The organism is Streptomyces sp. NPDC051172 (genome assembly GCF_040682555.1).
Lineage (GTDB): Bacteria > Actinomycetota > Actinomycetes > Streptomycetales > Streptomycetaceae > Streptomyces.
In genome coordinates this window covers 57,672-115,342 of the sequence record NZ_JBFBBE010000023.1, presented here as the reverse complement: position 1 = coordinate 115,342, position 57,671 = coordinate 57,672, and the positions used below count along the sequence as shown (strand labels likewise).

The following is a 57,671-nucleotide window of genomic DNA, read 5'->3' as shown; positions in this document are numbered from 1 at the left end:
GGCTGCCGTCGACCTCGGCATCAAGGGCATGACCCCGCACCGCATGGCCGAGCGTGGCATCGAGGTGCACGTGCTCCCGGCCACGGCGACCGCCGAGGACGTCTACGCCGTCAACCCGGACGGCGTGTTCTTCTCCAACGGCCCGGGTGACCCGGCCACCGCAGACCACCCGGTCTCGGTCATGCAGGCGGTCCTGGAGCGGGGAACCCCGCTGTTCGGCATCTGCTTCGGCAACCAGATCCTGGGCCGCGCCCTCGGGTTCGGCACCTACAAGCTGAAGTACGGCCACCGCGGCATCAACCAGCCGGTGCAGGACCGCACGACCGGCAAGGTCGAGGTCACCGCGCACAACCACGGCTTCGCCGTCGACGCCCCGACCGACAAGGTGTCCGACACCCCCTACGGCCGCGCCGAGGTCTCCCACGTCTGCCTCAACGACAACGTGGTGGAGGGCCTGCAGCTCCTCGACCAGCCGGCCTTCAGCGTCCAGTACCACCCCGAGGCGGCAGCGGGCCCGCACGACGCCGCCTACCTGTTCGACCGCTTCGTATCTCTGATGGAGGGCCAGCGTGCCTAAGCGCACCGATATCCAGTCCGTCCTGGTCATCGGCTCCGGCCCGATCGTCATCGGCCAGGCCGCCGAGTTCGACTACTCCGGCACCCAGGCATGCCGCATCCTGCGCGCCGAAGGCCTGCGGGTCGTCCTCGTCAACTCCAACCCGGCGACGATCATGACCGACCCGGAGATCGCCGACGCCACCTACGTCGAGCCGATCACCCCGGAGTTCGTCGAGAAGATCATCGCCAAGGAGCGCCCCGATGCGCTCCTGCCCACCCTGGGCGGCCAGACGGCCCTCAACACGGCGATCTCGCTGCACGAGGCCGGCACCCTCGACAAGTACGGCGTCGAGCTGATCGGCGCCAACGTCGAGGCCATCAACAAGGGCGAGGACCGCGACCTGTTCAAGGACGTAGTCGAGGCCGTCCGCCAGAAGATCGGCCACGGCGAGTCCGCCCGCTCGGTCATCTGCCACTCCATGGACGACGTCCTCAAGGGCGTCGAGACGCTCGGCGGCTACCCGGTCGTCGTCCGCCCCTCCTTCACCATGGGCGGCGCCGGATCCGGCTTCGCGCACGACGAGGAGGAGCTGCGCCGCATCGCAGGCCAGGGCCTCACTCTCTCGCCGACCACCGAGGTGCTCCTGGAGGAGTCCATCCTCGGCTGGAAGGAGTACGAGCTGGAGCTGATGCGCGACAAGCACGACAACGTCGTGGTCGTCTGCTCCATCGAGAACTTCGACCCCATGGGCGTGCACACCGGCGACTCGATCACCGTCGCGCCCGCGATGACGCTGACCGACCGCGAGTACCAGACCTTGCGCGACATCGGCATCGCGGTCATCCGCGAGGTCGGCGTCGACACCGGCGGCTGCAACATCCAGTTCGCGGTCAACCCCGAGGACGGTCGCGTGATCGTCATCGAGATGAACCCGCGCGTGTCGCGGTCCTCGGCCCTCGCCTCCAAGGCGACCGGCTTCCCGATCGCCAAGATCGCCGCCAAGCTGGCCGTCGGCTACACCCTCGACGAGATCCCGAACGACATCACCCAGGAGACCCCGGCCTCCTTCGAGCCCACGCTCGACTACGTGGTCGTCAAGGCCCCGCGGTTCGCCTTCGAGAAGTTCCCGCAGGCCGACTCGACGCTGACCACCACCATGAAGTCTGTCGGTGAGGCCATGGCCATCGGCCGCAACTTCACCGAGGCCTTCCAGAAGGCGCTGCGCTCGCTGGAGAAGAAGGGCAGCCAGTTCACCTTCGTCGGCGACCCCGGCGACAAGGCGCAGCTCCTCGAAGAGGCCGTCCGTCCGACCGACGGCCGGATCAACACCGTCATGCAGGCCATCCGCGCCGGCGCCACCCAGGAGGAGGTCTTCGAGTACACGAAGATCGACCCCTGGTTCGTCGACCAGCTCTTCCTCATCAAGGAGATCGCCGACGAGCTCGCCGAGGCGCCCGAGCTGACCCGCGAGCTGCTCGCCGAGGCCAAGCGGCACGGCTTCTCCGACCAGCAGATCGCCGAGATCCGCGGCCTGCGCGAGGACGTCGTGCGCGAGGTCCGGCACGCGCTGGCCATCCGCCCGGTCTACAAGACGGTCGACACCTGTGCCGCCGAGTTCGCCGCGAAGACGCCGTACTTCTACTCCTCCTACGACGAGGAGACCGAGGTCTCGCCCCGCGAGAAGCCCGCGGTCATCATCCTGGGCTCCGGCCCCAACCGCATCGGCCAGGGCATCGAGTTCGACTACTCCTGCGTCCACGCCTCCTTCGCCCTGAGCGACGCCGGCTACGAGACGGTGATGGTCAACTGCAACCCGGAGACCGTCTCCACGGACTACGACACCTCCGACCGCCTGTACTTCGAGCCGCTGACGCTGGAAGACGTGCTGGAGATCGTCCACGCCGAGCAGCAGGCGGGTCCCGTGGCGGGCGTCGTCGTCCAGCTGGGCGGCCAGACCCCGCTGGGCCTCTCACAGGCGCTCAAGGACAACGGCGTGCCGATCGTGGGCACCTCGCCGGAGGCCATCCACGCCGCCGAGGACCGCGGCGCCTTCGGGCGCGTGCTCGCCGAGGCCGGACTGCCGGCCCCCAAGCACGGCACCGCCACCACCTTCGCCGAGGCCAAGGCCATCGCCGACGAGATCGGCTACCCGGTCCTGGTGCGGCCCTCGTATGTCCTCGGCGGACGCGGCATGGAGATCGTCTACGACGAGACCCGGCTGTCGACCTACATCGCCGAGTCGACCGAGATCAGCCCCTCCCGGCCGGTCCTCGTCGACCGCTTCCTCGACGACGCCATCGAGATCGACGTCGACGCGCTCTACGACGGCCAGGAGCTCTACCTCGGCGGTGTCATGGAGCACATCGAGGAGGCCGGCATCCACTCCGGAGACTCGGCCTGCGCCCTGCCCCCGATCACGCTCGGCGGCTTCGACATCAAGCGGCTGCGCGCCTCCACGGAGGCCATCGCCAAGGGTGTCGGCGTCCGCGGCCTGATCAACATCCAGTTCGCGATGGCCGGCGACATCCTCTACGTCCTCGAGGCCAACCCGCGCGCGTCCCGCACCGTCCCCTTCACCTCGAAGGCGACCGCGGTGCCGCTCGCGAAGGCCGCCGCCCGCATCTCGCTGGGCGCGACCATCGCCGAACTGCGCGCCGAGGGGCTGCTCCCGGCCAACGGCGACGGCGGCGAACTCCCGCTCGACGCGCCGATCTCCGTCAAGGAGGCCGTCATGCCGTGGTCCCGCTTCCGGGACATCCACGGCCGTGGCGTCGACACCGTCCTCGGCCCTGAGATGCGCTCCACCGGCGAGGTCATGGGCATCGACTCCGTCTTCGGCACGGCGTACGCCAAGTCGCAGGCGGGCGCCTACGGACCGCTGCCCACCAAGGGCCGCGCCTTCATCTCGGTCGCCAACCGCGACAAGCGCTCGATGATCTTCCCGGCGCGCGAACTCGTCGCCCACGGCTTCGAGCTGCTCGCCACCTCCGGCACCGCCGAGGTCCTCAAGCGCAACGGCATCAACGCCACCGTCGTGCGCAAGCAGTCCGAGGGCACCGGCCCGAACGGCGAGAAGACCATCGTCCAGCACATCCACGACGGCGAGGTCGATCTCATCGTCAACACCCCGTACGGCACCGGCGGCCGCCTCGACGGCTACGAGATCCGTACGGCGGCCGTGGCGCGGTCGGTCCCGTGCCTGACGACGGTCCAGGCGCTCGCCGCAGCCGTCCAGGGCATCGACGCCCTCAACCACGGCGACGTGGGCGTCCGTTCGCTCCAGGAACACGCGGAACACCTGACCGCGGCCCGCGACTAGCAGCCCTGAGGGGGACACCGGAAACGGTGTCCCCCTCTTCATGAGGCTCGTCGACGCTTCAAGAGGACACCGACATGTACAAGCTTTTCTTCCGTCTGGTTTTCAAACGGATGGACCCGGAGCAGGCCCACCACCTGGCCTTCCGCTGGATCCGCCTCGCCGTCCGCATCCCCGTGCTGCGCACCTTCGCCGCCGCCGCCCTCGCGCCCCGCTACCAGGAGCTGCGCACGGAGGCCTTCGGGCTGCGCATGCACGGGCCCTTCGGGCTCGCCGCCGGCTTCGACAAGAACGCGGTCGCGATCGACGGCATGTCGATGCTCGGCTTCGACCACGTCGAGATCGGCACGGTCACCGGGGAGGCCCAGCCGGGCAACCCCAGGAAGCGGCTGTTCCGGCTGGTGAAGGACCGTGCGCTGATCAACCGCATGGGCTTCAACAACGAGGGCTCGCTGGCCGTCGCGGCCCGTCTGGCGTCCCGTGAGCCGGTCTTCAGGACCATCGTGGGCGTCAACATCGGCAAGACGAAGCTCGTCCCGGAGGCGGAGGCCGTCGGCGACTACGTGAAGTCGACCGAGCGGCTGGCCCCGTACGCCGACTACCTCGTCGTGAACGTCTCCTCCCCGAACACGCCCGGTCTGCGCAACCTGCAGGCCACCGAGGCGCTGCGGCCGCTGCTGAGCGCCGTCCGCGAGGCCGCCGACCGCACGGTGACCGCCCGCCGCGTCCCGCTGCTGGTGAAGATCGCACCGGACCTCGCCGACGAGGACGTCGACGCCGTGGCCGACCTGGCCGTCGAGCTCGGCCTGGACGGGATCATCGCCACGAACACCACCATCGCGCGCGAGGGCCTCGGTTTGAAATCCGAACCTTCCCTTGTGAAGGAGACCGGCGGGCTGTCGGGCGCTCCCCTGAAGTCGCGCTCCCTGGAGGTGCTGCGTCGCCTCTACGCGCGCGTGGGCGACCGCATCACGCTCGTGGGCGTCGGCGGCATCGAGAACGCCGAGGACGCCTGGCAGCGCATCCTGGCCGGCGCCACGCTGGTACAGGGCTACAGCGCCTTCATCTACGAGGGGCCCTTCTGGGCCCGTGCCATCCACAAGGGCCTCGCGGCCCGCCTGGGCACCAGCCCGTACGCCACCCTCGCCGACGCGGTCGGCGCCGACGTGAGGAAGACGGCATGAGCTCTCTCGAACCCTTCGGTGCACGGCTTCGTCGCGCCATGGACGAGCGCGGGGCGCTCTGTGTCGGCATCGACCCGCACGCGTCCCTGCTGGCCGAGTGGGGCCTGAACGACGACGTCGCCGGTCTGGAGCGGTTCAGCCGCACGGTCGTCGAGGCGATGGCCGACCGGGTCGCCGTCCTCAAGCCGCAGAGCGCGTTCTTCGAGCGCTTCGGCTCGCGTGGCATCGCGGTCCTGGAGAAGTCGGTGGCTCAGGCGCGGGCGGCCGGAGCGCTGGTCGTGATGGACGCCAAGCGCGGCGACATCGGCTCGACCATGGCCGCGTACGCCGAGACCTTCCTGCACAAGGACTCCCCGCTCTTCTCGGACGCGCTCACCGTCTCGCCGTATCTCGGCTACGGCTCGCTCTCCCCGGCCGTCGCGCTCGCCCGCGAGAGCGGCACCGGCCTGTTCGTGCTCGCGCTGACCTCCAACCCGGAGGGCGGAGAGGTGCAGCACGCGGTGCGCACGGACGGACGGAGCATCGGGGCGACGATGCTGGGGCACCTGGCCGCCGAGAACGCGGGGGAGGAGCCCCTGGGATCCTTCGGTGCCGTCGTCGGCGCCACGCTGGGCGACCTGTCCTCGTACGACCTGGACATCAACGGGCCGCTCCTGGCGCCCGGCATCGGCGCCCAGGGCGCCACCGCGGCCGATCTTCCCGCCGTCTTCGGCAGCGCGGTCCGCAATGTCGTGCCGAACGTCAGCCGAGGGGTGCTGCGGCACGGTCCCGACGCCGGGGCACTGCGCGCGGCCGCGGAGCGCTTCGCGGAGGAGATCAGGGCCGCCGTCGGAGCCGTATGAGGCTTTCACGACGGTCGTCGCGGGTGTTCGAGGCGATCGCTCGAGTCCTCCGATGAGTGCTTGCCTGGGTGCTTCCAGGCCCGCTTGAGTCTGAATACATCCTCAAATCCGGGGCATTATGTCCTAAATGTCCGTCCTGACAGAGGCTGACCAGGACTTTTCCGCTGTTCTCGCTGACTCTGGCGCGCTCGCCCGCTAGTCTCCGACGAGTGGGGGCACCCCCACACCCTTTAGGTAGTGGGGGACCACGGGCAAGCGTGTTGCTCGCGGCTCCCCAGGTGTGGGGCGACTAGGTTCCTCACCGGTCCGTATCCGACAGTTCGACATCCGAGGTGACGTAGGCGTGGCTCTTCCGCCCCTTACCCCTGAACAGCGCGCAGCCGCGCTCGAAAAGGCCGCCGCGGCTCGCCGGGAGCGGGCCGAGGTCAAGAATCGACTCAAGCACTCCGGCGCCTCCCTGCACGAGGTCATCAAGCAGGGCCAGGAGAACGACGTCATCGGCAAGATGAAGGTCTCCGCCCTGCTCGAGTCCCTGCCGGGCGTGGGCAAGGTCCGCGCCAAGCAGATCATGGAGCGTCTGGGCATCTCCGAGAGCCGCCGTGTACGCGGCCTCGGTTCCAACCAGATCGCTTCCCTGGAGCGTGAGTTCGGCAGCACCGGCTCCTGAGTCCGGCCGCTGCGGACCGGGGGTCCCGGGCACTCCGGGATTGCTGGAATAATCGCTGCATGGCTGCAACATTCCGGGGGACGACCCCCGAGCCCCCGGACGTACGTCCGCGGCTGACCGTGCTCTCCGGCCCCTCCGGGGTCGGCAAGAGCACGGTCGTCGCTCATATGCGCAAGGAACACCCCGAGGTCTGGCTCTCGGTGTCGGCGACGACCCGCAAGCCCCGCCCCGGCGAGAAGCACGGAGTCCACTACTTCTTCGTCACCGACGAGGAGATGGACAAGCTGATCGCCAACGGCGAGCTGCTGGAGTGGGCCGAGTTCGCCGGCAACCGCTACGGCACGCCGCGTGCGGCCGTGCTGGAGCACCTGGAGGACGGCGTGCCGGTCCTCCTGGAGATCGACCTCCAGGGCGCCCGGCAGGTCCGCGAGACCATGCCGGACGGCCGGCTGGTGTTCCTGGCTCCGCCCTCCTGGGAGGAGCTCGTGCGCAGACTGACCGGCCGGGGGACCGAGCCGCCAGAGGTGATCGAGCGTCGTCTCGACGCAGCCAGGATCGAGCTGGCGGCCGAGCCGGAGTTCGACATGACCTTGGTCAACACCTCCGTCGAGGATGTGGCTCGCGAGCTGCTAGCCTTGATGGATGTCCTGTGATCACGAGTGATGTGATCACGACCGATCTTTTCCCATCCATCGGAAGGTAGAGCGTGTCCTCTTCCATCTCCGCGCCCGAGGGCATCATCAACCCGCCGATCGACGAGCTCCTCGAGGCCACCGACTCGAAGTACAGCCTCGTGATCTACGCGGCCAAGCGTGCCCGCCAGATCAACGCGTACTACTCGCAGCTCGGCGAGGGCCTCCTCGAGTACGTCGGTCCGCTCGTCGACACCCACGTCCACGAGAAGCCGCTCTCGATCGCCCTGCGCGAGATCAACGCCGGTCTGCTGACGTCCGAGGCCATCGAGGGCCCGGCGCAGTAGTACTTGCGTATTGCAGTTGGCTTTTCCACAGGCCCGACAGCGCGACTGTCGGGCCTGTGGTGTGTGATGGACTCGTTGGTGGACTCGTACGTTGCCGAGCCGGGGAGAGACGGTGGACAAGCCCAAGGTCGTGCTGGGGGTCAGCGGTGGCATCGCCGCCTACAAGGCCTGTGAGCTGCTGCGCAGACTGAGCGAGTCCGGCCATGACGTACGCGTGGTCCCCACCGCCTCCGCGCTGCACTTCGTCGGCGCCGCCACCTGGTCCGCCCTCTCCGGCAACCCCGTCTCCACCGAGGTCTGGGACGACGTCCACGAGGTCCCGCACGTCCGCATCGGGCAACACGCCGACCTGGTCGTCGTCGCGCCGGCGACCGCGGACATCCTCGCCAAGGCCGCCCACGGCCTGGCCGACGACCTGCTCACGAACACGCTCCTGACCGCCCGCTGTCCCGTCGTCTTCGCACCCGCCATGCACACGGAGATGTGGGAACACCCGGCCACCCAGGAGAACGTGGCCACGCTGCGCCGCCGCGGCGCCGTCGTCATCGAACCGGCCGCCGGCCGTCTGACCGGCGTCGACACAGGCAAGGGCCGCCTGCCCGACCCGACGGAGATCTACGCGATCTGCCGCCGCGTGCTGTCCAGAGGCGTCACCCGACCCGACCTCGAGGGCCGGCACGTCGTCGTCAGCGCCGGCGGCACCCGCGAACCCCTCGACCCGGTGCGCTTCCTCGGCAACCGCTCCTCCGGCAAACAGGGCTACGCCCTCGCCCGCACCGCCGCCGCGCGCGGCGCCCGTGTCACGCTCGTCGCCGCGAACACCGGCCTGCCGGACCCGGCGGGCGTGGACGTCGTCCAGGTGGGCACGGCCGTGCAGCTGCGCGAGGCGGTGCTCAAGGCGACCCGGGACGCGGACGCCGTCGTCATGGCCGCAGCGGTCGCGGACTTCCGGCCGCAGAACTACGCGGCCGGGAAGATCAAGAAGAAGGACGGCCAGGACCCGGACCCCATCGTGCTGGTGCGGAATCCGGACATCCTCGCGGAGATCTCGGCGGAGCGCGCCCACTCCGGACAGGTGATCGTCGGCTTCGCCGCCGAGACCGACGACGTCCTCGCCAACGGCCGCACCAAGCTGGAGCGCAAGGGCTGTGACCTGCTCGTGGTGAACGAGGTGGGGGAGCGCAAGACCTTCGGGTCCGAGGAGAACGAGGCAGTGGTACTGGGGGCCGACGGCAGTGAGACCCCCGTACCTCGCGGGCCTAAGGAACAGCTGGCCGAAACTGTCTGGGACCTGGTGGCGGAGCGGCTCGGCTGAATGTTTCATTCGCTTCTCGGTCCCCCCAATCCTCTGCGACAAGGGCGTGGCAGCCCTGGCCAAGACCGCTCGGAATTGGGCAGAATGCCCGTGCCGCAGGTCACAGCACTCCCGAGGGGCGAGACAGGGGGTCGGTGACCGAGCACGACCGATAAACTGTTCTCGGACGACCACGGGCGCAGCCTCCGGGCCGTCCGCCAATGATCAGCCAGCAGCCGCTGCAACCCCAGGGAGCGTTGTGTCCCGTCGCCTGTTCACCTCGGAGTCCGTGACCGAGGGTCACCCCGACAAGATCGCTGACCAGATCAGCGACACCATTCTCGACGCGCTTCTGCGCGAGGACCCGACCTCCCGGGTCGCCGTCGAGACGCTGATCACCACCGGCCTGGTGCACGTCGCCGGTGAAGTCACCACCAAGACCTACGCGGACATCGCGACCCTCGTCCGCAACAAGATCCTCGAGATCGGCTACGACTCCTCGAAGAAGGGCTTCGACGGCGCCTCCTGCGGCGTCTCGGTGTCCATCGGCGCGCAGTCCCCGGACATCGCCCAGGGTGTCGACACGGCGTACGAGTCCCGCGTCGAGGGCGACGAGGACGAGCTGGACCGCCAGGGCGCCGGCGACCAGGGCCTGATGTTCGGTTACGCGACCGACGAGACGCCCACCCTGATGCCGCTGCCGATCTTCCTGGCGCACCGGCTGGCGAACCGGCTGTCCGAGGTCCGCAAGAACGGCACCATCCCCTACCTGCGCCCCGACGGCAAGACGCAGGTCACCATCGAGTACGACGGCGACAAGGCCGTCCGCCTCGACACCGTCGTCGTCTCCTCGCAGCACGCGAGCGACATCGACCTGGAGTCGCTGCTCGCCCCCGACATCCGCGAGTTCGTCGTCGAGGCGGAGCTGAAGGCGCTCCTGGACGACGGCATCAAGCTGGACACGGACAGCTACCGCCTCCTGGTCAACCCGACCGGCCGCTTCGAGATCGGCGGCCCGATGGGCGACGCCGGCCTCACCGGCCGCAAGATCATCATCGACACGTACGGCGGCATGGCCCGCCACGGCGGTGGCGCCTTCTCGGGCAAGGACCCGTCCAAGGTCGACCGCTCCGCCGCGTACGCGATGCGCTGGGTGGCGAAGAACGTGGTCGCCGCGGGCCTCGCCTCCCGCTGCGAGGTCCAGGTCGCGTACGCCATCGGCAAGGCCGAGCCCGTCGGCCTGTTCGTCGAGACCTTCGGCACCGCCAAGATCGACCACGAGAAGATCGAGAAGGCGATCGACGAGGTCTTCGACCTCCGCCCGGCCGCGATCATCCGCGACCTCGACCTGCTCCGCCCGATCTACGCCCAGACGGCCGCGTACGGCCACTTCGGCCGGGAGCTGCCCGAGTTCACCTGGGAGAAGACGGACCGCGTGGACGCGCTGCGCAAGGCGGCGGGGCTGTAGGCTCCGCGGTTCCTCACCGGGCCCGGCTCCCTCGGGGAGCCGGGCCTCGGTGCGTTCCGGTCGTAAATCGCTCGCCCGCCGTGCCGGTTGCTCCCTACGCTGATCATCTCCCGGTGCGATGGCCGCGGTTCCTTCGGTGGAGTGCGCTTCGTGCGCGCGGTGATTCTGGAAACGTATGCCGCTGCCGTGCCGATCTCGGGAGAGCCGACGTGGTCCGGTGCGATGGTTGCGGATACTTCTGGGTTGACCCCTCGCAGGTTCGAATCCTGCTGCCGGTCCTGGACCGGTATGGCCGAGTGGCCCAAGGCAAAGGCGCCTGACGGCGTTCGTGATCCGCGGCCGGACTGATCTCGGGCGGCGTCGGTTGTCAGTGGCGTTTGGTAAGAATGCAAGCGTGAGCAGCGAGAACGGGCGGACGGACGGCGGGGCGGAGGGTGCGCCGCCCGAGCAGCTTGCGCTCATCAGGGAGAGCGTGCGCAAGGCCGAGGTGCCCAGGGCCAAGCCGCGGACCTGGCGGGGTGCCGCGCTGGCCAAGGAGCTGCCTGTCGCCCGGGTGCTGGTCGACAAGGGCGTGCTGCATCTCGACCGGTACTTCGACTACGCGGTGCCCGAGGAGCTCGATGCGGATGCTCAGCCCGGGGTGCGGGTGCGGGTGCGGTTCGGGGCCGGGCGGCATCGCGTGCGGGAAGGGCGGCGCGAGGGCGGCGGGCTGATCGACGGGTTCCTCGTCGAGAGGCTTGCCGAGTCCGACTACTCCGGGCCGCTTGCCGCGCTGGCCCAGGTCGTGTCTCCCGAGCGGGTGTTGAGCGAGGAGTTGCTGGGACTGGCCCGGGCCGTCGCCGACCGGTATGCGGGGAGCCTGGCCGATGTGCTCCAGCTCGCCGTGCCGCCGCGCAGCGCGCGGGCCGAGCAGCGGCCCTCGCCCGAGCCCCTGCCGCCGCCGGCGATGCCGGACGCGGGGTCCTGGGTGCGGTACGAGCGGGGGGCCGCCTTTCTGGAGTCGCTCGCGTCGGGGGGTGCGCCGCGTGCCGTGTGGAATGCGCTGCCGGGGTCCGAGTGGAGCGACGAACTGGCGCGGGCCGTGGCGGCGACTCTGGTCTCCGGGCGCGGTGCGCTCGTGGTGCTCCCCGACGGGCGGGCGGTCGCCCGGGTCGACGCGGCGCTGACCGCGCTGCTGGGGGAGGGGCGGCATGCGGTGCTCACCGCCGACGCCGGTCCCGAGAAGCGGTACCGGGAATGGCTCGCCGTGCGGCGGGGAGCCGTTCGGGCGGTCATCGGGACCCGGGCCGCCATGTTCGCCCCGGTTCAGAACCTCGGCCTCGTCGCCATCTGGGACGACGGGGACGACAGCCACAGCGAGCAGCACGCGCCCCAGCCGCATGCGAGGGAAGTGCTGCTGCTGCGGGCCGCCCTGGACAAGTGCGCATTCCTGCTGGGCAGTTGGAGCTGCACCGTCGAGGCGGCGCAGCTGGTCGAGAGTGGCTGGGCCCGGCCGCTCGTCGCCGGGCGGGAGCAGGTGCGGGGGGCTGCGCCGCTGGTGCGGACCGTGGGGGACGCGGACCTCGCGCGGGACGAGGCGGCCCGGGCAGCCCGGTTGCCGACCCTCGCCTGGCAGGCGGTGCGGGACGGACTGCGGCAGGGGCCGGTGCTGGTGCAGGTGCCCCGGAGGGGTTACGTCCCTCGGATGGCGTGCGCCAACTGCCGGGCGCCGGCGCGGTGTCGGCACTGCTCCGGCCCGTTGGAGGGGCAGGAGGCCGGGGCCGCGCTGCGCTGCGGGTGGTGCGGGCGGGACGAGAGCGGCTGGCACTGTCCCGAGTGCGGCGGGTTCCGGCTGCGGGCGCAGGTCGTGGGGGCGCGGCGGACCGCCGAGGAGCTGGGGCGGGCGTTTCCCGCCGTTCCGGTGCGGACCTCCGGGCGTGAGCATGTACTGGACACCGTGCCGGGCACGCCCGCGCTGGTCGTGAGCACACCGGGGGCCGAGCCCGTCGCCGAGGGCGGCTATGCGGCGGCCCTTCTGCTGGACGGCTGGGCGATGCTCGGCCGGCCCGACCTGCGCGCCGGCGAGGACGCGCTACGGCGCTGGCTCGCGGCCGCCGCGCTCGTCCGGCCGCAGGGGGCCGGCGGCACCGTGGTGGTCGTCGCCGAGCCGACGCTGCGGCCCGTACAGGCGCTGGTGCGGTGGGATCCCGTCGGACATGCGGTACGGGAACTCGCCGAGCGGGCCGAGCTGGGCTTTCCGCCGGTGTCACGGATGGCGGCGGTGTCCGGGGACGGGGAGGCGGTCGCCGAATTCCTGCGCACGGCCGAACTGCCCCGGGAGGCCGAGGTACTGGGACCCGTGCCGCTCCCGGTCACGGCGGCCGGGCGGCCGCGGCGGGTGGGGGCGCCTCCGCCCGGGGAGCACTGGGAGCGGGCACTCGTTCGCGTACCACCGGGGCGCGGCGCCGCACTGGCCTCGGCACTGAAGGCCGCGCAGGCTGCGCGGATGGCACGAGGGGCCGGCGAGGCCCTGGTCCGGGTGCGCATCGATCCGCCTGACATCGGGTGAGGAGGTTGGGCGCCGGGGTCGCCGGGACTGTTGGACGTCGAGTGCAGCGGCCGGGTGCCGTGTGCGGCCGGACGGCAGGTGAATGCACGTGACTTCGGTGAGGACGCCGGGCAGCGATTGAGCCCACGGCCTCGCCCAAGATCCGTAGGCCACACGCGACCCGAGCCACGCGGGGGCCGCTTCCCGGAGGCAGGTCCCGACGTGCAGCTGCCCTCCCGGGGCCGGCCGGGAGGGCAGGGGGAGAGGTGGTTCAGCCGTTGCGGGGGCCGGGGAAGGCTGTGGGCCTCGCCTCGTCGCGGAGGGACGGGCTGCCGGCCGTCGGCTGGGTCGGCATGGAGCGCGCGGCGGGGACCGTCGGCACCGTCGGGATGCCGGTGCTCACACTGACCGTCCGGGAGCCCGCCGGTTCGGTGCTCCGCTCGGTCTCGGCGGCCGCCTGGGCCGCGGCGCGACGGGCACCGTAACGGCGGTGCACCGCCTGCTTGGTGACCCCGAGTGCGGAACCCACCGCGTCCCACGAGAAGCCGAGGGAGCGGTCGAAATCGACCGCGGCCGTGACCAGGGTCTCGACACTGTCCCGCAGCTCCTGCGCGAGACGGACTGTCGGGGCGGGAGCGCGCCCGTACACGACGAAGCCCGTGGAGGGGCCGGAGCGGCGCGGGCGGTAGACATTCCCCAACTGCGCGGTGAGCGTGCGCAGTGCGTCCACCTGCCGGCGGACCCGCTCGATGTCCCGCACCAGCAAGTGCAGGCTGGCCCGAGCCTGGGCGTCGTGGGTTGCGTGGTCGGCCATGAACAAGCCTCTCGAACCGGCGTTGAAAAGGATCCGGGCCGCGCGATTGCGGCCCGTTGTGGTCAACTCTTTCTTGACCAACGTGTTTTTGCTTCGGGGGTCACGGTCTGGGGGCGTAGGGGCATATGCGTACGCCCCCCGTGGCGCAGGTTTGCGCCGAGGGGTACGTCCGGCGGCCGCTCTGCGGGTGCAGTGGCAGAGCGTTGCGGGCGCAGGCGTGGAGCTTTCCGTGCGTGGTCATAGACTTGTGCGTTGCCACAACAGCCCCCGTCCGAGAGGCCCCGCTCACCCATGAAGCTCGTCTTCGCCGGTACCCCCGAGGTCGCCGTTCCCGCTCTGGACGCTCTCATCGCCTCCGGGCGGCACGAGGTGGCCGCCGTCGTCACACGGCCCGACGCGCCGGCCGGGCGGGGGCGCAGGCTGGTCGCCTCGCCCGTGGCGCAGCGGGCGCAGGAGGCCGGGATCGAGGTGCTGAGGCCGCTCAAGCCGCGGGACCCGGAGTTCCTCGAGCGGCTGCGGGAGATCGGGCCCGACTGCTGTCCCGTCGTCGCCTACGGGGCGCTGCTGCCGCGCGTCGCGCTCGACGTCCCCGCCCACGGCTGGGTCAACCTGCACTTCTCGCTGCTGCCCGCCTGGCGGGGCGCGGCGCCGGTGCAGCACTCCATCATGGCGGGCGACGAGATCACGGGTGCGTCCACCTTCCTCATCGAGGAGGGGCTCGACTCCGGGCCCGTCTACGGCACCGTGACGGAGGAGATCCGGCGCACCGACACCAGCGGCGACCTGCTGACCCGGCTCGCCTTCGCCGGTGCCGGGCTGCTCGCCGCGACCATGGACGGCATCGAGGACGGCACGCTGAAGGCCGTACCGCAGCCGAACGAGGGCATCACCCTCGCCCCGAAGATCACCGTCGAGGACGCCCAGGTCGACTGGGCCGCCCCGGCGCTGCGCGTCGACCGGGTGGTGCGCGGCTGCACGCCTGCGCCCGGCGCCTGGACCACCTTCCGCGGCGAGCGGCTCAAACTCATCCAGGTCGCGCCTGCCCCGGACCGGACCGACCTCGCACCGGCGCAGCCGGCCGTGGGCAAGAACAGCGTCCACGTCGGCACCGGTTCGCACGCCGTGGAGCTGCTGTGGGTGCAGGCCCAGGGCAAGAAGCCGATGCGGGCGGCGGACTGGGCGCGCGGGGTGCGGATCGCGGACGGGGAGACGCTCGGCGGGTAGCGGGCCGGCGAGCGGGACGTACCCTTGGTGCGTATCCACATCAGACATCCGGAGCACCTTTTTCGTGAGCGACACCTCCCGTGGGCCCCGCAAGCCCGGCAAGCCCTACCGTCGGCCCAAGAAGGACCCCGTCCGCATCCTCGCCTTCGAGGCGCTGAGGGCCGTGGACGAGCGGGACGCGTACGCCAACCTCGTGCTGCCGCCGCTCCTGCGCAAGGCGCGGGAGAAGGAGGGGCCCGACAAGTTCGACGGCCGGGACGCGGCGCTGGCGACCGAGCTGGTGTACGGGACGCTGCGGCGGCAGGGCACGTACGACGCCGTCATCTCCGCCTGTGTGGACCGGCCGTTGCGCGAGGTCGACCCGCCGGTGCTGGATGTGCTGAGTCTCGGTGTGCACCAGTTGCTCGGGACGCGGATCCCGACCCATGCCGCCGTGTCCGCCTCCGTGGAGCTGGCCCGGGTCGTGCTCGGTGACGGGCGGGCCAAGTTCGTCAACGCCGTGCTGCGCAAGGTCGCGCAGGACGACCTGGACACCTGGATCGAGCGCGTCGCACCGCCCTACGACGAGGACCCCGAGGACCACCTGGCCGTCGTGCACTCGCATCCGCGCTGGGTCGTCTCCGCGCTGTGGGACTCCCTCGGCGGCGGCCGGGCCGGCATCGAGCGGCTGCTGGAGGCGGACAACGAGCGGCCCGAGGTGACCCTGGTCGCGCGCCCCGGGCGGGCCACGGCCGAGGAGCTGCTCCGGGAGGAGGCCGCCGTGGCGGGGCGTTGGTCACCGTATGCCGTGCGGCTCGCCGAAGGCGGTGAACCCGGCGCGATCGAGGCCGTACGGGACGGCCGCGCGGGCGTACAGGACGAAGGCAGCCAGCTCGTGGCGCTGGCGCTGGCCAACGCTCCGCTGGACGGGCCGGACGAGAAGTGGCTCGACGGATGTGCCGGGCCCGGCGGCAAAGCGGCGCTGCTCGGTGCGCTGGCCGCCGAGCGAGGGGCGACCCTGCTCGCCTCCGAGAAGCAGCCGCACCGGGCCGGGCTGGTGGCCAAGGCCCTGCGCGGCAACCCGGGGCCGTACCAGGTCATCGCCGCGGACGGCACCCGTCCGCCGTGGCGGCCCGGCTCCTTCGACCGCGTCCTGATGGACGTGCCCTGCACCGGGCTCGGCGCGCTGCGCCGGCGGCCCGAGGCGCGCTGGCGGCGCCGTCCCGAGGACCTGGAAGGTTTCGGGCCGCTGCAGCGCGCCCTGCTGCGCACCGCGCTGGATGCCGTACGGGTCGGCGGCGTCGTCGGCTACGCCACCTGCTCGCCGCACCTCGCCGAGACCAGGGCCGTCGTCGACGACCTGCTCAAGCAGCACCCCGAGGCCGAGCTGATCGACGCGCGGCCCCTGCTGCCGGGCGTACCGGACCTCGGTGACGGCCCCGACGTACAGCTGTGGCCGCATCTGCACGGAACCGACGCCATGTATCTGGCGCTCATCCGGAGAACCGGCTGACTTCGGCGCCGTCCTCATCGTCGTATGAACGTCTCAGGTGCGGACCGGCGCGAACAAACGTGCCCGGACATGGCAGGCTTGGGTCATGGCCGTGCAGATCAACCCCAGCATCCTGTCCGCCGACTTCGCCCGCCTCGCGGACGAGGCGAAGGCGGTCGAAGGAGCCGACTGGCTCCACGTCGACGTCATGGACAACCATTTCGTCCCGAACCTCACGCTCGGAGTGCCGGTCGTAGAGTCCCTGGCCCGTGCGACGGACACCCCGCTGGACTGCCATCTGATGATCGAGGCCCCCGATCGCTGGGCCCCGCAGTACGTCGAAGCGGGGGCCTCCTCCGTCACCTTCCACGTCGAGGCGGCCGCCGCGCCGGTCCGGCTCGCCCGGGAGATCCGGGCCAAGGGCGCCCGCGCCTCCATGGCCCTGAAGCCCGCCACGCCCATCGAGCCGTACGAGGATCTGCTCCCCGAGCTCGACATGCTGCTGGTCATGACGGTTGAGCCGGGATTCGGCGGGCAGGCGTTCCTCGACATCATGCTTCCCAAGATCCGCCGCACCCGCGAGCTGATCAGCAAGCACGGTCTCGAACTGTGGCTCCAGGTGGACGGCGGAGTCTCCGCCGCCACCATCGAGCGCTGCGCCGAGGCCGGCGCGGACGTCTTCGTCGCGGGTTCGGCGGTGTACGGCGCCGAGGACCCGGCGCACGCGGTACGTGCACTGCGCACCCAGGCGGAGACGGTGACCGCCAAGGCGAGCTGGGCGTGCGACCACTGAACCAAGACAACGTGAACGGCGCCCATCAGGGCGGATCAAGTGCGCCGAATCTGCAAGGATGAACGGCGAATCCAGAGTGTGAACAGCAGTGAGGAGATCGCCGTGTCGGGTATGTCGGCGGGCCGGTCAGCAGTGCGGATGGGACCCGCTGAGCTGGTGCAGGCGGCGGCCATGGCCCGCCGCTTCTACCTCGAGGGCAAGTCCAAGATCCAGATCGCGGAGGAGTTCGGCGTCAGCCGCTTCAAGGTGGCCCGGGTCCTGGAGACCGCTCTCGAACGGGATCTCGTACGCATCGAGATCCGCGTCCCGGCCGAGCTGGACGCCGAGCGCTCGGACGCGCTCCGTGCCCGCTACGGCCTCAGGCACGCCGTCGTGGTGGAGTCCCCGGCCGAGGCCGAGGAGACGCCCGATCCGGAGAACCTCGGTGAGGTGGCCGCCGACCTGCTCGGCGAACTCGTCAACGAGGGCGATGTGCTGGGCCTTGCCTGGGGCCGCTCCACCATCCACATGGCCGCGGCCCTGGACCGGCTGCCGCCGTGCACGGTGGTGCAGCTGACGGGCGTGTACGACGCCGGGACCGCCGAGCGCGGCTCCGTGGAGGCCGTGCGCCGCGCCGCCCAGGTCTCCGGCGGCGACGCCCACCCCATCTACGCGCCGATGCTGCTGCCGGACGCGGCGACCGCGGCCGCGCTGCGCCACCAGACCGGGATCGCCCGGGCCTTCGAGTACTTCGACAAGGTCACGGTCGCGTGCGTCTCCATCGGCTCCTGGGAGCCCGGTATCTCGACGGTGCACGACATGCTGAGCGACGAGGAGCGCGCGCACTACGCCTCGCTCGGCGTCGCAGCCGAAATGTCCGCGCACCTCTTCGACGGCCAGGGCCGCCGGGTCGGCCGGGACCTCGGCGAGCGGTGCATCACCGTCAAGGCCGACCAGCTCCGCCGTATCCCCGAGGTCGTCGCGATCGCGGGCGGGGCGCGCAAGGCGTCCGCCATCGACGCGGTGCTGCGCTCCGGGCTCGTCACCAGCCTGGTGACGGACACCTCGGCGGCGGACGTCCTGATGACGGCAGGTCCGACGCCGAAACCGGCGCTCAACAGGGCCGACCCGGACGGGATCTGACAGGTGGTCAGGAAAATCGCCAAGACCCGATCAGGGCGGTGCTGAGATGGCGGAACTCGTGGTCGCGCTGGACCTCGACGGGGTCACGGACAAGGCGGGCCTGATGGACCGCTGCGTGGACGCCCTCCAGCTGCCCGGTTGGTTCGGCCGCAACTGGGACGCGCTCGTCGACAGCCTCAGCGACATCTCTGTCTGGCCCGAGGAAGCAGTGGACGGGCTGCTCGTGGTCGTACGGAACTGGCAGCCGTACGCGAAGGTGCGCCCCGAGGAGTGGGAGATCGCGCGAGAGGTGTTCTCCGCGGCCATGGACCGGATGCCGGCGCTCACCGTGGCCCTCGCCCTTGGAGGAACCTCCTAAGGGCCCTCTGACCAGGCTGGATGATCTGCCCGTGCACCGCATTCCGGTCGACATGGGACAATGAAGTACGTGCTCTTCCCCCTGGCTGACCTGCCCGGGGGCCACCTCTGATCGACTGGGATGTGCAGCACGTGCGTTTCCTCAACGACATCCAGCCCGCGTACGACCTGACGTACGACGACGTCTTCATGGTCCCGAGCCGCAGTGCGGTCGGCTCGCGGCAGGGTGTGGACCTCAGCTCCCCGGACGGCACGGGCACCACGATCCCGCTGGTCGTCGCCAACATGACCGCCATCGCCGGCCGCCGCATGGCCGAGACGATGGCCCGGCGCGGCGGCCTCGTCGTCATCCCCCAGGACATTCCGATCGAGGTCGTCACCGAGGTCGTCTCCTGGGTGAAGAGCCGCCACCACGTCCTGGACACCCCGATCGTGCTGGCCCCGCACCAGACCGTCGCCGACGCGCTGGCCCTGCTGCCCAAGCGTGCGCACAACGCCGGAGTCGTCGTCGACGAGGACGGCCGGCCGGTCGGCGTCGTCACCGACCAGGACCTGACCGGCGTGGACCGCTTCACACAGCTCGAGGTCGTCATGTCTCGGGATCTGCTGCTCCTGGACGCGGACATCGACCCGCGTGAGGCGTTCAACCGGCTCGACCACGCCAACCGCCGCTACGCGCCCGCCGTCGACAAGGACGGCAGGCTCGCCGGCATCCTCACCCGCAAGGGCGCCCTGCGCGCCACGCTGTACACGCCCGCCACCGACGCGCAGGGCAGGCTGCGCATCGCCGCCGCCGTCGGCATCAACGGCGATGTCGCGGGCAAGGCCAAGCAACTGCTGGACGCGGGCGTGGACACGCTCGTCATCGACACGGCGCACGGCCACCAGGAGTCGATGATCAGCGCCATCAAGGTGGTGCGCGCCCTCGACCCGCAGGTTCCGATCGTCGCCGGCAACATCGTCGCCGCCGAGGGCGTGCGCGACCTGATCGAGGCGGGCGCCGACATCATCAAGGTCGGTGTCGGCCCCGGCGCGATGTGCACCACCCGCATGATGACCGGCGTCGGCCGGCCGCAGTTCTCCGCGGTCCTGGAGTGCGCGGCCGAGGCGAGGAAGTACGGCAGGCACGTGTGGGCCGACGGCGGTGTCCGGCACCCGCGCGACGTGGCCATGGCCCTGGCGGCCGGTGCGTCGAACGTGATGATCGGCTCGTGGTTCGCGGGCACCTACGAGTCCCCGGGCGACCTGCAGCAGGACGCGAACGGCCGCCTCTACAAGGAGTCGTTCGGCATGGCCTCCGCGCGCGCGGTCCGCAACCGAACGTCGGAGGAGTCGGCGTACGACCGCGCCCGCAAGGCGCTGTTCGAGGAGGGCATCTCCACCTCGCGCATGTTCCTCGACCCGGGGCGTCCCGGCGTGGAGGACCTGATCGACTCGATCATCGCGGGCGTCCGCTCCTCCTGCACCTACGCCGGTGCGAACTCCCTGCAGGAGTTCGCCGAGAAGGCGGTGGTCGGCATCCAGAGCGCGGCCGGCTACGCGGAGGGCAAGCCGCTGCACGCCAGCTGGATCTGAGCCAAGTCCCTTGCCGACGGCCCCCGTTGAAAATCGGGGGCCGTCGGCGTGTCCGGCCTCTACCGTCGGGTGCATGGAGATCACCGTCTGCCGGGCCGCCGATGTGGCGCTGCTCGACCAGTACATCCCTTCGCCCGGCGCCACCTCGTTCCACGCCCGGCGCTTCGCCCGCCAGGAGGCGGGGGACTGCACGTATCTGCTCGCCTGGCTGGAGGGCCGGCCCGTGGGGCACACGGAGATGCGCTGGATCGGCTGCGAGGCGCCCGAAGTCGCCGTGGACTGCCCCGAGATCGGCGGTCTGGGCGTCTGGCCCGAGCACCTCCGCTCGCGCGGGATCGGCACCCAACTGATCCGAGCGGCCGAGGAGTTGGCCCGGGACCGGTCCCTGCCGCTCATCGGCATCGGTGTCGGCAGGGACAACCCGCGCGCGGCGGCGTTGTACGCGCGGCTCGGGTATCGCCCGGTGACGGACTACCTGGACCGCTATACGTACATCGACGTGGACGGTGCCGAGCGCGAGTGCATCGACGCCTGCACCTTCCTGGTGAAGGAGCTGCACTGAGCATCCTCGCGCAACGCTCGGCAGTCCCTGTGCAACGAACGCCCGCCGGGATGCGATGAACGCAACGAACTTGCACGTATGCGCAAGGTTGCTGCATTTCGCCTGCGAAGGCCTGCCCCGTAGGGTCATGCCCTGTACGTGGCGTGGCAGGGACCCCGCTCGGTGGGTTCCTGCTCGCGCAGGGATGCCGCCGGTCCCCGCCGCCCTGACCGCAGTGACGAAGGAGTCAGCGCGTGCTCGATCAAGGCGCACCACCGCAGGACCGCACCATGAACGCCCCACCTTCCCTGGGCGTCGGCGCGCGCCTCATGCGCCGCAAGCCCGTGGAACGCCTGGTCGCGGAGGGCGGCCAGGGTGAGGGAGGGGCCCTGCGCCGCTCCCTCGGGCTGTGGCAGCTCACCATGATCAGCATCGGCGCCACCCTCGGCACCGGCATCTTCGTGGTTCTCGGCGAGGCCGTGCCCAAGGCCGGTCCTGCCGTCACCCTGTCCTTCGTGATCGCCGGTCTGACCGCGCTCTTCTCGGCCCTCTCGTACGCCGAGCTGGCGGGCACCATCCCGGTCGCCGGGTCCTCGTACTCGTATGCATACGCAACCATGGGCGAGCTGATCGCCTGGATCTGCGGCTGGTGTCTGGTCCTGGAGTACGGCGTCTCGGTCGCCGCCGTGGCCGTCGGCTGGGGCGAGTACCTCAACGAACTGCTGGACGGGACCATAGGCGTCACCATCCCGGACGCCCTGTCCGCCCCGCCCGGCGACGGCGGCATCTTCAACCTGCCCGCACTGATCGTGGTGCTCCTGGCCATGGCCTTCCTGCTGGGCGGCGCGCGGGAGTCCGCCCGCGCCAACACGATCATGGTCTGTGTGAAGATCGCCGCGCTGGTGCTGTTCTGCGCCATCGGCATCCAGGGCTTCAGGTCCGGGAACTACGCGCACTTCATGCCGCTCGGCATGGCGGGCGTGAGCGCTGCCGGTGCCACGCTCTTCTTCTCCTACATCGGCTTCGACGCCGCCTCCACCGCAGGTGAAGAGGCCAAGAACGCCCAGCGTGACCTGCCGCGGGCCATCATGCTGTCGCTCGTGATCGTCACCGCGCTGTACGTGCTCGTCGCCGCCGTCGCCGTCGGCGCCAAGCCCTGGCGGCGGTTCAACGACTCGGAGGCCGGGCTCGCCCAGATCATGCGCGACGTCACCGGCCAGTCCTTCTGGGGCACCCTGCTCGCCGCCTGCGCCGTCATCGCCATCGCGAGCGTCGTGCTGACCGTGCTCTACGGCCAGACCCGCATCCTCTTCGCGATGTCCCGGGACGGGCTCGTCCCCAAGGTGTTCGGCAAGGTCCACCCGAAGACCGGCGCGCCCCGCGCGGGCACGGTCATCGTCTCCCTGTTCTGCGGAGTCCTCGCCGCCGCGATCCCGCTCGGCCAGCTCGCCGACGCCACCAGCATCGGCACCCTCTTCGCCTTCGCCCTGGTCAACGTCGCCGTCGTGGTGCTGCGCCGGACCCGACCGAACATGCCCCGCACCTTCCGGGTGCCGCTCTCCCCGGTCCTGCCCGCCGTGGGCTTCGCGTTCTGCATCTGGATGATGGGCAGCCTGTCCGGCGTCACCTGGGTGGTCTTCGGGGGCTGGATGGCGGTCGGGCTCGTGTTCTACTTCGGGTACGGCTATCGCCGCTCCCGTCTTGCCACGCGAGCAGAACTCGCAACTCCAGAAGTTCTCGCGACTCCAGAGAAGTGAACCACCAGCAGTGCTGAACGATCTCGACGAACGCATCGTGCACGCCCTCGCCGAGGACGCCCGCCGCTCCTACGCGGACATCGGGCAGCTCGTCGGCCTGTCCGCACCCGCCGTGAAGCGGCGCGTGGACCGGCTGCGCGCCACCGGAGCCATCACCGGCTTCACCGTACGGGTGGACCCGGGGGCGCTCGGCTGGGAGACCGAGGGGTTCGTCGAGATCTACTGCCGCCACAACACCTCGCCGGAGGTCATCCGGCGGGGTCTTGAGCCCTACCAGGAGGTCGTGGCCGCCTCCACGGTCACCGGCGACGCGGACGCGATCGTGCAGGTCTTCGCCTCCGACATGCGCCACTTCGAACGGGTCCTGGAGCGCATCGCCGGGGAGCCGTTCGTCGAACGCACCAAGTCCGTGCTGGTGCTGTCCCCGCTGCTGCGCCGCTTCTCGTCGGGGTCGCCGACATAATCGCCGGACGGGGATCGCCGCACGCGCCTACCATCGGTGCCATGACCTGGCGACATTGATCCACCAGCCGTGCCTCCCGAGGGCCGCCTCGGACGCCGTACCTCCGGCATCCGATCCGTCCCTGCGGGAAGGCCTCATGACACTCTCACCTGCGCGCGTCCCCGTCACCGCCGGCGTCCGCCGGCTCACGGCCACGCTGTACGGCTACGCGTTCCTCGACGACTTCGTCCTGCTCTACCCGGTGTACGCGCTCCTCTTCAGCGACACCGGTCTGTCCGTCTGGCAGATCTCCTCCCTCTTCGCCCTCTGGTCGATCACGGGTGTCGTTCTGGAGTTGCCCTCCGGCGCCTGGGCCGACGCCGTCTCCCGGCGGCTGCTGCTCCGGCTCGGCCCGCTGCTCACCGCGGCCGGCTTCACCCTGTGGGTGCTCACCCCGTCGTACTGGGCCTTCGCCCTGGGCTTCGTCCTGTGGGGCGCCCGCGGAGCACTCGGCTCCGGCGCGCTGGAGGCGCTGGTGTACGAGGAACTGGAACGGCTCGGTGAGGCCGACCGGTACGCCAGGATCATGGGCCGGGCACGGGCCGCCGGACATGTCGCGATCATGGCGGCCATGGCGCTCGCCGGACCCGTCTTCGCCTGGGGCGGTTACTCCGCCGTCGGAGCCGCGAGCGTGCTGGCCTGTCTGGCGAGCGCCGCGACGGCGACCCGCTTCCCGGAGAACCGGGCGGCGCCGAAGGCCGATGCGGAGGACTGGTCCACCACCCTGCGGGAGGGGCTCACCGCGGTCCGCCGCGACCGGTCGCTGCGCGGCGCGCTGCTGCTCGTCCCGGCGGTGGGGGCCGTGTGGGAGGCGCTCGACGAGTACACGCCACTGCTGGTGCGGGACAGCGGCGTGGCCGAGACGACGGTCCCCTATCTCCTGCTGCTGATCTGGGCGGGAGCGACCGCCGGAGGCCTGCTGGCCGGGCCCTGGGAACGCATGGGTACGGCAGGCCTGGCGGCGGTCCTCGCGGTGGCCGCCCTCGCCATGGCCGTGGGCGCCGCGGCCCGTACCCCGGGCGCCCTCGTCCTGCTCGCCTTCGCCTTCGGCGGCTTCCAGCTGGCGACCGTACTGGCCGACGTCCGCCTCCAGCAGCGCATCGACGACACCCGCCGGGCCACCCTGACCTCGGTCGCGGGCCTGGGCAGCGACCTGGCCACGGTCGCGGCGTACGGCGTCTACGCGGCGATCGAGACAAGAGCGGCGCACAGCACCGCGTTCGCGCTGTTCGCGGTGCCTTATCTGTTGACGGCGATGCTGCTGGTGCTCAAGTGGCCATTGCGGTCCCGGCGGAGCTTCCCGTAGGTTGTGCGGCGTCGTTACCGACGGGTAGCACTGGCGAGTAACTCCGGGGAGTGAGTATGCGCCGGCTCATCGGCCGTCCCAGTACGGTACGCGCCCGGATCGTCGCGCTCGCGCTCGCGCCCGTGCTGGCGCTGCTGGTGCTGTGGAGCTTCGCCATGGTGTCCGTCACCGGGGAGCTGCGCGCGCTCGTCCGGGTGCAGGGGGTCTACGAGGAGTTCGGCACCCCCGTCGACACGGCGATCGGGCAGATCCAGATCGAACGGCGGCTGTCCGCCGCGTACTTGGGCACGGACAGCCGTACGCCGCCCGTCGCCGGCCTGCTGGAGCAGCAGCGCCGTACCGACCGGGCCATGGACGCCATGCGTGACGCGATCCGGTCCGGGGACCGCGGCCGGCTCTCCGCCCGGCAGCGCCAGGCGCTGGACGCCATGGTCACGACCGCCGGCAGGCTGGAGGGGCTGCGGGAGCGGGTGCTGTCCCGGGACGTCTCCTGGGACCGGGCGGTGAGCGAGTACAGCGCGTTGGTGGAACCCGGCTTCGACGTCGAGTCGACGCTCACCGCCCTGCAGGCCGGGCAGCTCGCGCGGGAGGCCCAGGTCGTCGTCGAGCTGGTCCGGGTACGGGAGTTCGTCTCGCGGGAGGACGCCCTGGTTGCCGGAGCGCGGGCGGCCGGGACACTGACCGACCGGCAGTACGACACGCTCACGGCGACCGTCGAGGACCGACGGGTGTTCGAGCGGACGTATGTGCCGGACCTGCCGGGGGACTCGCGGGCGCTGTTCGAGGAGTTCCAGCGCGGGCAGCTGCACCGGAAGCTGGTGACGAGCGAGGACGCGCTGCTGCGGGCCGGAGCGGCGGGCGCGGGGAACGCCGTCGCGGTCGACTCCTGGCGCTCCACCACCGACCGGGCGGTCAAGCAGTACATGCGGCTGTGCACCCGCTCCGCCATGAACTCCGCCGGGCGCGGGAGGGAGTTCGCCTACCGGGAGCTGGCCAGGGCCGCCGCGGTCGGAGTGGTCGGACTGGCTGCCGTAGGGCTGTCGCTGTGGTTCGCGGTGCGGGGCGCGCGGCGGATCTCGCGGCGGCTCGAGACGCTGCGGGATGCCGCCGATCTCCTGGCCACCAGCCAACTGCCCGACGTCATGGCCAGGTTGAGTGCGGGCCAGGACGTGGACGCGGTCACCGAGGCGCCGCCGCTCGCGGACGGGGAGGCGGCCTCGGACGAGATCGGCGACGTGGGGCGGTCCTTCAACGCCGCGCGCCTCGCGGCCGTCGAGGCGGCCGTGCAGCAGGCGAACCTGCGCCGTGGGCTCTCCGCGGTACTGCTCAACATCGCCCGCCGCAACCAGTCGCTCGTGCACCGGCAGCTGAAGCTGGTCGACACGCTGGAGCGGCGCACGGACGACCCGGACGTGCTGGAACAGCTCTTCCGCATCGACCATCTCACCACCCGGATGCGGCGCCACGCCGAGAACCTGATCGTCCTGTCCGGCTCGGCGCCCGGCCGCAGATGGCGGCGCCCGGTGCCCGTCGCCGACGTCGTCGCCTCCGCGGTCGGTGAGATCGAGGCGTACGCCCGCGTCGAGGTGCCGCCGATGCCCCCGGCGGGTGTCGCGGCGGACGCCGTCGCCGACGTCGTCCATCTGATCGCCGAGCTCGTCGAGAACGCCACGGTGTTCTCGCCGCCGGACACCCGCGTGACCATGCGCAGCGCACGGGCCGACGGCGGCTTCGTCCTGCAGATCGACGACCGGGGGCTCGGGTTCGACGCCGGGCAGCTGGCGGAGGCGGAGCGGACGATCAGGAATCCCGGCGGCTTCGATCCGACCCGGCACGACAGGCTCGGGCTGTACGTCGTGGGGCGCCTCGCCGCCAGGCACGGGATCGAGGTGGCGTTCGGCCCGTCGCCGTACGGCGGGACGACGGCGGTGGTGACCCTGCCGGAGGGCGTGCTGGCGGAGGAGGGCGTGGCGGCGCGGGCGTCCCTGCCGTGAGTGACGAGCACTGGTACGAGGACGAGACCGGGGCGATGGTGCGGCCGTACACCGTCACGAGGGGGCGGACCCGGCCCTCCGGCGGGCCGCGCATCGATCTGATGGCGCGGGTCACTGCCGTGGGCGGGGAGGCGGGGGCAGGGGTCGACCATGCCGGGGCCGCACTGCTTGCGCTGGTCCGGGGTCGGTCCCGGCCGGTGGTCGAGCTGGCCGCGGATGCGGATCTGCCGCTGACGGTGCTGCGGGTGTTGCTGGGGGATCTGGCCGAGGCCGGGCTGGTGCGGGTCGATGCGCCGCGGCGCGTGGATGTGGGCGGGGCCGCGGATGATCCCGCATTGCTGCGGGAGATCATTGAGCGGTTGCGTGAGCTTTAGCTCCGCGGAGTGTGTCGTTGTTCGTCTGCGGCGTCGTCGTGGCTTCTCGCGCCCCGCGGCGGAGCCGCTGATGTCACAGCCCCGCGCCCCTATAAGGGCGCCGCAGGACCCGGTGGCTGAAGAGCGCAACGAATCGCCGTCGGACGCGCCCCGTACGCAACGAAACGCTCACCGGCGCGCAACGGGTTCTTCTTGCTGGGCCCAGCCCTGCGACCGTACCGTCTAAAGGGCCCCCGAACCCCTCCGTATCGCTGAGGAACACGCATGCGTACCGCCCTGCTCCAGAGCTCCGGTCGTCCCGGGTCCGTTGCCGAGAACCTCAAGGTGCTCGACGCGGCTGCCCGGCGGGCCGCTGCCGCGGGTGCCCTGCTGCTGGCCGCGCCGGAGATGTTCCTGACCGGGTACGCGATCGGCGACGACATCGGCCGCCTCGCCGAGCCGGCCGACGGTGAGTCCGCGGACGCGATCGCCGACATCGCCGGGCGGCACGGGCTCGCGATCGCGTACGGGTACCCGGAGCGGGACGGCGCGACCGTCTTCAACTCCGCACAGCTGATCTCCGCCGAGGGCATCCGCCTCGCGAACTACCGCAAGACCCACCTCTTCGGCTGCTTCGAGCGCGACCACTTCACGCCGGGCGAGCAGCCGGTCGTCCAGGCCGAGCTCGGCGGGCTCACCGTCGGCCTCATGATCTGCTACGACGTCGAGTTCCCGGAGAACGTCCGGGCCCACGCCCTGGCCGGCACCGACCTCCTCGTCGTGCCGACGGCGCAGATGCACCCGTTCCAGTTCGTCGCCGAGTCGATGATCCCGGTCCGGGCCTGGGAGAACCAGCTGTACGTCGCATACGTCAACCGGGTCGGTCAGGAAGGGGAGTTCGACTTCGTCGGGCTCTCCGCGCTGGCCGGTCCCGACGGGGTCGCCCGCGCCCGCGCCGGACGCGGCGAGGAGCTGGTGTTCGCCGACGCCGACCCCGCCTTCCTCGCCGCCTCCCGTGAGGCGAACCCGTACCTGGAGGACCGCCGGCCCGGCCTCTACGGGTCCCTCGTCTGATCCCCTCATCCCGTACTCGTACTTTCCGTGCAAGGAGTCCGTACCCCATGACGTCCACCGTGCCCAACGCCGTCGAGCACGCAGACGAGCAGCAGCTGCCGCCGATCACCATGTTCGGCCCGGACTTCCCGTACGCGTACGACGACTTCCTCGCCCACCCCGCGGGCCTCGGCCAGATACCGGCCACCGAGCACGGCGCCGAGGTCGCGGTCATCGGCGGCGGACTGTCCGGCATCGTCGCCGCCTACGAGCTGATGAAGATGGGCCTCAAGCCGGTCGTGTACGAGGCCGACCGGATCGGCGGGCGCCTGCGGACCGTCGGGTTCGAGGGCTGCGATCCGTCCCTCACCGCCGAGATGGGCGCGATGCGCTTCCCGCCGTCCTCGACGGCCCTGCAGCACTACATCGACCTGGTGGGGCTCGAGACCCGGCCCTTCCCCAACCCTCTTGCGGAGACCACCCCGTCGACGGTCGTCGACCTCAAGGGAGAGTCGCACTACGCCGAGACGGTCGACGACCTGCCGCAGGTCTACCGCGATGTCGCCGAGGCGTGGAACAAGTGCCTCGAAGAGGGCGCGGACTTCTCCGACATGAACCGCGCCCTGCGCGAGCGTGACGTGCCGCGCATCCGCGAGATCTGGGCCGAGCTGGTCCAGAAGCTCGACAACCAGACCTTCTACGGCTTCCTCTGCGACTCCGAGGCCTTCAAGTCCTTCCGCCACCGCGAGATCTTCGGCCAGGTCGGCTTCGGGACGGGCGGCTGGGACACCGACTTCCCCAACTCCATCCTGGAGATCCTGCGGGTCGTCTACACCGAGGCCGACGACCACCACCGCGGCATCGTCGGCGGCAGCCAGCAGCTCCCGCTGCGGCTCTGGGAGCGCGAGCCCGAGAAGATCGTCCACTGGCCGTACGGGACGTCCCTGAAATCCCTGCACGTGGACGGCGAGCCCCGCCCGGCCGTGACCCGGCTGCACCGCACGGCGGGCAACCGGATCACCGTGACCGACGCGAACGGTGACATCCGCACCTACCGGGCGGCGATCTTCACCGCCCAGTCCTGGATGCTGCTGTCGAAGATCGCCTGCGACGACTCGCTCTTCCCGATCGACCACTGGACGGCCATCGAGCGCACCCACTACATGGAGTCCAGCAAGCTCTTCGTGCCCGTCGACCGTCCGTTCTGGCTCGACAAGGACGAGGAGACCGGCCGGGACGTCATGTCGATGACGCTCACCGACCGCATGACCCGCGGCACCTACCTGCTGGACGACGGCCCGGACAGGCCCGCCGTCATCTGCCTCTCCTACACCTGGTGCGACGACAGCCTGAAGTGGCTGCCGCTGTCGGCGAACGAGCGGATGGAGGTCATGCTGAAGTCGCTCGGCGAGATCTACCCGAAGGTCGACATCAGGAAGCACATCATCGGGAACCCGGTGACGGTGTCCTGGGAGAACGAGCCGTACTTCATGGGCGCGTTCAAGGCCAACCTGCCCGGCCACTACCGCTACCAGCGGCGCCTGTTCACGCACTTCATGCAGGACCGGCTGCCCGAGGACAAGCGGGGCATCTTCCTCGCCGGCGACGACATCTCCTGGACGGCCGGCTGGGCCGAGGGCGCGATCCAGACCGCGCTGAACGCGGTCTGGGGCGTCATGCACCACTTCGGCGGCGAGACCGACGCGACCAACCCGGGGCCGGGCGACGTGTACGACGAGATCGCGCCGGTCGAGCTGCCGGAGGACTAGCCGGCTAGAGACCGGCGGCGCGCACGGACTCGTAGAGCTCGGCGGCCACGTCCTTCAGCTCCTGGGCGTCCCGGGTGCCGCCCTGGAGTTCGAAGAAGAACTCGTCGAGGCCGCTTTCGGCATGGGCGGCGAGATCCTCGACGATCTGGGCGACGCTGCCCTGGAACGGGGAGCGGTCGGAACCGTCGTACGCCTTGGGCGTGTACCCGGCGTTCACCCGTACCACCGTCTCGATCGGCGCGGTGCGGCCGCGCTCGGCCGCCAGGTCCTGCAACTGGCGCCGCTGCGCGGCCAGTTGCTCGGCCCCCATGGCGATCGGCATCCAGCCGTCGGCGCGGTCCACGAGCCGGGTCATCGCCTTCCTGCTGTTGGTGGGCAGCAGGATCGGGACGGGACGGGCGGGCTTGGGGCCGACCACGGCCGAGGCGATCTTGGTGATCCGGCCCTCGTACGTCACCGGGTCCGGGCCCCAGACCGCCCGGCAGACGTCGATGATCTCGTCCAGGACCCGGCCCCGCTCCTCGAAGGGTGCCACGCCCGCGGCCGCGTACTCGTCGAGCGACCAGCCGGTGCCGAGGCCCGCCAGTACCCGGCCGCCGCTCGCCGCATCCAGCGTGGCGAGCGACTTGGCCAGCTGGAAGGGGTTGTGCAGCGGGGCCACCAGGATGCTCGTGCCGAGCCGGGCCCGGTCGGTCGCCGCGGCGGCGAGGGTCAGCGTCACCAGGGGGTCCGGCACGCTCCGGTACGTGTCGGGCCACGGCAGGCCCTCGACGCCGTACAGACCCTGGGTCGCGGGTTCGGGGAAGAGGGCACGCTCATAGACCCACAGGCTCTGGTAGCCGATCTGTTCGGCGGTGCGTGCCACGTCGGGCACATCACGTCCGATGTCGTACTGCCGCGCCTGAGGAAGGCTCAGTCCCAGCCGAATGGCCATGCGTCCGCTCCTTTGCGTCCGGTTCAACAGTCAACTTAACTCGGGAGCGGCGTGAGCAGCATGCGTCCCGCGAAGCCGACCGCCGCGTCGAGGCGCTCGGTGAACTCGGCGGCGACCTCGGGCAGTCCGCGCAGGGCCCACAGCGCCCGCGCCGCGGTCCAGGTGGCGTCCCGGGCTCGCTCCAGGCTCCAGGCGCCGAGCAGATGGGTGAGCGGGTCGGCGATCTGGAGGAGGTCGGGGCCCGGCATCAGATCTTCGCGGATGCGCTCCTCCAGCGAGACGAGGAGGTCGCCCACGCGGTCGAACTCGTCCTCCAGCTCGGCCGGTTCGCAGTCCAACGTACGGCAGCTGTCCACGACGGCCAGCGCCAGGTCGTGCCCGATGTGCGCATTGATGCCCGCCAGCGCGAACTGCAACGGTCGTACTCCGGGATGGCGGCGCAGCTGGAACAGGGGCCGCCAGCAGGCCGGCTGGTGCCGCTCGGCGGTGACCGCGTCGACGGCGGCGAGATAGCGCTCGGCGAACCGTACGTCCAGCGTTGTCACAGCCCGCGCGTCCGCGAACCGATGGGCCTCGATGCTGCGGTCGACGGCCTCGGTGACGGCGAGGTAGACGCGGTTGAAGACCGCGACACCGTCCCGTTCGGGCAGGGTCGCGTCGAGGGCGCGCATGCGGGAGACGACTGCGTCTACAGAAGTGGTGAACTGTTCCAATTGCGCCATGAGGGAAGGGTCCCAGTCCTAGGCTGACGGGGGTGTCGGCGGGCCCGGCGCTTCCCCAGAACGGGGGAACGGAGTGGGGGGAGCAGCACGGTGTCAGGCTTACGCGCGCAGCGGCTGGCCGCACGCAGGGCCGAGCGCAGACGGGCCAAACGGCGCGGCGCCATGGCCGCGGCGGCCTGGGTCGTGGTCGCCGTCGGCACCGCGACCGGCATGATGTCGGCGCTCGACGACGGACGCGGCGCGCAGCAGGCGAAGCCCGAGGTGACCAGTTCGCCGCAGCTCGAGCAGTTGCCGGTGGTGCCCTCCGCGTCGGCCACGACCACCAAGTCCGCGTCCCCGACGCCGAGTTCATCCCCGAAGGTCGCTCCGTCGCCGACCAGGACCGAGCAGAAGCGGCAGCCCGCCGCGCTGTCAGCCCTCCTCTACCGGCACTCCGACTCGCAGGTGCTCGACTGGGTCCGCACCCATCCGGACGACCCGCGCACACCGGTCATAGAGTCCCGTATAGCCGATCAGCCGGCCGCCGTGTGGTTCGCCGACTACACGCCGGCGACCATCACCTCCCGGGTGCGCGCGGTCACCTCGGACGCCGCGGCGCAGGACCGGGTGCCCGTGGTCGTTCCGTACGCGATACCCGGCCGCGACTGCGGGGGCGCCTCCAAGGGCGGGGCGCCCGACCTCGCCGCGTACGACGCCTGGATCGACAGCTTCGCGGCGGGGCTCGGCTCCGGCGAGGCCGTCGTCGTCCTGGAGCCCGACTCCATAGCCCAGTCCGGCTGCCTCTCCGACCGCGCCCGCGCGGACCGCTTCGCCTCGCTGGCCCGCGCGGGCCGCGTCCTGAAGGCCGCGGACCCGAAGGCGCGGGTCTACTACGACGCCGGGCACTCCGGCTGGAACCCGGCCGCGCAGCAGGCGGCGCTGCTGAAGGAGGCGGGCGCCGCCTCGGCCGCCTCCTCCGACGGGGTCTTCAGCAACGTCTCCAACTTCCAGACGACGCCCGACGAGATCGCCTACGACCGCCAGGTCCTCGCCGCCCTCGGCGGCCCCGCGGGCCTGGGCGCCGTCATCGACACCAGCCGCAACGGCAACGGCGCCCCAGCCGACGGCGAGTGGTGCGACCCGGCGGGCCGCAGGATCGGCCGGGCGCCCACCCTCAGCACCGGCGAGGCACGCATCGACGCCTATCTGTGGGTGAAGCTGCCGGGGGAGTCGGACGGCTGCAAGGGGGCCCCGGGCACGTTCAGCCCGTCGTACGCCTACGACTTGGCCTCGTCGTAGGAGGACGTGCCCTCGTCCAGCAGCGGCTGCCCGGTCTTGAGATGCGCGGGTGCGAAGGCACGCAGGGCGTGGTAGCCGGTGATGACGACCAGGGTGCCGAGGGCGATGCCGCTGAGGGAGAAGTGGTCGGTGAACTTCAGCGTCACATTGCCGACGCCGATGATGATGCCCGCTGCGGCCGGCACCAGGTTCAGCGGATTGCGCAGGTCGACCCGGGCGTTGGTCCAGATCTGCGCGCCGAGCAGGCCGATCATGCCGTAGAGGATGACGGTGATGCCGCCGAGGACGCCGCCCGGGATCGCGGCCACGACCGCGCCGAACTTCGGGCAGAGGCCGAAGAGGAGGGCGAAGCCGGCGGCGGCCCAGTACGCGGCGGTCGAGTACACGCGGGTCGCGGCCATCACGCCGATGTTCTCGGAGTACGTGGTGTTGGGCGGGCCGCCGACCGAGGTGGACAGCACGGAGCCGATGCCGTCGGCCGCGATCGCCGTGCCCAGCCTGTCGTCCAGGGAGTCGCCGGTCATTTCGCCGACCGCCTTGACGTGCCCGGCGTTCTCCGCGACCAGGGCGATCACGACCGGGAGTGCGACGAGGATCGCCGACCACTGGAACGACGGGCCGTGGAAGGACGGCAGGCCGATCCAGTCCGCCTTGCCGACGCCGGAGAGGTCGAGCCGCCAGTGGTCGGTGAGCTTGCCGCTCGCACCGACCGAGTGGATCTTCCCGAAGATCCGGTCGAAGGCCCAGGAGATGCCGTAGCCGAAGACCAGGCCGAGGAAGATCGCGATCCGGGACCAGAATCCGCGCAGGCAGACGACGGCCAGAGCGGTGAACAGCATGACCAGCAGGGCCGTCCACTGGTCCTGCGGCCAGTAGGTGGAGGCCGTGACCGGCGCGAGGTTGAAGCCGATCAGCATCACGACCGCGCCGGTGACGATCGGCGGCATCGCGGCATGGATGATCCGTGCCCCGAAGCGCTGCACGGCGAGTCCGACGAGGAACAGCGCGACGCCGACGACCAGGACCGCGCCGGTCACCGTGGCGCTCGTACCGCCCTGGGCGCGGATCACGGCGGCCACCCCCACGAACGACAGTGAGCAGCCCAGATAGCTGGGCACCCGGCCGCGGGTCGCCAGCAGGAAGATCACGGTCGCGACGCCCGACATCATGATCGCGAGGTTGGGGTCCAGACCCATCAGGACCGGCGCGACGAAGGACGCTCCGAACATGGCCACCACGTGCTGGGCGCCGAGGCCGGCCGTGCGGGGCCAGGAGAGCCGTTCGTCGGGGCGTACCACCGCTCCGGGTGCGGGCGTCCGCCCGTCTCCGTGCAGTTTCCAGCGCACGCCGAGATCCATGGTGGGGTTTCTCTTTCTCTGTGCATGAAGGCGGTCCGGACCATCGTCACGGCCGGTCGTCGCCTCTACGCTCTCACGGTCCTACTCATGAACTGCGTTCACATTCCTGACCATTCGTTCGATGGATCGGAGTGCTCGATGAGTGGAAGATCCCGTGCCGCCGTCCTGCTGGCCGCGGCGGTGACCCTCGCAGCCGTCCTCGTCCCCTCCGCGCACGCGGCACCCGCGGCTCCCGACACCGCCGTCCTCGACGGCGTCCGGCTGCAGCGGACCAAGCTCCGCCTGGATCAAGGCGATGCACCACTCAAGCTTGCCCTGCGAGAGTTGACGGCTCGCGCCGACAACTGGCTGAGCCAGGGCCCCTGGACGGTCGTCGACAAGCCCAGACCGGCGCCCGGCGGCGACCTGCACGACTATCTGAGCCAGGCACCCTACTGGTGGCCCACCCAGGCCCCGACGGCCGAAAACCCCTGGGGCTGCCCGTATGTCCAGCGGGACGGGCAGCGCAACCCGGAGGTCGACTCCGGCACCGACCGCCAGGACGTCGAGAAGGTCTTCGACTCGACCTACGACCTGTCCCTGGCCTGGTACTACACCGGCAAGCGGGCCTACGCCGAAAAGGCGGCCCAGGTCCTGCGCACGTGGTTCCTCGCCCCGGCCACCCGCATGAACCCCAACCTCGACCACGCCCAGTTCATCCCCTGCAAGTACGACGGCCGGGCCATCGGCATCATCGACTTCTCGCAGTCGTACACCAGCGTCGTCGACGCCCTCGCGATCCTCGCCACCGGCGCCCCCGGCTGGACGAAGACCGACCGGACGGGGATGGGGAAGTGGAACGCCGACTTCCTCGACTGGCTGAAGAACAGCACCTTCGGCAAGGAGGAGGGCGCGGCGGCCAACAACCACGGCACCTTCTACGACATGCAGCTCGCCGCCCTCGCCTACGCGACCGGCGACCGGGCGCTGGCCCGGCGAACCGTTCTCGACGCGCGCACGAAGCGCATCGACCCGCAGATCGCCGCCGACGGCAGCCAGCCCCAGGAGCTCGCCCGGACACGGAGCTGGCACTACTCGGCCTTCGACCTGGTCGCGTACAGCAGGCTCGCGGCGATCGGCAGGCACGTCGGCGTGAACCTGTGGACCTATCAAGGCCCGGACGGGCAGGGGCTGTTCAAGGCCGTCGACTACCTCCTGCCCACCGCGACCGGCTCCACCGCATGGCCGCACCCGGAACTGGAGTTCCACCGCTATGCGGCGAGCGACGTCGTGCACGCGGCGGCGGACGCGGGCGACAAGGCGGCGCAGCAGGCCGTCCCCAAGCTGGAGGCGCAGCCCGGCGGCGACCTCTGGGCGCTGCGCCCGGCAGCCGAGCAGCTGGACTCGATAGCGGGCTGACCAGGGCCTTTCCGGCGGCCCTCCCGACCGAGGCTCCTGAGCGTCCGCTTAGGATGGAGTGTCCCCACCGCTTCGTCCCCTTGCTCAGGAGCCCCACCCGTGACCGCCGAAGCCACGATCGCCCCCGCCCTGTCCTACGGCCGGCTGATCCCCGTCATCGTCCACTTCGACGACCTGGACGCCCTCGGCCTGCTCCACAACGCCCGCTACCCGCTGATGGTCGAACGGGCCTGGTCCGAGCTGATCCAGGAGTACGGCTTCAGCTTCGAGGGCGACTGGGCCGCGGCGGGGGACGCCTGCAACGCGGTCAAGGAACTCCGGATCAGCTACGAGGCCCCGGTCACCCGGCCGGGCGCCTACGCCGTCCACCTCTGGCTGGAACGGCTCGGCACCACCGGACTGACCTACGGCTTCCGGTTCTGCTCCGCGGACGGCTCCGTGACCTACGCGCACGGCATCCGGGTGCTGGTCCGGCTGGACTCCAAGACGATGCGGCCCGCGCCGTGGAGCGAGCGGTTCAGGGCCGCGGGTCGGGAACTGCTGCGCTCGGAAGGCTGACCTCCTGGCGGCTGCGGTCGCCGGTGCGCAGAACGCCCGCGAAGGCCGCAAGACCGCCTGCCAGGACCGTCACCAGCACGAACGACACCACCAGGCTCGTCGCCTGCGCCACCCCGCCGATGAGACTGGGCGCGATCAGCCCCGAGGTGTACGTGATGGTCGCGACGCCCGCGATGGCCTGACTCGGGTTCGGACCGCTGCGACCGGCCGCCGCGAAGCACAGCGGCACGACCACCGCGATGCCGAGCCCGAGCAGCGCGAAACCGCCCATCGCCACGGCCGGATGGCCCGCGACGACGATGAGCAGACCGCCCAGGACCGCCAGTGCACCGCCCGCACGCACGGTGCGGACCGCGCCGAAGCGGTCGACCACCACGTCACCCACGAGCCGGGCCAGCGCCATGGTGAGCATGAAACCGGTCGTGCACGCGGCGGCCAGGCCCGCCGAGGTGGCGAGCTGGTCGCGCAGATAGACCGCCGACCAGTCGAGACTGGCGCCCTCGGCGAAGACCGCGCAGAAGCCGACGGTGCCGATCAGCAGCGCGGACTTCGGCGGCAGCGTGAAACGCGGCGGCGGCTCCTCGTCCTCGGTGGCTTGTATGTCGAGCACCCAGCGGCAGGCCGGTACGCCGAGCAGCGTGAGGGCGGCCGCCGCCAGCGCGAAGTGCAGGCGCGCGTCCGAACCGAGGTGCGCGGCGAGTGTGCCCGCCGCCGATCCGATCAGCGCACCCGCGCTCCACATACCGTGCAGGCTCGACATGATCGACCTGTCGAGCAGCCGCTCCACCTCGACCCCGAGCGCGTTCATCGCGACGTCGGCCATGCCCGCGCTCGCCCCGTACACGAACATCGCCAGGCACAGCGTGAGCATGTTCGGTGCGAGGGACGGCAGGACGAGGGCCAGCGTCCACAGCGCGATCAGGCCGCGCAGCGCCGTTCGGCTGCCGAAGCGGTGACTGATCCGCCCGGCCAGCGGCATGGAGCAGGACGCACCGAACGCGGTGAAGGCGAGGGCGAAGCCGAGCTGTCCCGCACTCAGCGAGGCGTGCTCCTGGACCCATGGCACCCGGGTCGCGAACGAACCGGTGACGGCGCCGTGCACTGCGAACACGGCGGCCACGGCGTACCGGGCCCGCCTCACCTCGCGCAGGTCGTAGACCACGTCGCCCATTCTCGGCCCCTCCCCTTTCCCCTACGGCTCCCACCGGCGTCGCGTAAACTATCAGGAACCCTGCCTGATAGATAGGGGATTTACGGCCGCCCCGGGCGCCCCGCTCGCCTCGGCCGGTCCCGCCGATCTGGAAGGATCCCGGCATGCCCGCATCCCCCAGCACCGCCCGGGCCATCAACGACCGGCTCGCCCTGCGTCTGCTGCAGCAGGAGGGCCCGTTGACGGCAGGCCAGTTGAAGCAGCAGACCGGCCTGTCCCGGCCGACGGTCGCCGACCTGGTGGAGCGCCTCACCACGTCCGGCCTGATCACCGTGGTCGGCGAGGCGGGGGAGCAGCGGCGCGGACCGAACGCGAAGCTGTACGGGATCGTCGCGGACCGCGCGCATCTCGCCGCCCTGGACGTCCGCACCGAGGGCGTGTCCTTGGTCGTCTCCGACCTGCTCGGCCGGGTGCTCGCCGAGTCGTCCCTGCCGATCGGCGGCGACACGGGGACGGGCCCGGCGGTGGAGCAGGCGGTCGCGCTGGTCGAACGCGTGGCGAAGGAGGCCGGCGCCGACCGCCTCCACACCGTCGGAATCGGAGCCCCCGGCCTGATCGACCCCTCCACCGGCGAACTGCGCAACTCCTCGGGCCTGCCCGAGTGGCACCGCCGCCTGGTCGCCGCACTCCAGGAGCGCCTTCCCGAGGCCCGGGTCAGCGTCGAGAACGAGACCAACCTCGCGGCACTCGCCGAACAGCGCGACGGCGCCGCCCAGGACCGCGACACCTTCGTCCTGCTGTGGCTCGGCCACGGCACCGGCGCGGCCGTGGTCCTCGACGGCACCCTGCGCCGCGGCGCCTCCGGCGGCACCGGGGAGATCGGCTTCCTGCCCGTACCGGGAACTGCTGCTCTGCCGTCGGCGACGGACTGCGAGGGGGGCTTCCACTCCCTGGCGGGGTCGGCAGCGATCGTGCAGTTGGCACGGGAGCACGGTCTGACGGCGGAGGGGACGGCGCATGAGCCGGTTGCTGCGGGGGTGGTCCGGGCGGCGGTTGCGTTGGTTTCGGGGGTTGGCGGGGCGGCTGAGGCGCTGGGGGCGGGGAGCGCCGGGGTGGCAGCGTTGGCCGGGCGATCGCGCGGGAGTGCCGGGGCGGACGTGCTGGGTGATGGAGCGGGGAGTGGCGGGGCGGTAGCGGCTGGGAATGGGCGGGTGGAGGTGCGTGGCGGAGAAGCCGGGGTCGGTGAGTCTGCGCCTGGGCGATCGCGCGGGAGTGCTGGGGTGGGGGCGCGTGGTGAGGAAGCAGGGAGCGGCAGGGCGGTAGCGGCTGGGGATGCGTTGCGTGGCGGGGGAGCCCGGGCGGGTGCGGCTGCAGCGGAGGGGGCCGCTGCGGTGCCGGTACGCGGCGACGAAGCAGGGACGGCCGGGTCCGCTTCGGCCGGCGGCGTCGAGCGCGCCGGGGAGGCCGGTGACACCAGGGGCGCCGCGCCGACGCCCGACGGCATGCGCGTCCTCGATGCCCGGTCCGCCGACCGTTTCCTCGACGCCCTCGCCGATCGGCTTGCCGTCGGCGTCGCCTCCGTGGTGGCGATCCTCGACCCCGGCTGCCTCGTTCTGGGCGGTGAGGTCGGCCAGGCCGGCGGCGACGAACTCGCCGTCCGCGTGACGGAACGGGTCCGCCGTATGTCCCCGCTGCGCACCGAGGTCCGGGCGAGCGCCCTCGGTGGCAGTGCCGTACTCCGTGGAGCCCTGCTCACCGCACGGGACCGTGCCCAGGACGAGCTGTTCGCGCCGCCCTGGCGGTAGTCCGCGCGTCCCGAGCGGCGTGCGGCGGGTTCCGGTGCCGTGAAGGCCGAGGTGTCCGCCGCCGGCAACGGATCCAAGTGCCCGGCGTGGAACACCGGATGAGGCACCCCTCGGTCAGGTACGCCACCAGCGCAGTGCCCACCAGATGCCGATCCGTCGTCACGACCGCCGCACACAGCCACTTCCAGAAGGCGTCCGGCAGCAGCAGGACCCACAGGCCGAGCAGCCCGAGGCCCTTGCGCAGTCAGTCACGGCGGCTCATCCGCGCCGCCGCGCGAGGTACTCCTCGAACGTGCCCTTGCCGACGGCGTGTTCGGGCACGAGGTGTCCACCGCTGCGGAACCTCCGGTACGCCTTGCCCCACAGCGGCACGTTCACCACGGCCCGCCGACGCCCGGTCGCCTTCAGATAGGCACGCGTCAGCGACTCGAACGTCCGGATGTCCGGCCCGCCCATGTCCTCGACCCGTCCCGCGGGAGCACCGGCGGCCAGTTCGGCCAGCCGCGCCGCCACCTCCGCCACTTCGACCGGCTGGTCGCTCACCCGCGCCGGCAGCAGCATGACCGGCAGTTTGGCCAGCGCCTCGAACACCATCACGAGCAGGTCGTGGAACTGGGTCGTGCGCAGCACGGTCCAGCCGAGACCCGACTCCTCGATCAGCTTCTCGACGGCGAACTTGGTCCGGTAGTACGGATACGGCACCCGGTCGACGCCGACGATGGAGATGTGGACCAGGTGCCCCACCCCGGCCCGCCGTGCCGCCGCGATGAGGTTCCGGGCCGCCTTGTCGTCACCGCCGGTCTGCGTCGTCGCACAGTGCACGATCGTGTCCACGCCCGCGACCGCCGCCTCCAGCCCCGCACCGCCCTCGCGCAGATCGACGGCGTAGGGCCGGCTGTGACGGCTGAGCACCCGCACCTCGTGCCCTTCCGCACGCAGCCGCTCGGTGACGAGCCGGCCGAGGGTGCCGGTGCCGCCGGTCACCAGGATCGTGGTCATGCTGTTCAGCCCCTTCGGACGCCGGGCGCTCCCGGGTGGAGCGCCCTACGTCAGCCGAGACCGAGCAGCCGCCTGGAATGTGACACCCCGCTAGGCCGCCCGCGTGAGCTGCCGCCGGACGAAGCCCAGCTTGTCCGGGTTCACCACGACCCGGATATGGGCGATCAGACCGTCCCGCACCTCGAACGCGACCGTGCCGACCAGCGTGTCGCCCGCCCACGCGGCCAGCCCCGTCTCGCCGTTGACCTCGGCCGCCGTGAAGTCCAGGCCGGCCGCGAACCGCTCGGCGCCGCCCACCGAGAGCCGCGCCACCTTGTCCAGCCCATCCACCGGCCGCCGGGCCGCACTGACCTTGCCGCCGCCGTCGCTCGACCAGACCACATCCGCGGTCAGCAGCTTCTCCAGCCCGGCCAGATCACCGTCCCGGGCCGCCGTGAGGAACGACGTGACGAGCTCCTCCTGCCGCTCCGGCGCCGGCTCGAAGCGGGACCGGTTCTCGCCCACCCGCTGCACCGCCCTGCGGTACAGCTGCCGGCAGTTCGCCTCGCTCAGGTCCAGTACGCCTGCGATCTCGCGGTGCCCGTACCCGAACGCCTCCCACAGGACGTACACCGCGCGTTCGGTCGGACTGAGCCGCTCCAGCAGGATCAGCATCGCCATCGACACGGCATCGCGCTGCTCGGCCGACTCCAGTGGACCGAGCGCGCCGTCCGAGGTGACCACGGGCTCCGGCAGCCAGGTTCCGACGTAGTGCTCGCGCCGGGCGCGGGCCGAGGTCAGACGGGTGAGACAGAGATTGGTGACGACCTTGGCCAGCCAGGCCGCCGGGTACTCGATGCCCGTGCGGCCGGCCCCGCTGAAGCGCAGATAGGCGTCCTGCACCGCGTCCTCCGCCTCCTCGGCCGAGCCCAGCATGCGGTAGGCGAGGCCGAACAGCCGCGGGCGGTGCGTCTCGAACTCGTCGGCGGTCGCGCTGCTCATGCGCACCACCCTGCCAGAGCCCGGACACGGGGGAGTTGTGAGGCCCGGCGGTGGGCAAGGGCCGTCGTCACCACCGCCGGGCCGGTCTGCGAAGATCCGAAAAGGACTAGACCAAAGAGTCCACCAGCTGGGGCGGATTGAGAAGTCCATCGACCGTGCCTGTGAGCCAACCCACACCGCTCGCCCGTATGGACCTCGATCAGGCGTGGCAGACTGACCCTGTACCAGAAGCAGCGCACTCCGGGGTCGGTGAAAGTCCGAACCGGCGGTTACAGTCCGCGACCCGACCGCTTCCAGCGGCCGGTTGACCAGGTGAAATTCCTGGACCGACGGTTAAAGTCCGGATGGGAGGCAGTGCGCGGCGGGCGGGCATCCACGTATGCGCGCCGCCGTATCTGGGCTCGTCCTGGGGGCGGGTCCCGTCCGGCGTCGCCCCCGGTGTCCTCGCTCGTTCATTCTGTCGTCATCGACAGGCCCCGGAGTCCGTGCCCGAAGAGGCAGGAGGACCCGGGAAGTGTTCACCGGAATCGTCGAAGAGCTGGGCGAGATCACGGCCGTCGAAAACCTCGGCGACGCCTCCCGCTTCCGGCTGCGCGGCCCCGTCGTCACCGAGGGCGCAAAGCACGGCGACTCCATCGCCGTGAACGGTGTCTGTCTCACCGTCGTCGAGCACGAGGGCGACGAGTTCACCGCCGACGTCATGGCGGAAACCCTCGACCGCTCCAGCCTCGGCGCCCTCGCCGTCGGCTCCCGCGTCAACCTGGAACGCCCCATGGCCGTGGGCGCCCGCCTCGGCGGCCACATCGTCCAGGGTCATGTCGACGGCACCGGCGCGGTGTTGGAGCGCAAGCCCTCCGAGCACTGGGAGATCATCAAGATCTCCCTGCCCGCGGACCTGACCCGCTACGTCGTGGAGAAGGGCTCCATCACGGTCGACGGCATCAGCCTCACCGTGGTCGACGCCGGCCCGGACTACTTCACGGTCAGCCTCATCCCCACCACCCTCGCCCTGACCACGCTCGGCATCAAGCAGCCCGGCGACCCGGTCAACCTCGAGGTCGACGTCGTCGCCAAGTACGTCGAGCGCCTGCTCGGGGCCGGTCAGGGGGCGGACCGGTGAACTGGCTGAACTCGCAGGCCTTCACCCTCCTCGGCCAGCGCATCATCTGGTCGGACATGATCGGCAACATACTCGGCCTGATCACCCTGGCCCTCGGCTGGCGCCGCTCCCTGCTGACCTGGCCGGTCCAGTTCCTCTCCGGCCTCGTCCTGTTCATCGCCTTCTACGGCCACCTCGCCGGCAGCGCCGGCAAGCAGGTCGTCGTCATGGTCGTGGCGCTGTACGGCTGGTGGCAGTGGAACCGCAACAAGGGGCAGGCGGAGGACGGTCACATAGCCCCGCGCTTCGCCACCTGGCGCGAGCGCGGCGCGATGATCGCCGCCGCGGCCGTCGGCACGGTCGCCGTCGCCCTGCTCTTCAAGGCCTACCCGTCCCTGTCCTGGGACCCCTGGCCGGACGCCTACATCTTCGTCGGCACCATCGTCGCCATGTACGCCCAGGCCCGCGGCATGACCGAGTTCTGGATCGCCTGGCTCCTCGTCGACCTCGTCGGCGTCCCCCTCAACTTCGCCAACGGCTACGCCTTCTCCGGCTTCGTCTACGTCATCTACGGCGCACTCGTCCTGTGGGGCATGCGCGACTGGTGGCTGCGCTCCCGTCAGGCGTCGCAGCCCGTCCTGGAAGGAGCGCCGGCATGACGGCGGCACCGATCCTGTACAGCACCGACGGCATCGAGGACTGGTCGCTCGACCCGGTCGAGCAGGCCATCGCCGACATCGCGGCCGGCCGTCCGGTCGTGGTCGTCGACGACGAGGACCGCGAGAACGAGGGCGACCTCGTCATCGCCGCCGAGAAAGCCACGCCGGAGATCGTCGCCTTCATGATGAGCGAGTGCCGCGGCCTGATCTGCGCCCCGATGGAGGCCGACGAGCTGGAGCGGCTGAGGCTCCCGCAGATGGTCCAGGACAACACCGAGTCGATGAAGACCGCGTTCACGGTCTCCGTGGACGCCTCCGCCGCGCACGGCGTGACCACCGGCATCTCCGCCTCCGACCGCGCCACCACCCTTCAGCTGCTGGCGAGCGGACAGACCCATGCCGACGACTTCGTGCGCCCGGGCCACATCTTCCCGCTGCGCGCCAGGTCCGGCGGTGTCCTCGTGCGCAACGGCCACACCGAGGCCGCCGTCGATCTCGCCCGCCTCGCAGGACTGCGCCCGGCGGGTGCGATCGTCGAAATAGCGGGAGAGGACGGCCGTATGCTCCGCCTCCCCGAGCTGATCCCCTTCGCCCGCAAGCACGGCCTGACGATCATCTCCATCGAGGACCTGATCGCCTACCGCCGCAGCTCCGAGCCCACCGTCCGCCGCGAGGCCGAGACCCGACTGCCCACCGCCCACGGCGAGTTCACGGCCTACGGCTACCGCTCCACCGTCGACGGCGTCGAGCACGTCGCCCTCGTCCACGGTGAGATCGGCGACGGCGAGGACGTCCTGGTCCGCGTCCACTCCGAGTGCCTGACCGGCGACATCTTCTCCTCCCTGCGCTGCGACTGCGGCCCCCAGCTGGACGCCTCCCTGGAACGCATCCAGGAAGAGGGCAGGGGAGTCGTGGTCTATCTGCGCGGCCACGAGGGCCGCGGCATCGGCCTGCTGTCCAAGTTGCGGGCGTACGAACTCCAGGAGCGCGGCCGCGACACACTCGACGCCAACCTGGAGCTCGGCCTGCCCGCCGACGCCCGGGACTACGGCGCCGGCGCCCAGATCCTCGAGGATCTCGGCGTCCGCAGCGTCCGCCTGATGACCAACAACCCCGACAAGACCGACGCGCTCGTCCGCCACGGCCTCAAGGTCACCGGCCGTGAGCCGATGCCCGTACAGGCGGGCGAGCACAACCTCCGCTACCTGCGCACCAAGCGGGACCGGATGGGACACGACCTGCCCTGGCTGGACGCGGCCCCCGTGTCCACCTGCAGCAACCAGTAAGACCAGAGCACACCGAGGAGACAAGAGAACGTGAGCGGCAAGGGCGCACCGGAGCTGTCCGTACGCAATGTGGGTGACCTGCGGGTCGCCGTCATCGCGGCGCAGTGGCACGAAAAGGTGATGGACGGCCTGGTGGACGGCGCCCTGCGCGCCCTGCACGACCTGGGCATCGACGAGCCGACCCTGCTCAGGGTCCCCGGCAGCTGGGAGCTCCCGGTCGTCGCCAAGGTCCTCGCGGGCCGCGGCTACGACGCGATCGTCGCCCTCGGCGTCGTCATCCGCGGTGGCACCCCGCACTTCGAGTACGTGTGCCAGGGCGTGACCCAGGGCCTCACCCAGGTCTGCGTCGAGACCGGTGTCCCCGTCGGCTTCGGCGTCCTCACCTGCGACACCGAGGAGCAGGCCCTGGACCGGGCCGGCATCGCAGGCTCCAGCGAGGACAAGGGGCACGAGGCGGTGACCGCGGCGGTGGCGACCGCGGCGACCCTCCGCTCAGTATCTGAACCGTGGCACTGACGTTTACGGGGTTTGGCATAGGCTGAGCGTCACCATGTCCAATAAGACGTTCGAGGAGCTCTTCACCGAGCTCCAGCACAAGGCCGCGCACGGCGACCCCGCCACTTCCCGCACCGCAGAACTGGTCGGCAAGGGCGTCCATGCCATCGGCAAGAAGGTCGTCGAAGAGGCCGCCGAGGTCTGGATGGCCGCCGAGTACGAGGGCAAGGAAGCGGCCGCCGAGGAGATCTCGCAGCTGCTGTACCACGTCCAGGTGATGATGGTCGCCCGCGGCATCTCCCTGGACGAGGTCTACGCCCACCTCTGAGCCGCCACAGCCGCCGGAAACCCCGCACACATCCCCGTACGCACGAACAAAGGAAGCCGACCTCATGCTGCGCATCGCCGTCCCCAACAAGGGTTCCCTGTCAGGCCCTGCGGCGGAGATGCTGCATGAGGCCGGCTACCAGCAGCGCCGGGAGTCCAAGGAACTCAGGATCGTCGACCCGTCCAACGAGGTCGAGTTCTTCTACCTCCGCCCGCGCGACATCGCGATCTACGTCTCCTCCGGCCGCCTGGACATCGGCATCACCGGCCGCGACCTGCTGATCGACTCCGGTGCCAACGCCGAGGAGATCCTCCCGCTCGGCTTCGCCCGCTCCACCTTCCGCTACGCCACCAAGCCGGGCACGGCGAACGGTGTCGAGGACCTGAACGGCATGACGGTCGCCACCTCCTACGAGGGCATCGTCGCCAAGCACCTCGCCGACAACGGCGTCGACGCCTCCGTCGTGCACCTCGACGGCGCCGTCGAGACCGCCATCGAGCTGGGCGTCGCCGAGGTCATCGCGGACGTCGTGGAGACCGGCACCAGCCTGCGCAACGCCGGCCTGGAGATCATCGGCGAGCCGATCATGAAGTCCGAGGCCGTCGTCATCCGCCGCACCGGTGAGAACGGCGAGGAGCCCAAGGTCCAGCAGTTCCTGCGCCGGCTGCAGGGCGTCCTGGTGGCGCGCACGTACGTGATGATGGACTACGACTGCCGCGCCGAGCACCTGGAAGAGGCGGTCGCCATCACCCCCGGCCTGGAGGGGCCGACCGTCTCGCCGCTGCACAACGAGGGCTGGGTCGCCGTCCGCGCCATGGTGCCCGCCAAGGACGCCCAGCGGATCATGGACGACCTGTACGCGATCGGTGCCCGGGCCATCCTGACCACGGCCATCCACGCCTGCCGTCTCTGAGAGCACAAGAAGAGGCACACAGAGATGTCCGACCTGCCCGCTCTCCCCGTCACTTTCCGGCCGGGCCGCACCCGTGCCGTTCTGCTCACCTCCGGTGCGGTGATCTTCGTGGTGATCACGACCGTCGCGCTGCTCCTGGAGCAGCTCAGCCCCGGCGAGAAGCTCAGCTTCGTCTTCACCGGAGCGATCCTCTTCGGAGTGCTTGCACTGCTCGCCCGTGTGAAGGTCGTCGCCGACGAGACAGGCGTCACGGTGGTCAACATCGCCAGCAGGCGGCACCTGGAGTGGGCCGAGATCCTCCATGTGAACCTGCGTCCCGGCGACCCCTGGGTCTTCCTCAACCTCAGCGACGGTACGAGTCTGCCCGCGCTCGGCATCCAGCCGGGCATCGCCAAGGAGCGCGCCATCGCCGACGCGCGCACCCTGCGGGCACTCGCCGAGGCCCGCTCGACAAGGGATCTGCCGTAACGGGCCCTGTCTTGATTAATCTGTTGGCGGAGGCGTTTTCGTTGCGTCTCCGCCGCTGAAGTTCCCGACGGGCTTCAGAGGCCCCCTGCTACCCGAGGAGTGACTCCCTCCAGCGATGGACGGATCGTCCTGTAGTACCTGCGCCGCCACCTCACGACATACCGAGGCGGCGGCATCATGACCACCCCCCTGCTGCTCCTCGGAGCGGCCCTCCTGCTGATCCTGGCCAACGGCTTCTTCGTGGCCGCCGAGTTCGGCCTGGTCACGGTCGAGTCGACGGACGCCGAGAAGGCCGCCGCCGAAGGCGACAAACGGGCCCGAAGGGTCGCCGAGTCGCTCAGGGAGCTGTCCTTCCAGCTCTCCGGCACCCAGCTCGGCATCACCATCACCTCCCTCGTCGTCGGCATGCTCGCCGAGCCCGCGCTCGCGCAGCTGCTGCAGGGCCCGTTCACCGCGATCGGCATCCCCGAAGGCGCCGTCTCCGGTGTCGCCGTGGTCGTCGGCATGCTGCTGGCCTCCGCCGTGCAGATGGTGATCGGCGAGCTGGTGCCCAAGAACTGGGCGGTCTCCAAGCCGATGCAGGTCGCGCGCTTCGTCGCCGGCCCGCAGCACAGGTTCGCCCGGCTGTTCCGCCCGGTCATCGCCGCGCTCAACGCGGTGGCCAACCGCCTCGTCCGCGCCCTGGGCGTCGAGCCCGCCGAGGAGCTGGCCTCCGCCCGCACCCCCGGCGAACTGGTGTCCCTGGCCCGGCACTCCGCACAGGCCGGCGCCCTGGAACAGGACACGGCCGACCTCTTCGTACGGACCCTGTCACTCGCCGAGCTGACCGCGCAGCACGTCATGACCCCGCGTGTGAAGGTGAGCGCCCTGCAGTCGACGGCGACCGCCGAGGACGTGGTGAACCTGACCCGCGCCACCGGCCTGTCCCGCTTTCCCGTCTACAAGGAGCGGATCGACGAAATCGTCGGCATGGTCCATCTGAAGGACGCGCTGGCGGTCCCGGTGCACGAGCGCCTGCGCACCCCCGTGGGCCGCATCGCCCGTCCCGCGCTGCTCGTCCCCGAGACCCTGCCCGTGCAGCCGCTCCTCGCCCAGCTGCGCAGCGAGCAGCCCATCGCCGTCGTCGTCGACGAGTACGGCGGCACGGCGGGTGTCGTGACGCTGGAGGACATCGTCGAGGAGATCGTCGGCGAGGTCCGCGACGAGCACGACGGGCAGGACGTGCCCGAGCTCGCCGCCGCCCCGCCGGAGGACGGCAGGCCCGCCTGGGACGCCGACGGCAGCTGCCGCGTCGACATCCTGCAGCGCATAGGACTCGACGTGCCCGAGGGCCCGTACGAGACCGTCGCCGGACTGGTGGCCGATCGCCTCGGCCGGATCCCGGCCGTCGGTGACAAGGCCGAACTGCCCGGCTGGCGGCTGACCGTGCGCCGCGTCGGCCACTACCGCGCCGAGCGGGTCCGGCTGGTGCGGACCGGCCTGGTCGTGGAGGTCGCCCGATGAGCGTGCTCCAACTCCTGTTCGCCGGCCTGCTCGTGCTCGCCAACGGCTTCTTCGTCGGCGCCGAGTTCGCACTCGTGTCCGTACGCCGCAGCCAGATCGAACCGCTCGGCACGGCCCGCGCCCGCCAGGTCCTCTACGGCCTGGAGCGGCTGCCGCAGATGATGGCCGCGGCCCAGTTCGGCATCACCGTCTGCTCGCTGACCCTGGGCGCGGTCGCCGAACCGACCGTCGCGCACCTGCTGGAGCCGGTCTTCGAGTGGATCCACCTCCCGGACGGGATGATCCACCCGCTGGGTTACGTCATCGCGCTCGCCGCCGTGGTCTTCTTCCACCTCGTCATCGGCGAGATGGTCCCGAAGAACCTCGCGATGGCGGCCCCGGAGAAGGCCGCAGTGTGGCTCGCCCCGGGCCTGGTCGCCTTCGCCCGCGTCTGCAAGCCGATCACCGTGGCCCTCGGCGCCGTCGCCCAGGCGATCCTGCGGCTCTTCAGGGTCGAGCCGAAGGACGAGATCGAGGCCGTGTTCACCAGCGAGCAGCTCAACCGCCTGGTGGAGGACTCCGGCCAGGCGGGCCTGCTCGACCCCGAGGAGCAGGAACGCCTCGAGGACGCCCTGGAACTGGGCTCCCGCCCGGTGACGGACGTACTCCTGCGGCGTGAGTCCCTGGTGACGGTTCCCCCGTCGGTCACCCCGGGCCGCATCGTCGAACTCACCGCGCGCACCGGGTACTCCCGCTTCCCGATAGCGGCGGAGAACGGCGCCTTCATGGGTTATCTGCATGTGAAGGACGTACTGGACCTGGAGGACTCGGAGCGGGCGGTGCCGCAGCAGCTGTGGCGGCCGATGACGACGCTGCGCTCCGAACTCCCCCTGGACGACGCCCTGACGGTGATGCGCCGCGCCGCCACCCACCTGGCACAGGTGGCCGACGCCTCCGGCAAGGTCCTTGGCCTGGTGGCCCTGGAGGACGTACTGGAACTCCTGGTCGGCGAGGTGACGGACCCGGCCCACCGGGACATCCCGGAGGTACGCGTTACCGAGCCTCGGGTGAGCGGGGAGCCGGAGGAGGCACTGGCACAGACGTAGCCTGCGGGCAGTCGTGCTGCTGGGGCGGCACGGGTGGGCGCAGGCGGCACCCCGCAAGCGCGGGGAAGCGTCCCCACTCGTGCCGCACCCACAGCACCGGCGCCTCACATGGCCGACGGATCCTGCGGCCCCCGTCCCGACAGCACCTCCCCGTACGCCTGCATCAGATCCGGCAAGCGCAACGTCGACAAGTCGTCCCTCGACAACACCCCGGGATAGGTAGACAGCCGCAGATCCCGATAAGCACAGCTCTTCTCATACAGCGTCCGCAGAAACCGACCGTTTCCCAGCTCGTCGATCCACCCCTGATCCACCACATGCCCGGCAATGGACCGCAGCTCGTCCAACGCCTCCTCGTCCCAGACGTCGCCGTTCTCGGCAGCCAGCACCTCACCGATCGAGGTGAGTTCGAGCGGCCGGTACGAGGGAAAGTCGACGCGGGTGGTGAAGCGGGACGACAGGCCGGGGTTGGCGGCAAGCAGGCGGTCCATGCCCTCCGGGTAGCCGGCCAGGATGACCACCAGGTGGTCACGGTTGTCCTCGGCCCGCTTCAGCAGCACCTGCAGCGCCTCGTCGCCGTACGCGTCGCCCTTGCCGTACCCGGAGTTGGACAGCGAGTAGGCCTCGTCGACGAACAGCACACCGCCGATCGCCGAATCGATCAGTTCGTTGGCCTTCACGGCCGTCTGGCCCAGGTACTCGCCGACCAGGTCGGCCCGCTGTGCCTCCACGAGATGGTCGCCGCCGAGCAGCCCGAGGGCGTAGAAGACACGGCCGAGGATGCGGGCGACCGTGGTCTTGCCGGTGCCGGAGGGGCCGGAGAAGACGAAGTGCCGCTTCGGCGGCTGGACCGGCAGGCCCTGACCGGCGCGCAGCCGCGCCATGTTCAACTGGGCGGACAGCGCCTTGACCTGTCGTTTGACCGGCTCCAGGCCGACCATGCTCTCCAGCTCGGCGAGCGCCTCCTCGAGCAGCGCGGGGTCGGTGGGCCCTGCGGGCAGCGGGGACCCCGGCGGGCCGACGGTCTTCTCGCGCACCGTCGGGTCGATCGAGGACGGCAGCGGGCCCACCGGCGGGAGGTCGGACTCGGAGAGCCTGAGGTCACGGCCCTCGGTGCCGAAGAGCGGGTCCAGCGTGTCGGGGCCCTCCAGGGCGTCCTGGCCGCCGGAGAGCGTGATCGCCGCGAGGTCGGTGGCCTCGTCGTACCCGTCGCCCTCGGCGATCGCCGCGAGCCGGGCCGAGGTGTCCATGAAGGCCGGGTCGACGCGGTGCACGGCCCGGTAGAGGGGGAGGGCGGCGGCCGAGCGGCCCGTGCCCTCGTGGGCGCGCGCCAGCCAGTAGCGCAGCTCCTTGCGCTGCGGTTGCTCGCTGCGGCAGCGCATCAGGGCGGAGGAGAGCAGTGGTTCGGCCTGTCCGTACATCTCCAGGCGGACCCGGGCCATGCCGCCGAACAGGCCCGCCTCGATACCGAGCAGGGCGTCGTCGATCAGCGGGTCGGTGTGGCGGACGAGCTGGTCCCAGTCCTTGACGAGATAGGCGCGGCAGGCGTGCAGAAAGCGGACCTGCGGGTCGGTGTCCACGGGCGGCAGACCCGCGAGCGCCCGGTCCAGCTCCGGCACATGGCGGCCGTCCAGCCAGTGGGAGGCGTGCGCGAGCAGCAGATCGCGCGGGCTCTCCAGCACGGGCTGCACCCACCAGCCGAGCCAGTACCAGGAGTTGAGGGAGCGACGGTGCCGGGCGCGCTGTTCCCCGAAGCGGTCGCGGTGCCGGAACATGCGTAACAGCGCGGTCGTCGTGTCGACGCGCAGCGCATGCAGTCCGAGCCAGCCGTCGGCCATCCCGGGATCCATCCGCACCGCGGCCCGGAACTCCTCCTCGGCCTGCGGATAGGCGCCCATCGTGTAGGCGTCCACACCTCGCAGCCAGGCGAGGTCGGCCGGGGCCTCGGGGCCCTGCGTGCCGAAATCCATCACGTCCCCCACAAACCGTGCCCCCGTCGGTTGACCGCCGGACCGATGTCCGCCGGCCGCCTTGATCGAACCGCCGTACCGTGGACCGGAGTTGCGGTGCGCGCAGCCGTCCATCAGGTCGCACCGAGGGCATCGTACCTGCGGGGGTGTCGCCCGCCGAAGGGTGCCGCAGGGGTCGTTTGGCGAGGTGGGAGCAGACGGGGCGCACGTCGGCCGGTGACGCTGTGTGAGCGAAATGTGTCGCGGAGCGTCCGGAAAACGGGGTGCGGGCAGAACGAAGCCCCCGATCACGGGGGAACAACCGGGGGCTTCGCGACTCTGGGCGGCCTCGAATGGCCGCACATTGAGAACGTAAGTCCAGTACGGCCCCCCGGTCAAGCGGAGTTGAGGCACTCCGTAAAGTTCTCCGGCGGGCGTCTTCACAAGTTCAGCACACTGCCGATGGTCCGTCACCGTGCGTGAGCATCTGGTCCGGTCCAATAGTCTTCACCGGTCCCGGGAGCACCTCGTACCCCTTCTCCGACTGCCGTACCAGAAGGTCGGCGAACGGCCTCGAGGGGTCCCCGGCGAAGTGCCGGCGCTCCGCCGTGACCCAGCCGGCCCAGAACTCCCGCTGCTCCTCCCCGTCCCGCTGCCGTCCGCGCGTCCAGGACTCCTCGTGCGGCAACTCCATCCACAACAGTGCCGCGAGGTGCGGGCGCAGGGCGCGGCGGCCGGCGCCGACGCCCTCGACGAGGACCACCGGGGCCGGCGGCAGTCTGCGGGGCGGTCCGAAGCGGCGGGTGTGCCAGCCGTAGGGGGTGTAGTGGGCGGTCTCGCCGCGGCTGAGTGGTTCGACCACCTGGGCCAGCAGCCGCCCGGTCCACTCGAACAGTTCGTCGTGGCTGGCGATGTCGTCGAGATGCAGCACGGGCGCCTCGTCCAGGGCCCGGGCCAACCGCCCGGCGAACGTGGACTTTCCGGAGCCGGCATGTCCGTCTACGCCGATCAGGCGGACCGGGCCGCAGGACGGGGGCAGTCGGCGGAGCCGGGAGGCGAGGTCGTGAATGGCTGTTCCTTGGCCGGCTGGAGAGTTGGGCATATTCGACAGGAACATTCTAGTGGTGGGTGAAACCGGGGCGAATGGGTGGGCCGGAAAATCGTGCCGCATTGAACCAGTCGTTGGCTGGCTCTGAGCCAGTGTTAATCCCGTCCCAAAACCTCGGCCCACCATCTCGAAAAGCGCGTTTCGGTTGCGCTCGTCGCTGAGTAAGGTGCTGGGTGCACAACTGCGAGGCGTCGTACGGGGAGACAGGAGCAGATGGCCGCTGGGTTATTCGAGGGGCAGTATGTGTGGCATCCGGCGGCCGATGACCGCCTGCTCGCGAGCGTATGCGTCGACGTACGCGCCGGCCGATACCGGAGCGCCCGGGAAGCCCTCGCCGAAACACGCGGCGACTTCGGTCTGCGCGCCCACCGCTCCCTGGTCCTCGCCTCCGAGGCCGCCGACTCCGACCTCGCCGAGCGCTGGCTGGCCGAGGAGCCGACCCCCGAGGCGGCGCTGCTGTGGGCGCGGGTGGCGGTGCTGCGGGCGGTGCGCGCAGCCGACGCGAGGGACGATCGGGCCGAGGTGCTGGAGCGGATCGCGCTGACCGCCTGCGACCGGGCGGCGGCGACGAACCCGGCCGATCCCACGCCCTGGGCGGCCCGGCTGGCCATGGCCCGGCTGCACCGGCTGACCGACCCCGCCCCGCGCGGGCTGCTCACCGCGCCGCCCGGCCCCTGGCGGCTGTTCGCGCATGTCCTGTCCCTCGACCCCTGGCACCGCGAGGCCCACCACCGCTTCCTGGCCTGCTTCTTCACCCGCCACGGCGGCTCCGTGAACGCCGCCTGGGACGTCGCCGCCTTCCTCGGCCAGCGCGCACCCGCCGACTCCCCGCTGCGCCTGCTGCCCCTCGTCGCCCTCGTCGAGAGCTACAACCCGACCCAGCTGCTCGCCGAGCGGGTCTGGGAGCAGCCGCAGTGGCGCTCCACCGCCCTCGCGATCTACCAGAACTGGCTGCCCACGATGCCCGGTTACCGCTTCACGCCGGTGCTCGACCTGGCCTACCTGGCGCACGCGCTGGTCATGGGCAAGCGCGAGTTCGAGGCCCGCGCGGTCTTTGCGGCGATGGGGCCGTACGCCTCCCGAATGCCCTGGTCGGCCTTCGGAGAGCCGGCCGACCAGCTGTCCCGCGCCCGCCGCGCCTGCGGCCTTCCCGTCCCCCCGTAGACCCCCCCACCGAGCGAAAGGCCGACCAGTGCCGGAACGGATATCGGACGACGACGCCGTACTTCATGAGATGGGTTACCCGAGGAAACTCACCCGTCGCTTTCAGGCGTTCGACAATTTCGCCATCTCATTCACCATCATCAACATCATTTCCGGAATCTTCTCCGGCTTCGGATTCGGGCTGAATGCCGGAGGTCCCCGCATTCTCGTCTTCGGCTGGATCGGCGTCTCCGTCATGGTGCTCTTCGTCGGCCTCGCCATGGCAGAAGTCGCCTCCGCCTATCCGACGAGCGGCGCCCTGTACTTCTCCGCCGGGAAACTCGCCAGACGGCACAAGGGAGCCTGGTCCTGGTACACCGGCTGGCTCAACTTCGTGGGCCAGATCGGCGGCACCGCCGCCACCGGCTACGCCGCCGCCACCTTCATCCAGGCCTTCATCGCCCTGCAGTGGCCCTCCTACCTGCCGACCACCCACCAGACGGTGCTGATCACGGCACTGCTCATCGTGCTGCAGGGGCTGGCCAACACCTACACCGTCCAGCTGGTCGCGCTCCTCAACCGGATCTCGGTGTGGTGGCTGCTGATCGGTCTCGTGGTGATCGTGGGCGCCCTGATCGTCGGACCCGAGCAGCACCGGTCGGCGTCGTTCGTCACGCATTTCGCGAACAACACCGGTTTCACGAACGGGCTTTACGGCGGGATGCTCGGCCTGCTCGTCACCAGCTGGACCTTCACCGGCTTCGACGGCAGCTTCCACATGTCCGAGGAAACGGTGCGGGCCACGGTCAACGCCCCGAAGGGGATCACACGTGCGATCGGCTACTCGGCGATCACCGGTCTGATCCTGATGCTCGCACTGGTCTACAGCATTCACGACTACGACCATGTGGCGAGCGCATCCGCTCCTCCCGTCCAGATTCTCATCGACGGACTCGGCCTGACCACCGCGAAGGTGCTCCTGCTGATCGTGATCGGCGCGATGCTCTTCTGCGGCCTCGCCAATCTCACCAGCAACACCCGGCAGATCTTCGCCTTCTCCCGCGACGGCGCCATGCCCGGCTCCCGGCTGTGGCACTCGGTCTCGCCGCGCACCCGCACCCCCGTGAAGGCCGTCTGGCTCGCGGTCGCCTGCTCGCTGGCCCTCGTCCTGCCCGGCTGGTGGTCGCACACGGCGTTCACCGCCATCGTCAGCGTCAACGTCGTCGGGCTCTTCCTCGCCTACGCCGTGCCGATCCTGCTCCGGCTGAGCCTCGGCGACGAGTTCCAGCGGGGGCCGTGGCACCTGGGCCGCTGGAGCAAGCCCGTCGGTGTGGTCGCGGTGGCCTGGGTCCTGCTCAGCAGCGCCCTGTTCATGCTCCCGCAGGCCTCGCCGATCACCGCCGACTCCTTCAACTACGCGCCGATCGCCCTCGTCGTCGTCCTGGTCGTCGCCACCGTCTGGTGGTTCGCCACCGCCCGCCGCCGCTTCCAGGGTCCGGTCAGCTACGGCCGCCCCGACGAGGTCGCGGCGATGGACCTGATCTGAGCCCCCTGCCCGGCGCCCGCCCGCGCGCGCCGGGCGCGACGGCCCAGCAGGTCATGCTAGTGGTCCAGACCAATATTGGTGGGCGTGGCCTGGGCCGAAGTGCTGGCAGGAGGTGCCGCCCGCGGCCATAGTTGGCGCACAACCATGCAGCGCAACCGCGCATTTGGACCTGCCCGACTCGGACACCTGGGGGTCGTTCCACCCATGAGCAGAGCCGAACAGCCGTCCCGCAGAACCGTCCTCGCCGCCGCGGTGGCCGCCGCGGTGGTGGGCCCCGCCGTCACCGCCGACGTGGCCGACGCCGAGGAGTCCGCCGTGGCCCCGACCCTTCCCCATTCCGAGGGGACACCCACGGTCGACTACCGTTCCTGGACCACGTACCCGGACTGGCGCGCCGGCGCCGCGCGGGGCACCCGTGCCGTCGCGGGCGCCCGCCCCGGCCTGGTGATCGCCGCCCCGGCCGGCACCACCGACTACACCGACCCGCACACCGGCACGACCGCCGGCTGGGAGTACGCGACCTGGACGTCCCCCGTGCACCGGCTCCGCGTCCCCGCCACCGAGGTGATCGCCTCCTGGAACGCACACACCCCGGCCGGCACCTGGCTCCAGGTCGAACTGCACGGCACGTACTCCGACGGCACGCAGACCCCCTGGTACGTGATGGGCCGCTGGGCGGCCGGTGACCAGGACATCAAGCGGACCTCGGTGGACGACCAGAAGGACGGCAAGAGCGCCATCTGGACGGACACCTTCGCCATCGACGACGCGACGACCGGCCTGCGCCTGGTCTCGTACCGCCTCCGCCTCACCCTCTACCGCAAGCCCGGCACCAAGCTCACCCCCACGGTGTGGCGGCTCGGCGCGATGGGCTCGGACATCCCCGACCGCTTCACCGTCCCGGCGTCGACGCCCGGCCTCGTCAGGGAACTGATCGTCCCGCGCTACTCGCAGGAGATCCACAAGGGCCAGTACCCCGAGTACGACAACGGCGGCGAGGCCTGGTGCAGCCCCACCTCCTCGCAGATGATCATCGAGTACTGGGGAGGCCGCCTCACCCGCGAGCAACTGGCCTGGGTGGACCCGAGCTACGCCGACCCACAGGTCGACCATGCGGCCCGCTTCACCTACGACTACCAGTACCAGGGCTGCGGCAACTGGCCCTTCAACGCCGCCTACGCGGCCACCTACAAGGACCTGCAGGGCGTGGTCACCCGGCTCGGCTCGCTCACCGACCTGGAGACGCTGATCGCGGCCGGCATCCCGGCCATAACGTCACAGTCGTTCCTCAAGGAGGAGCTGACGGGGGCGGGTTACGGCACCGCGGGCCACCTGATGACCGTCATCGGCTTCACCGCCGACGGCGATGTGATCGCCAACGACCCGTTCTCGCCGAGCGACGACGCCGTGCGCCGGGTCTACAAGCGGCGCGAGTGGGAGAACATCTGGCTCAGGACCAAGCGGTACAACGCCTCCGGCAAGGTCGTCTCCGGCACCGGCGGTGTCTGCTACCTGTACTTCCCGGCCCGGCCCACACCCCGCCAGCGCAAGGCGCTCGCGAGGGTCGGCGTGCACTGAAGGCCAGGCGGAAGGCCCGGGAAGCCGGGACCTTCCGCCTGTGACCGACGTCTCCGCCGCGAAAGTCCCTCCCGATGGCAAGGTGGACAGAACCCCCTGGGGGAGTTCACCGCCCGCCCGACCTCAGCGAGACGCCATGACCGCACACCCGGCCGCCGCCGCCCGCACCGGCGGCCCCGAGCAGGACGGCCCGAAGATCCTCGAGCACGTCATGGGCTGGACCCTCGTCATGGTCGTCGCGATGCTCGTCACCCAACTCGGCCTGCTGTGATCTGACGCCGGCACAGCCCCGTTCTTCCCAGCGGCCACACGTCGAGTGGACTCGAACGAGTGGACGTGGTTGTTCTGACATACTGCGGATGTCCCGCAGCCTGCCCGAGACCAGGGTCGAAATTGAAGATCAGCGAACAGAGCGGCGCCACCCGACCCCGGGCGCGCGGCACCGAGCGCTCGCTGGCGCGCCGAGCCGAACTCATCGCCATCGGGCGGAAGTTGTTCGCCGACAGGTCGTACGACGCGCTCTCGATGGACGACATCGCACGGCAGGCGCATGTCGCCAAGGGGCTGATCTACTACTACTTCCAGTCCAAGCGCGGCTACTACCTGGCGATCATCAACGATTCGGTCGCCGACCTGGTCACCTTCGCGGCGAGCGAGGTCGAACTGGAGCAGCTGGACCGGGTCCATCGCACGATGGAGGGCTATCTGCGCTACGCCGAGCACAACCAGGCCGCCTTCCGGGCGGTCGTCAGCGGCGGCGTCGGCTTCGATGCCGAGGTGCATGCCATCCGGGACGGTGTACGTGAGGCGATAGTGGCGACCGTCGCCGAAGGGGCGTACGGACGCACGGACATCGCCCCGCTGGCCCGCATGGGCCTGTTCGCCTGGGTGTGCGGCGTGGAGGGCGCCACCCTCGACTGGATCGACCGCCCCCGGCTGTCCCGCGAACAGATGCGCGAACTCCTGGTCAAGCAGCTCGGCGGCGCCCTGCGTGCCATCGAGGAACTGGACCCGGCCTACCCCGCTCCGGCTCCGGCCCGCCGCGACACCTGAGCGAGGGGCGAAGGCTCCCGCACGCCCGGAGCCCTGCTGGTTCCCGTACGTCACTTCCGTCACGCCGAGGCCCTGGCGCATCCCGTCACGTTCCGCTGGACATCGCATGCAGTCAGTGGCCGGGATATTCTTGAAGTAAGCGGTCGTTAACTGGTGACGGGATGCCTGCAATCGGGCATACTCACAGCGCACAGCCGCTGGTCAGCAGCTTCCGAGACCCGGAAGAGCGGAGCATCGGCCGGAACCGGAAAGACCCGGCGGAGCCGCCCACACCCAAGGCGCACGTCGGCCGATGTGCCCGAACAGGGAGGAGAGCGTCGCCATGCCCGACCGCGCCCCGCAGCCGGTGGACCGTCAACTGCCCACGGACGAGGCCCGGGATCTGATCTCGCTCGTCCGCGACATCGCCCAGCGCGAGATCGCCCCGAAGGCGGCCGAGGAGGAGGACGCCGGACGCTTTCCGCGCGAGGTCTTCACGCTGCTGTCGGAGTCGGGACTGCTCGGCCTGCCGTACGACTCCGAGTACGGCGGCGGTGATCAGCCCTACGAGGTCTACCTCCAGGTCCTCGAGGAACTCGCCGCGGCCCGTCTCACCGTCGGCCTCGGCGTCAGCGTGCACACGCTCGCCTCCTATGCGCTCGCCGCCTACGGCAGCAAGGAACAGCAGGTCGAGCATCTGCCCGCGATGCTGGGCGGCGGCCTGCTGGGCGCCTACTGCCTGTCCGAGCCGTCGTCCGGGTCCGATGCCGCCTCTCTTCGTACGAAGGCGGTGCGCGACGGCGAGGACTGGGTGATCACCGGCACGAAG

52 protein-coding genes and 1 riboswitch (2 of these 53 cut by a window edge) are annotated in these 57,671 nt (G+C 70.9%); of the genes, 43 read left to right on the top strand and 9 right to left on the bottom strand.

The features are described from left to right. The 10 genes from carA to AB0N07_RS16830 form a co-directional block, all read left to right on the top strand. Positions 1-577, top strand: partial view of a glutamine-hydrolyzing carbamoyl-phosphate synthase small subunit gene (gene carA, locus AB0N07_RS16875; protein ID WP_365835577.1) — the 3' portion only. Its footprint begins 566 nt before the window's first position; only the last 577 of its 1,143 coding nucleotides appear in the window; its start codon lies beyond the left edge, outside the window; its stop codon occupies positions 575-577. After that, the gene (gene carB, locus AB0N07_RS16870) at positions 570-3,878 is read left to right on the top strand and encodes a carbamoyl-phosphate synthase large subunit (RefSeq protein WP_365835575.1); all 3,309 of its coding nucleotides are present in this window, start codon (positions 570-572) and stop codon (positions 3,876-3,878) included. Before carA ends, carB begins: the two co-directional genes overlap by 8 nt. Positions 3,879-3,952: 74 nt before the next feature. Next, positions 3,953-5,059, top strand: a complete 1,107-nt coding sequence (locus tag AB0N07_RS16865) for a quinone-dependent dihydroorotate dehydrogenase (protein WP_365835572.1) — start codon at positions 3,953-3,955, stop codon at positions 5,057-5,059. After that, positions 5,056-5,901 (top strand): orotidine-5'-phosphate decarboxylase, encoded by an 846-nt coding sequence (gene pyrF, locus AB0N07_RS16860; RefSeq protein ID WP_365835570.1) that lies wholly within the window; start codon positions 5,056-5,058, stop codon positions 5,899-5,901. The genes AB0N07_RS16865 and pyrF overlap by 4 nt, the downstream gene beginning before the upstream one ends. 343 nt (positions 5,902-6,244) lie before the next feature. Then, positions 6,245-6,568, top strand: a complete 324-nt coding sequence (locus tag AB0N07_RS16855; RefSeq protein WP_003977346.1) for an integration host factor — start codon at positions 6,245-6,247, stop codon at positions 6,566-6,568. 59 nt (positions 6,569-6,627) lie between these two features. Continuing rightward, a complete protein-coding gene (gene gmk, locus AB0N07_RS16850; protein ID WP_266953461.1) occupies positions 6,628-7,221 on the top strand; it encodes a guanylate kinase in 594 nt (197 codons plus the stop codon). A gap of 53 nt (positions 7,222-7,274) precedes the next feature. After that, complete coding sequence (rpoZ, locus tag AB0N07_RS16845) at positions 7,275-7,547, top strand: DNA-directed RNA polymerase subunit omega (protein ID WP_003977348.1); 273 nt, start codon at positions 7,275-7,277, stop codon at positions 7,545-7,547. Between the two features lie 112 nt (positions 7,548-7,659). After that, positions 7,660-8,862, top strand: a complete 1,203-nt coding sequence (coaBC, locus tag AB0N07_RS16840; RefSeq protein WP_365835567.1) for a bifunctional phosphopantothenoylcysteine decarboxylase/phosphopantothenate--cysteine ligase CoaBC — start codon at positions 7,660-7,662, stop codon at positions 8,860-8,862. Between the two features lie 238 nt (positions 8,863-9,100). After that, positions 9,101-10,309 (top strand): methionine adenosyltransferase, encoded by a 1,209-nt coding sequence (gene metK / locus AB0N07_RS16835; RefSeq protein ID WP_365835565.1) that lies wholly within the window; start codon positions 9,101-9,103, stop codon positions 10,307-10,309. Between the two features lie 394 nt (positions 10,310-10,703). Continuing rightward, positions 10,704-12,857 carry a primosomal protein N' gene (locus tag AB0N07_RS16830; protein WP_365835564.1) on the top strand — a complete coding sequence of 718 codons (2,154 nt, stop codon included), beginning with the start codon at positions 10,704-10,706 and terminating at the stop codon, positions 12,855-12,857. Between the two features lie 250 nt (positions 12,858-13,107). Here the strand turns inward: AB0N07_RS16830 and AB0N07_RS16825 are convergent, their stop codons facing one another. Continuing rightward, entirely contained in the window at positions 13,108-13,650 is a 543-nt protein-coding gene (locus AB0N07_RS16825; RefSeq protein ID WP_365835562.1) for a hypothetical protein, read from the bottom strand. Between the two features lie 291 nt (positions 13,651-13,941). Here AB0N07_RS16825 and fmt point away from each other — a divergent pair, with 291 nt between their 5' ends. The 14 genes from fmt to AB0N07_RS16755 all read left to right on the top strand — a co-directional run bounded on the left by fmt (position 13,942) and on the right by AB0N07_RS16755 (position 29,467). Next, positions 13,942-14,874 (top strand): methionyl-tRNA formyltransferase, encoded by a 933-nt coding sequence (gene fmt / locus AB0N07_RS16820; RefSeq protein ID WP_365835560.1) that lies wholly within the window; start codon positions 13,942-13,944, stop codon positions 14,872-14,874. Between the two features lie 64 nt (positions 14,875-14,938). Next, positions 14,939-16,366 (top strand): transcription antitermination factor NusB, encoded by a 1,428-nt coding sequence (locus AB0N07_RS16815; RefSeq protein ID WP_365835558.1) that lies wholly within the window; start codon positions 14,939-14,941, stop codon positions 16,364-16,366. An 85-nt stretch (positions 16,367-16,451) separates the two neighbouring features. Next, positions 16,452-17,138 (top strand): ribulose-phosphate 3-epimerase, encoded by a 687-nt coding sequence (gene rpe / locus AB0N07_RS16810; protein WP_365835556.1) that lies wholly within the window; start codon positions 16,452-16,454, stop codon positions 17,136-17,138. A gap of 78 nt (positions 17,139-17,216) precedes the next feature. After that, complete coding sequence (locus AB0N07_RS16805) at positions 17,217-18,260, top strand: sugar-binding domain-containing protein (RefSeq protein ID WP_365835554.1); 1,044 nt, start codon at positions 17,217-17,219, stop codon at positions 18,258-18,260. A gap of 46 nt (positions 18,261-18,306) precedes the next feature. Beyond that, entirely contained in the window at positions 18,307-18,618 is a 312-nt protein-coding gene (locus AB0N07_RS16800) for a barstar family protein (RefSeq protein WP_365835552.1), read from the top strand. Positions 18,619-18,749: 131 nt separating this feature from the next. Further along, the gene (locus AB0N07_RS16795; protein WP_365835550.1) at positions 18,750-20,192 is read left to right on the top strand and encodes a GuaB1 family IMP dehydrogenase-related protein; all 1,443 of its coding nucleotides are present in this window, start codon (positions 18,750-18,752) and stop codon (positions 20,190-20,192) included. 73 nt (positions 20,193-20,265) lie between these two features. Beyond that, entirely contained in the window at positions 20,266-20,754 is a 489-nt protein-coding gene (locus AB0N07_RS16790) for a GNAT family N-acetyltransferase (protein ID WP_365835548.1), read from the top strand. A 233-nt stretch (positions 20,755-20,987) separates the two neighbouring features. Further along, on the top strand, positions 20,988-22,490 hold the full coding sequence (locus AB0N07_RS16785; protein ID WP_365835546.1) for an amino acid permease: 1,503 nt from the start codon (positions 20,988-20,990) through the stop codon (positions 22,488-22,490). Between the two features lie 10 nt (positions 22,491-22,500). Continuing rightward, positions 22,501-22,953, top strand: coding sequence for an Lrp/AsnC family transcriptional regulator (locus AB0N07_RS16780; protein WP_365835544.1), 453 nt, complete (start codon positions 22,501-22,503; stop codon positions 22,951-22,953). 136 nt (positions 22,954-23,089) lie between these two features. Then, on the top strand, positions 23,090-24,298 hold the full coding sequence (locus AB0N07_RS16775; RefSeq protein WP_365835542.1) for an MFS transporter: 1,209 nt from the start codon (positions 23,090-23,092) through the stop codon (positions 24,296-24,298). Between the two features lie 56 nt (positions 24,299-24,354). Continuing rightward, positions 24,355-26,292, top strand: a complete 1,938-nt coding sequence (locus tag AB0N07_RS16770) for an ATP-binding protein (RefSeq protein WP_365835540.1) — start codon at positions 24,355-24,357, stop codon at positions 26,290-26,292. Then, on the top strand, positions 26,289-26,666 hold the full coding sequence (locus AB0N07_RS16765; protein WP_365835538.1) for a DUF742 domain-containing protein: 378 nt from the start codon (positions 26,289-26,291) through the stop codon (positions 26,664-26,666). Before AB0N07_RS16770 ends, AB0N07_RS16765 begins: the two co-directional genes overlap by 4 nt. Positions 26,667-26,930: 264 nt before the next feature. Further along, positions 26,931-27,719, top strand: coding sequence for a carbon-nitrogen hydrolase family protein (locus AB0N07_RS16760; RefSeq protein ID WP_365835536.1), 789 nt, complete (start codon positions 26,931-26,933; stop codon positions 27,717-27,719). A 47-nt stretch (positions 27,720-27,766) separates the two neighbouring features. Then, positions 27,767-29,467: an NAD(P)/FAD-dependent oxidoreductase gene (locus AB0N07_RS16755; protein WP_365835534.1), complete on the top strand. Its 1,701-nt coding sequence runs from the start codon at positions 27,767-27,769 to the stop codon at positions 29,465-29,467. Between the two features lie 4 nt (positions 29,468-29,471). Here AB0N07_RS16755 and AB0N07_RS16750 read toward each other — a convergent pair whose 3' ends face one another. Next, entirely contained in the window at positions 29,472-30,401 is a 930-nt protein-coding gene (locus tag AB0N07_RS16750; RefSeq protein WP_365835532.1) for an LLM class F420-dependent oxidoreductase, read from the bottom strand. Positions 30,402-30,436: 35 nt separating this feature from the next. Beyond that, the gene (locus AB0N07_RS16745; protein WP_365835530.1) at positions 30,437-31,123 is read right to left on the bottom strand and encodes a DUF5995 family protein; all 687 of its coding nucleotides are present in this window, start codon (positions 31,121-31,123) and stop codon (positions 30,437-30,439) included. 162 nt (positions 31,124-31,285) lie between these two features. On the opposite strand from AB0N07_RS16745, the gene AB0N07_RS16740 reads away from it, so the two are divergent. Continuing rightward, entirely contained in the window at positions 31,286-32,401 is a 1,116-nt protein-coding gene (locus AB0N07_RS16740; protein WP_365835590.1) for a glycoside hydrolase family 6 protein, read from the top strand. On the opposite strand, the gene AB0N07_RS16735 is transcribed toward AB0N07_RS16740, so the two are convergent. Beyond that, positions 32,380-33,759: a solute carrier family 23 protein gene (locus AB0N07_RS16735; RefSeq protein WP_365835528.1), complete on the bottom strand. Its 1,380-nt coding sequence runs from the start codon at positions 33,757-33,759 to the stop codon at positions 32,380-32,382. The genes AB0N07_RS16740 and AB0N07_RS16735 overlap by 22 nt on opposite strands. A gap of 138 nt (positions 33,760-33,897) precedes the next feature. On the opposite strand from AB0N07_RS16735, the gene AB0N07_RS16730 reads away from it, so the two are divergent. Both AB0N07_RS16730 and AB0N07_RS16725 read left to right on the top strand, forming a co-directional pair. Continuing rightward, positions 33,898-35,157: an alginate lyase family protein gene (locus AB0N07_RS16730; protein WP_365835526.1), complete on the top strand. Its 1,260-nt coding sequence runs from the start codon at positions 33,898-33,900 to the stop codon at positions 35,155-35,157. Between the two features lie 99 nt (positions 35,158-35,256). Continuing rightward, a complete protein-coding gene (locus tag AB0N07_RS16725; RefSeq protein WP_365835524.1) occupies positions 35,257-35,715 on the top strand; it encodes a thioesterase family protein in 459 nt (152 codons plus the stop codon). On the opposite strand, the gene AB0N07_RS16720 is transcribed toward AB0N07_RS16725, so the two are convergent. Then, on the bottom strand, positions 35,675-36,886 hold the full coding sequence (locus tag AB0N07_RS16720; protein WP_365835522.1) for an MFS transporter: 1,212 nt from the start codon (positions 36,884-36,886) through the stop codon (positions 35,675-35,677). The genes AB0N07_RS16725 and AB0N07_RS16720 overlap by 41 nt on opposite strands. Before the next feature lie 143 nt (positions 36,887-37,029). Between AB0N07_RS16720 and AB0N07_RS16715 the strand changes: the two genes are divergently transcribed. Next, positions 37,030-38,670: an ROK family transcriptional regulator gene (locus AB0N07_RS16715; protein WP_365835520.1), complete on the top strand. Its 1,641-nt coding sequence runs from the start codon at positions 37,030-37,032 to the stop codon at positions 38,668-38,670. A 258-nt stretch (positions 38,671-38,928) separates the two neighbouring features. Here the strand turns inward: AB0N07_RS16715 and AB0N07_RS16710 are convergent, their stop codons facing one another. Further along, a complete protein-coding gene (locus AB0N07_RS16710) occupies positions 38,929-39,669 on the bottom strand; it encodes an NAD(P)H-binding protein (RefSeq protein WP_365835518.1) in 741 nt (246 codons plus the stop codon). A gap of 90 nt (positions 39,670-39,759) precedes the next feature. Then, entirely contained in the window at positions 39,760-40,650 is an 891-nt protein-coding gene (locus tag AB0N07_RS16705; protein ID WP_365835516.1) for an RNA polymerase sigma-70 factor, read from the bottom strand. A 231-nt stretch (positions 40,651-40,881) separates the two neighbouring features. After that, positions 40,882-41,012: riboswitch (FMN riboswitch) on the top strand. Between the two features lie 152 nt (positions 41,013-41,164). Between AB0N07_RS16705 and AB0N07_RS16700 the strand changes: the two genes are divergently transcribed. From AB0N07_RS16700 to AB0N07_RS16660, 9 genes are all read left to right on the top strand, one after another. After that, on the top strand, positions 41,165-41,770 hold the full coding sequence (locus tag AB0N07_RS16700) for a riboflavin synthase (RefSeq protein ID WP_365835514.1): 606 nt from the start codon (positions 41,165-41,167) through the stop codon (positions 41,768-41,770). Beyond that, a complete protein-coding gene (pnuC, locus tag AB0N07_RS16695) occupies positions 41,767-42,408 on the top strand; it encodes a nicotinamide riboside transporter PnuC (RefSeq protein ID WP_365835512.1) in 642 nt (213 codons plus the stop codon). Before AB0N07_RS16700 ends, pnuC begins: the two co-directional genes overlap by 4 nt. After that, entirely contained in the window at positions 42,405-43,694 is a 1,290-nt protein-coding gene (locus tag AB0N07_RS16690; protein WP_365835510.1) for a bifunctional 3,4-dihydroxy-2-butanone-4-phosphate synthase/GTP cyclohydrolase II, read from the top strand. The genes pnuC and AB0N07_RS16690 overlap by 4 nt, the downstream gene beginning before the upstream one ends. A gap of 30 nt (positions 43,695-43,724) precedes the next feature. After that, a complete protein-coding gene (gene ribH, locus AB0N07_RS16685; RefSeq protein ID WP_365835508.1) occupies positions 43,725-44,210 on the top strand; it encodes a 6,7-dimethyl-8-ribityllumazine synthase in 486 nt (161 codons plus the stop codon). Positions 44,211-44,244: 34 nt separating this feature from the next. Beyond that, complete coding sequence (locus AB0N07_RS16680; RefSeq protein ID WP_344405831.1) at positions 44,245-44,517, top strand: phosphoribosyl-ATP diphosphatase; 273 nt, start codon at positions 44,245-44,247, stop codon at positions 44,515-44,517. 64 nt (positions 44,518-44,581) lie between these two features. Beyond that, complete coding sequence (gene hisG / locus AB0N07_RS16675; RefSeq protein ID WP_365835506.1) at positions 44,582-45,430, top strand: ATP phosphoribosyltransferase; 849 nt, start codon at positions 44,582-44,584, stop codon at positions 45,428-45,430. Positions 45,431-45,454: 24 nt separating this feature from the next. After that, a complete protein-coding gene (locus AB0N07_RS16670) occupies positions 45,455-45,898 on the top strand; it encodes a PH domain-containing protein (RefSeq protein WP_365835504.1) in 444 nt (147 codons plus the stop codon). Positions 45,899-46,075: 177 nt separating this feature from the next. After that, positions 46,076-47,401: a hemolysin family protein gene (locus AB0N07_RS16665; protein WP_365835502.1), complete on the top strand. Its 1,326-nt coding sequence runs from the start codon at positions 46,076-46,078 to the stop codon at positions 47,399-47,401. Continuing rightward, a complete protein-coding gene (locus tag AB0N07_RS16660) occupies positions 47,398-48,486 on the top strand; it encodes a hemolysin family protein (RefSeq protein ID WP_365835500.1) in 1,089 nt (362 codons plus the stop codon). Before AB0N07_RS16665 ends, AB0N07_RS16660 begins: the two co-directional genes overlap by 4 nt. A gap of 104 nt (positions 48,487-48,590) precedes the next feature. Here AB0N07_RS16660 and AB0N07_RS16655 read toward each other — a convergent pair whose 3' ends face one another. Both AB0N07_RS16655 and AB0N07_RS16650 read right to left on the bottom strand, forming a co-directional pair. Continuing rightward, positions 48,591-50,456 (bottom strand): AAA family ATPase, encoded by a 1,866-nt coding sequence (locus AB0N07_RS16655; protein ID WP_365835498.1) that lies wholly within the window; start codon positions 50,454-50,456, stop codon positions 48,591-48,593. Positions 50,457-50,883: 427 nt separating this feature from the next. After that, complete coding sequence (locus tag AB0N07_RS16650) at positions 50,884-51,537, bottom strand: hypothetical protein (protein WP_365835496.1); 654 nt, start codon at positions 51,535-51,537, stop codon at positions 50,884-50,886. 219 nt (positions 51,538-51,756) lie between these two features. Here AB0N07_RS16650 and AB0N07_RS16645 point away from each other — a divergent pair, with 219 nt between their 5' ends. From AB0N07_RS16645 to AB0N07_RS16620, 6 genes are all read left to right on the top strand, one after another. Then, positions 51,757-52,707: a hypothetical protein gene (locus AB0N07_RS16645; RefSeq protein WP_365835494.1), complete on the top strand. Its 951-nt coding sequence runs from the start codon at positions 51,757-51,759 to the stop codon at positions 52,705-52,707. Positions 52,708-52,777: 70 nt separating this feature from the next. Beyond that, the gene (locus tag AB0N07_RS16640; RefSeq protein WP_365835492.1) at positions 52,778-54,232 is read left to right on the top strand and encodes an amino acid permease; all 1,455 of its coding nucleotides are present in this window, start codon (positions 52,778-52,780) and stop codon (positions 54,230-54,232) included. Between the two features lie 204 nt (positions 54,233-54,436). Further along, positions 54,437-55,810 (top strand): peptidase C39 family protein, encoded by a 1,374-nt coding sequence (locus tag AB0N07_RS16635; RefSeq protein ID WP_365835490.1) that lies wholly within the window; start codon positions 54,437-54,439, stop codon positions 55,808-55,810. Between the two features lie 136 nt (positions 55,811-55,946). Further along, on the top strand, positions 55,947-56,081 hold the full coding sequence (locus tag AB0N07_RS16630) for an SCO1431 family membrane protein (RefSeq protein ID WP_365835488.1): 135 nt from the start codon (positions 55,947-55,949) through the stop codon (positions 56,079-56,081). 122 nt (positions 56,082-56,203) lie between these two features. Next, complete coding sequence (locus AB0N07_RS16625; protein WP_365835486.1) at positions 56,204-56,863, top strand: helix-turn-helix domain-containing protein; 660 nt, start codon at positions 56,204-56,206, stop codon at positions 56,861-56,863. A 322-nt stretch (positions 56,864-57,185) separates the two neighbouring features. Beyond that, positions 57,186-57,671, top strand: the start of a protein-coding gene (locus AB0N07_RS16620; protein ID WP_365835484.1) for an acyl-CoA dehydrogenase family protein. 687 nt of this gene lie beyond the right edge of the window; only the first 486 of its 1,173 coding nucleotides appear in the window; the start codon lies at positions 57,186-57,188; its stop codon lies beyond the right edge, outside the window.

What these genes read in the sequence shown, in the direction of transcription:
- AB0N07_RS16865 (WP_365835572.1), top strand. Translation starts at nt 3,953, where the DNA reads ATGTACAAGCTTTTCTTCCGTCTGGTTTTCAAACGGATGGACCCGGAG.
- pyrF (WP_365835570.1), top strand. Translation starts at nt 5,056, where the DNA reads ATGAGCTCTCTCGAACCCTTCGGTGCACGGCTTCGTCGCGCCATGGAC.
- gmk (WP_266953461.1), top strand. Translation starts at nt 6,628, where the DNA reads ATGGCTGCAACATTCCGGGGGACGACCCCCGAGCCCCCGGACGTACGT.
- AB0N07_RS16825 (WP_365835562.1), bottom strand. Translation starts at nt 13,650, where the DNA reads ATGGCCGACCACGCAACCCACGACGCCCAGGCTCGGGCCAGCCTGCAC.
- fmt (WP_365835560.1), top strand. Translation starts at nt 13,942, where the DNA reads ATGAAGCTCGTCTTCGCCGGTACCCCCGAGGTCGCCGTTCCCGCTCTG.
- rpe (WP_365835556.1), top strand. Translation starts at nt 16,452, where the DNA reads ATGGCCGTGCAGATCAACCCCAGCATCCTGTCCGCCGACTTCGCCCGC.
- AB0N07_RS16800 (WP_365835552.1), top strand. Translation starts at nt 18,307, where the DNA reads ATGGCGGAACTCGTGGTCGCGCTGGACCTCGACGGGGTCACGGACAAG.
- AB0N07_RS16790 (WP_365835548.1), top strand. Translation starts at nt 20,266, where the DNA reads ATGGAGATCACCGTCTGCCGGGCCGCCGATGTGGCGCTGCTCGACCAG.
- AB0N07_RS16775 (WP_365835542.1), top strand. Translation starts at nt 23,090, where the DNA reads ATGACACTCTCACCTGCGCGCGTCCCCGTCACCGCCGGCGTCCGCCGG.
- AB0N07_RS16770 (WP_365835540.1), top strand. Translation starts at nt 24,355, where the DNA reads ATGCGCCGGCTCATCGGCCGTCCCAGTACGGTACGCGCCCGGATCGTC.
- AB0N07_RS16760 (WP_365835536.1), top strand. Translation starts at nt 26,931, where the DNA reads ATGCGTACCGCCCTGCTCCAGAGCTCCGGTCGTCCCGGGTCCGTTGCC.
- AB0N07_RS16755 (WP_365835534.1), top strand. Translation starts at nt 27,767, where the DNA reads ATGACGTCCACCGTGCCCAACGCCGTCGAGCACGCAGACGAGCAGCAG.
- AB0N07_RS16750 (WP_365835532.1), bottom strand. Translation starts at nt 30,401, where the DNA reads ATGGCCATTCGGCTGGGACTGAGCCTTCCTCAGGCGCGGCAGTACGAC.
- AB0N07_RS16745 (WP_365835530.1), bottom strand. Translation starts at nt 31,123, where the DNA reads ATGGCGCAATTGGAACAGTTCACCACTTCTGTAGACGCAGTCGTCTCC.
- AB0N07_RS16740 (WP_365835590.1), top strand. Translation starts at nt 31,286, where the DNA reads ATGGCCGCGGCGGCCTGGGTCGTGGTCGCCGTCGGCACCGCGACCGGC.
- AB0N07_RS16735 (WP_365835528.1), bottom strand. Translation starts at nt 33,759, where the DNA reads ATGGATCTCGGCGTGCGCTGGAAACTGCACGGAGACGGGCGGACGCCC.
- AB0N07_RS16730 (WP_365835526.1), top strand. Translation starts at nt 33,898, where the DNA reads ATGAGTGGAAGATCCCGTGCCGCCGTCCTGCTGGCCGCGGCGGTGACC.
- AB0N07_RS16720 (WP_365835522.1), bottom strand. Translation starts at nt 36,886, where the DNA reads ATGGGCGACGTGGTCTACGACCTGCGCGAGGTGAGGCGGGCCCGGTAC.
- AB0N07_RS16715 (WP_365835520.1), top strand. Translation starts at nt 37,030, where the DNA reads ATGCCCGCATCCCCCAGCACCGCCCGGGCCATCAACGACCGGCTCGCC.
- AB0N07_RS16710 (WP_365835518.1), bottom strand. Translation starts at nt 39,669, where the DNA reads ATGACCACGATCCTGGTGACCGGCGGCACCGGCACCCTCGGCCGGCTC.
- AB0N07_RS16705 (WP_365835516.1), bottom strand. Translation starts at nt 40,650, where the DNA reads ATGAGCAGCGCGACCGCCGACGAGTTCGAGACGCACCGCCCGCGGCTG.
- AB0N07_RS16690 (WP_365835510.1), top strand. Translation starts at nt 42,405, where the DNA reads ATGACGGCGGCACCGATCCTGTACAGCACCGACGGCATCGAGGACTGG.
- AB0N07_RS16680 (WP_344405831.1), top strand. Translation starts at nt 44,245, where the DNA reads ATGTCCAATAAGACGTTCGAGGAGCTCTTCACCGAGCTCCAGCACAAG.
- hisG (WP_365835506.1), top strand. Translation starts at nt 44,582, where the DNA reads ATGCTGCGCATCGCCGTCCCCAACAAGGGTTCCCTGTCAGGCCCTGCG.
- AB0N07_RS16670 (WP_365835504.1), top strand. Translation starts at nt 45,455, where the DNA reads ATGTCCGACCTGCCCGCTCTCCCCGTCACTTTCCGGCCGGGCCGCACC.
- AB0N07_RS16665 (WP_365835502.1), top strand. Translation starts at nt 46,076, where the DNA reads ATGACCACCCCCCTGCTGCTCCTCGGAGCGGCCCTCCTGCTGATCCTG.
- AB0N07_RS16660 (WP_365835500.1), top strand. Translation starts at nt 47,398, where the DNA reads ATGAGCGTGCTCCAACTCCTGTTCGCCGGCCTGCTCGTGCTCGCCAAC.
- AB0N07_RS16655 (WP_365835498.1), bottom strand. Translation starts at nt 50,456, where the DNA reads ATGGATTTCGGCACGCAGGGCCCCGAGGCCCCGGCCGACCTCGCCTGG.
- AB0N07_RS16650 (WP_365835496.1), bottom strand. Translation starts at nt 51,537, where the DNA reads ATGCCCAACTCTCCAGCCGGCCAAGGAACAGCCATTCACGACCTCGCC.
- AB0N07_RS16645 (WP_365835494.1), top strand. Translation starts at nt 51,757, where the DNA reads ATGGCCGCTGGGTTATTCGAGGGGCAGTATGTGTGGCATCCGGCGGCC.
- AB0N07_RS16640 (WP_365835492.1), top strand. Translation starts at nt 52,778, where the DNA reads ATGGGTTACCCGAGGAAACTCACCCGTCGCTTTCAGGCGTTCGACAAT.
- AB0N07_RS16635 (WP_365835490.1), top strand. Translation starts at nt 54,437, where the DNA reads ATGAGCAGAGCCGAACAGCCGTCCCGCAGAACCGTCCTCGCCGCCGCG.
- AB0N07_RS16630 (WP_365835488.1), top strand. Translation starts at nt 55,947, where the DNA reads ATGACCGCACACCCGGCCGCCGCCGCCCGCACCGGCGGCCCCGAGCAG.